Genomic DNA, 56,739 nt, shown 5'->3' with positions numbered 1-56,739 from the left:
GTAAAACTCTTTCGGCGAATCGTAGCCTTTCATCAGCTCGCGGATTTCGTTCTGCAGGCTCGGCTCCTGGTCGTCAAATTCCAGCAGCGCGCGCGGGTGAACGCCGATCATGCGGTTGATGATGAACTCCAGACGCGCCAGGCCTACGCCTTCGTTCGGCAGGCAGGCAAAATCAAAGGCGCGATCCGGGTTACCGACGTTCATCATCACCTTCAGCGGCAGATTCGGCATCTCGCCGACGCTGGAGCTCTTCACGCTGAAGTCCAGCAGCTCGGCGTAGACGTAGCCGGTGTCGCCTTCGGCGCAAGAAACAGTAACGTTCTGGTTTTCGTGGATACGTTCAGTCGCGTCGCCGCAGCCAACTACCGCCGGAATACCCAGCTCACGGGCGATGATCGCCGCGTGACAGGTGCGCCCGCCGCGGTTAGTGACGATCGCCGAGGCTTTTTTCATGATCGGTTCCCAATCCGGGTCGGTCATGTCGGTGACCAGCACGTCGCCAGGTTCGATGCGGTTCATCTCGCTGATATCGTGGATCACTTTAACCGGACCCGCGCCGATACGGTGACCGATCGCTCGCCCTTCGGCGATGATCTGCCCCTGGGCGTGCAGGGTATAACGTTCCATCACCTGGCCGCGCGAACGCACGGTTTCCGGGCGCGCCTGGACGATAAACAGTTTACCGGTGTGGCCGTCTTTCGCCCACTCGATATCCATCGGACGGCCGTAGTGTTTCTCGATCTGCACCGCCTGCTTCGCCAGCTCTTCCACTTCTTCGTTGGTTAACGAAAAGATATCGCGCTGCGCCTGCGGCACATCTTCGATTCGCACCTGCTTGCCATGTTCCTGGGTCGGCGCGTAGACCATGCGGATTTTTTTCGATCCCATGGTGCGGCGCACGATGGCCGGGCGGTTCGCCGCCAGCGTCGGTTTATGGACGTAGAATTCGTCCGGGTTCACTGCGCCCTGCACCACCATTTCGCCAAGCCCCCACGCCGAGGTGATAAACACCACCTGGTCGAAACCGGACTCGGTATCAATGGAGAACATGACGCCGGAGGAGGCGAGATCCGAACGCACCATCCTCTGCACCCCGGCGGAAAGCGCCACGCCGCGGTGATCGTAACCCTGATGCACGCGATAGGAAATCGCGCGATCGTTAAACAGTGAGGCAAATACGTGCTTCACGGCAACGAGCACGGCGTCAAAGCCCTGCACGTTGAGGAATGTCTCTTGCTGCCCGGCGAAGGAAGCATCCGGCATATCTTCCGCGGTGGCGGAAGAGCGCACGGCAAATGAGGCCTCGGCGTCATCGGCGGACAGCAGGTCATAAGCATCGCGAATCGCGTTTTCCAGTTCGCTCTGGAATGGGGTATCGATGATCCACTGACGGATCTGCGCGCCCGCTTTCGCTAATGCGGAAACGTCGTCAATGTCGGTTTCATCCAGCAGTGCATAAATGCGCTGGTTTACACCGCTTTGGTCCAGGAACTGATTGAAAGCATCAGCGGTGGTGGCAAACCCGTTTGGCACGGAAACACCCATACCGGACAGGTTAGTAATCATTTCACCAAGGGAGGCATTTTTGCCCCCAACTCTGTCTACATCATTCATGCCGAGTTGGTTATACCAAAGCACCAGCGGTGACGAGCCATTGTTGGACATCGAGACAATCCTTTTGTGATTTAATACAAATTATAGAAAACTCACGATCGACTACGGTATTCATCCTGACATATTTACGTCGCTGAAAAAAACGGTGAATCGTTCAAGCAAATTATTTTTCTGTTTTTAGGATTGTTTTCCGGAAATGCCTAACCATATGATTAGATTGAATTCTAGTGAAATTGGATACAAATAGTGTACAAAATGAGAAACTGAACCGGCCTTTTCATTAAAAACAAAAATACCGTTTCATTTTTTAAAGTAAGACAAAGGCTAAAGCAGTATGCTTAAATTTACTCACTGCTTTTAGATATTTAATCTCATTTAAACGGATGGCCCAAATGGATAGTGCTGTAGATCGCCACGTATTTTATATTTCTGACGGTACCGCTATTACGGCGGAAGTTTTGGGCCATGCGGTGATGTCGCAATTTCCCGTGGCCATCAGCAGCGTGACGCTGCCGTTTGTCGAAAACGCCAGTCGCGCCCGGGCGGTGAAAGAACAAATCGATGCCATCTTTCAGCAAACCGGCGTTCGTCCTCTGGTCTTCTATTCCATCGTGATCCCCGAAATTCGCGACATTATTCTGCAAAGCGAGGGCTTTTGTCAGGATATCGTGCAGGCGCTGGTGGCCCCGCTGCAGCAGGAACTGCACCTTGACCCAACGCCAGTGGCCCACCGCACCCACGGCCTGAATCCTGGTAACTTGATTAAGTACGATGCCCGTATCGCCGCCATTGATTACACCCTCGCCCACGATGATGGCATCTCGCTGCGCAATCTCGATCAGGCTCAGGTGATCCTGCTGGGCGTTTCACGTTGCGGCAAAACGCCCACCAGCCTGTATCTGGCGATGCAGTATGGTATTCGCGCGGCAAACTACCCCTTTATCGCCGACGATATGGACAATCTGATCCTCCCGGCGTCACTAAAGCCCCTGCAGCACAAGATGTTCGGTCTGACGATTAACCCGGAGCGGCTGGCGGCAATCCGCGAGGAACGGCGAGAAAACAGCCGCTACGCCTCGCTGCGCCAGTGTCGAATGGAAGTCACCGAAGTGGAAGCGCTGTATCGCAAAAATAAGATCCCCTGTCTCAACAGCACCAATTATTCGGTAGAAGAAATCGCGACCAAAATCATGGATATCATGGGGCTGAATCGAAGAATGTACTAACACACTAGTACATTGTTGAAAATTTGTTTATGCTATTGCACGTGGCCTATACAGGATCATGCCCTGCTCTTGCAATAAGCAGGGATTGGTTTATCGTGATGCGCATCACTTCCCGGCATTTTCGCCGCGGAAGAAACAGATTTTTGAGACCCCCAATGAATAAAACAGACGAATTGCGCACCGCGCGCATTGAAAGCCTGGTAACGCCCGCGGAACTGGCGCAGCGCCATCCCGTGTCGGCCGAAGTGGCAGCTCACGTCTCCGCTTCCCGCCGTCGGATTGAAAAAATCCTCAACGGCGAGGACCGCCGTCTGCTGGTGATTATCGGCCCTTGCTCCATTCACGATACCGAAGCGGCACTGGAATATGCGCACCGCCTGCAGGGTATGCGCGAGCGTTACCAGCCGCAGCTGGAAATCGTGATGCGCACTTATTTCGAAAAACCGCGCACCGTGGTGGGCTGGAAAGGGTTAATTTCCGACCCTGACCTGAACGGCAGCTATCGGGTGAATCACGGCATTGAGCTGGCGCGCCGCCTGCTGCTGCAGGTAAACGAGCTGAGTATCCCGACCGCCACCGAATTCCTCGATATGGTGACCGGACAGTTTATCGCCGATTTGATTAGCTGGGGCGCCATCGGCGCGCGCACCACCGAAAGCCAGATCCACCGTGAAATGGCCTCGGCGCTCTCCTGCCCGGTCGGCTTTAAAAACGGCACTGACGGCAATACCCGCATCGCGGTCGACGCCATCCGCGCCTCGCGGGCCAGCCATATGTTCCTGTCCCCGGATAAACAAGGCCAGATGACGATTTACCAGACCAGCGGTAATCCATACGGTCATATCATCATGCGCGGCGGCAAACGCCCTAACTATCATGCCGCGGATATTGCCGCCGCTGGCGACGCGTTACGTGAATTCGATCTGCCGGAACAACTGGTCGTCGATTTCAGCCACGGCAACTGTCAGAAACAGCATCGCCGCCAGCTGGAAGTCTGCGCGAACATCTGCCAACAGATCCGCGATGGATCGACCGCCATTGCCGGGATCATGGCGGAAAGCTTCCTCGCCGAAGGTACGCAAAAGGTGGTTCCAGGGCAGCCTCTGACCTGGGGTCAGTCGATCACCGACCCGTGCCTGAGCTGGGAAGATAGCGAAAAAATGCTGGCCGAGCTGGCCGCCGCAACCGCGACGCGCCTGTAAAGCGCCCCCCGCCGCGCTCGCGGCGGGTTCTTCATTCTCATCGTTCATCCTCTGCGCAATCACTACCAGAATAGGTTACCAACGACAAATAATGCTTGCCGTGAAATTTAACATTACTGATAATGATTATCATTGTTGCTTTTATTTTTATTTTGGTGCTATGACGCGTATGGATAACACTGCCACAGCAGAGAAAACAAAAGACAATACCCCCTATCCCATTGCCAGCGACCGCCAGATCAACAGCAGGACATTGTTGGGCGCGGAAGGACGCGTGGTGATCGAGCATGACGGCCAGCGCTATCTGCTGCGTCAGACCAATGCCGGTAAATTGATTTTGACCAAATAATAACCCCGCTCGGCGGCGGGGTTATGCGGGTTAGCTGGAGCAGCTCACTTCCAGATGTTTACCCCAGTCCGGCGGGCGGCTCACATAGTCATCGTCGCGATCGCTAAACGGCTGCGCTAATGCCGCATGCAGACGCTCCAGCTCGCGCATGTCGCCACCTTCAGCCTGCTCGATCGCCCGCTGCGCCAGCCAGTTGCGTAGCACCACTGCCGGGTTAACACGCTGCATGCGCTGCTGGCGTTCGCTATCCTCGAATGACTCATCACGCAAGCGCGCGCGATAGTCGGCAAACCAGCTATCAAAGGCGGCGCGGTCGATAAACTCATCACGTAGCGGCGATGCCGCGCTGTGCTGTTCGCTTTGGCTCAGCAGACGGAAGGTACGGGTGTAATCGCTGCCTTCACGCTCCATCAGGCTGAATAAGCCATCGAGCAGTTCATTATCGCCGGGTTGCTGGGTATAGAGGCCGAGCTTGTCGCGCATACGGCGGCCGTAGGCCGTTAATAGCGCATGCTGATAACCATCCAGCGCCGTATTCAACGCCTCAGCGCTGATAAACGGCGATAACGACTGCGCCAGACGTTGCAGGTTCCATAGCCCCACCGCCGGTTGGTTATCAAAGCTGTAGCGCCCCTGGTAGTCGGAGTGGTTACAGATAAACCCTGGCTGGAAATCATCAAGGAAACCGTACGGGCCGTAGTCCATGGTCAGGCCAAGAATCGACATATTATCGGTATTCATCACCCCGTGGGCAAAACCGACAGTCTGCCAGCTGGCGATCATCTCCGCGGTTCGCGTGACAACGTCACGGAACCAGAGGATATATTTATCGGCCTCCTCTTGTAGATGCGGCCAGTGGTGGCGGATCACATAGTCCGCCAGTTGCTGCACCTTTTCCGCTTCGCGGCGATAGTAGAAGTGCTCAAAGTGGCCGAAGCGCACGTGACTTTCCGCGATACGCATCAGCATCGTCCCGCGTTCTTCGCTTTCGCGATAGACCGGCGTGTCGCTGGTCACCATCGCCAGCGCGCGAGTCGTTGGGATACCCAATGCGTACATCGCTTCGGAAGCAAGACTTTCGCGGATCGTCGAGCGCAGTACCGCCCGGCCATCGCCCATCCGCGAATATGGCGTCAGCCCGGCCCCTTTCAGATGCCAGTCAAAACGTTGGCCGTCCGGCAATTGCTGCTCACCGAGCAGAATACCGCGCCCATCGCCAAGCTGCCCGGCCCAGGCGCCGAACTGATGGCCGCTATAGACCTGCGCTAACGGCGACATCCCCGGCAGCAGCGCTTCGCCGCCCCAGACACCCGCGCCGTGCGCCGGTTCGAATAGCGCATCAGCGACGCCCAGCGTTTTCGCCAGCGCGGCATTGCGCCAAATGAGACGCGCGTTATTCAGCGGCGTAGGCGCCAGTGAAGTGTAAAAATCCGGCAGCTGATCGCGCCAGTGGGTAGTAAAAGACAGGGTCATGGTTCCTCCTGCCCCCAGTGTAGTGCCTTCAACAAGGTATTAACACGGGCGAAATGCAGGGTTATGGCAGTAAAAAAGGGAGCCAAAGCTCCCTTTTCACGTCAAATCGCGCTAGATGCGCCTCGCCTGCCAGAATTTCTTGTTCCAGTAGACATTATCCAGCGATGAACGGGTGACGCCCTGGCTGGTAGAGGCGTGAATAAACTGGTTGTCGGTATCGTAGATACCCACATGCAGACCGTTTTCACCGGAGCCGGTTTTGAAAAACACCAAATCGCCGGGCAGCAGGTCGCTTTTATCAATACGCGTGCCGATTTCTGCCTGCTCACGGGTTTCCCGCGGCAGCTGCATGGCGAATTTATCGCGGAACGTACGCACCACAAAGCCCGAGCAGTCGACGCCGCGCGGCGTCATCCCGCCGTAGCGGTAAGGCGCGCCGCGCCAGTTACTCAGCTGCTCATTGAGATTCGCGACGACGGTAATAGAATCCGCCAGCCGCGGATTCGGCGGCGGCGCACGGTGGCTACTACAGCCCACCAGCACAATCGCCGCAATAAAAATGAACCAGAAACGCATCTCAGACGATTCCTCTGTTCCCTGTCCTGTTGTTGCGATAATTTAGCTTGTTTAGCGTCGCACAGGCAAGAACGTTACACGCTACTGTGACGCAACGAGCATAAGATGACCAGCCACTTCCACTCTCTGGAAGGCGATATCATAAGCGGCGGTCAAATTCTCTTCACTCAACACTTCATGCGTTTTGCCGCAGGCAATCGTCCGCCCGCGGCAGATCAACCACGCTCGCTGCGCATGACGCAGAGTATGGTTGAGATCGTGGCTGCTCATCACGATAGCGACACCCAGCGCGCACAGCGACGCCAGCACGCTATCGAGCGCCGCCTGCTGCGCCACGTCAAGGCTGTTCATCGGTTCATCCAGCAACAGCAATTGCCCGGTTGGGTTGGCGCCACGGTGAATTTGCAGAACCACCGCCGCCAGACGCACTCGCTGCCACTCACCGCCAGAGATCTGATTGACCTGGCGCCCCAGCTTATCGCTTAACCCCAGTTGCCCGGCGATGTCGTTGAGCAACCCCTGCGGGGCGCTATCCTGCATATGTAACGACAGATAGTGCCACACCGGCATCGCAAAAGGCGGGAGTTGTTGTTGATTAAGGTAGGCGCGATGGCGGGCAAGTTCCGCAGCAGGCCACGCATCCAGCGCGCGCTCGTTGAACGTAATCTGGCCGGGGCCAGTGGTCAGCCCGGCCATACGCGCCAGCAAGGTGCTTTTGCCCGCGCCGTTCGGCCCCACGAGATGAACTATCTCGCCGGGCCGAACGTCAGCGGTAAACGGCAACAGCCGCCCCGCTTCCGCTACATCCTGTAGCTGCATCAAAAACGGCATTATTGCGCTAATGCCCCTTTAACCGCGGCCAGCAGCTGCGGATCGTCCGGGGTCATATCCGGCGAGAAACGTTGGATTACCTGGCCATCGCGACCGACGAGGAATTTTTCAAAATTCCACAGGATGTCATCAACATACAGCGGCGCACGTCCTTTGCTGGCCATCCGCTCATAAAAACCGCTGCCTTGCGGCGCGACGGCCTTCGGGGCGGCGGCAATCAGTTTTTGATACAGCGGCGCGCGATGTTCGCCGTTAACATCAATTTTGCTGAACATAGGGAAGGTCACGCCGTAGGTGACGCTGCAGAAGGTTTTAATCTCCTCTTCACTGCCCGGCTCCTGGCCAAGAAACTGGTTGCACGGGAAACCAAGGACATTGAATCCCTGCCGGGCGAAATCTTTCTGCAGCGTTTCCAGTTGCTCATACTGCGGCGTCAGGCCGCACTTCGAGGCCACATTGACGATCAGCAGAACCTGACCAGCGTAGGGCGACAGCGTTGTTTTCTCGCCATCAATGGTCGTCACTTCGGTATTAAGAATGTCGTGTTGCATAGCCTTCCCTCAGTCAATTAAGCAGGTTAAGGAGATCCCTATCTACTGTAGCGGATTCAACTCGCTTGATTCTACTTTGATTCGTGCGCAAATGTCGCCTGATGTAACACCGCTACGCTTACCGTCGGCAACATGAATTCCTCTCAATATCAGCAACGGACAAATCAGTGTACAGTGTGAAATGAATGTAATAGTGTCTTGTTACTTGTTAATTTAAGAGAGTTTTTATAGATGAAGAAGTTGTTAAACTCGGTGTTAATCGCCACATCTGTGGTGCTGTTATCCGCCTGCTCTCCGGACGATAACAATAAGGTTAAAGTCGCGATCAATACGGGGCCGGATGAAGCGATCTGGAAAGTGGTTGAACAGGTAGCAAAAGATAAATACAACCTCGACGTCGAGGTCATTTCCTTCAACGACTACGTGCTGCCGAATGAAGCGTTAAACAACAAAGACGTCGATGCCAACGCCTTCCAGACGTTGCCATATCTCGACGCGCAGTCGAAAGAGCGCGGTTATAAATTCGCTATCGTTGGCAAAACCTTTGTCTTCCCAATTGCCGCCTATTCGCGCAAAATCAAAAATATCAACGAGCTGCCTGACGGCGCGACGGTCTCTATCTCCAACGAAACCACCACGCTCGGCCGCAGCCTGCTGCTGTTGCAGGCGCAGGGGTTAATCAAACTGAAAGATGGCGTAGGCTATCTGCCAACCACCCTGGATATCATCGACAACCCAAAACATCTGAAGATTGTTGAAGTCGATACCCCGCAGCTGACCCGTACGCTGGATGATCCGAACGTCACGCTGGCGATCATTAACACCAACTTCTCCGCACAGGTGGGCTTATCCGCCGCCCGCGATGGCCTGTTTATGGAAGGGCCGGATTCGCCTTACGTGAATGCGATTGTGTCGCGCGAAGATAATAAAGACAGCAAGAAAATCCAGGAGCTGAAAGAAGCCTTCCAGACCAAGGAAGTCGCCGACAAAGCGCTGGAAGTATATAAAGGCGATGCCATCAAAGGATGGTAATCGCGACCCGGCGCCGTCCACTGTGGCGGCGCCGCCCTATCCCCGCCGTCCCGAACGCAGCAGCAACCAGATAAACACCGGCGCCCCCAGCGTTGCCGTCACCACGCCGATCGGTAGTTCCGCCGCTGATAACGCCAGCCGGGCGATGATATCCGCGCCGAGCAGCGCGCTGGCACCGGCCAGCAGGCATGCAGGCAGCAGTACCCGATGATCGCTAAGACCGCACAGGCGCAAAATATGCGGGATCACCAGGCCAATAAAGCCAATCGCCCCCGCCAGCGCCACGCTGACGCCGACCAACCAACCGGTCGCCACCACCAGCAGCTTACGCCACAGCCACAGCGGCAGGCCGAGCTGGCGCGCCGAAACTTCGCCCAACGCCAGTAAATTCAGCGGCTGCGATTGCCAGCATGTCCATAACAGCACCGGCAATAATGCCAACATCAGCCACAGCTGCTGCCAGTCAACGCCGCCAAAACCGCCCATCATCCAGTACATCAGCTGACGTAAATCGAATGAGGTCGAGAAGTAGACCGCCCAGGTCATCAGGGCGCTACAGATAATGCCAAGGGCGACGCCCGCCAGCAGCAGTCGGCTGGTGGAAAGATGCCGCCGGGCGAAACGCAGTAAAATAAAAGTAATCAACAGCGCGCCGGCGATCGCGCACAGCCCCAGCGCCCACATGGGTAACAATCCGTGGCCTAATAGCACGGCGGCAATCAGCCCGACGCCCGCGCCGTTAGAAACGCCCAATAGCCCGGGTTCCGCCAGCGGATTTTCAAACAGCGCCTGCATAATCGCCCCGGAAAGCGCCAGCGCCGCCCCGACTAACAGCACCGCCAGCGTTCGCGGCAGGCGGATTTGCCAGATAAACAGCTCGCCTTTAGCGCTAAACCACGCCTGCGGCCCTATCCATTGGTCGCCAGCGCACAGACTAACGGAGAACGTGACGAGCAGAATCAGCGTTAAGGCGGTCAGCCAACGACGGTTATGGCGCTGTTGAATATCGGCGAAGGTCTGCATAAGTCCCGGAGGTCAGTGAGCGAGGTGATTGATTTTACGGTGGCGATGGCGGGGAGAAAAGGAAAAAGTCAGTGCGATGAACGGCGCTGGCGGCGGTAATGCAACCGACGCCAGCGTGAGAGCGGAATTTACACCAGTACCTGGAACAGCAGCGCGAAGAGGATAATATTCGCCGCCACAATCGCCCAACCGTTATAGAGCATGTATTTCAGATGAGTGGACTGCGCCAGCCCCATCTGGCCGAACATATCCGAGGACGGGAATGGACCAAACCAATCGACCTGTGATGAAGCCAGCAGCACCGCGGTCGTCCCCTGCGGCGGTACACCGGCGGCCATCAGCATCGGGCCGAAGATCTTATGGGTGAAGGTCATTTGCGCCACCGCCGCCCCCGGCACATGGCCGATAATGTTGAAGGCGAAGATGCTAAAGCACAGCCAGGCCGGGGAGATCCCTTCCAGTAATGGCTGGGTATAATCCAGCAGCCCCTGATAGGCGTGCAGGCCATCCATCAGCTCAAGGATTGGGTTATACAGCCAGTAGAGGATAAACATCCACACCAGACGGCCGCAGCCGTGGTAGAGCGCCTGCAGGATTTGCGTCGGACGCAGCCCCCCCACCAGCCCGGTTATCAAGGCGACCAGCAGCATTACGATAATGGCGAAGCTGAACCCGGCTTTAATCACCACGCCGATCACCGCCATCGCGATGATGGTCGCGGCGAAAGCCAGCGCGCTTAATTTGCGACGACGCAGCTGCGCGGCGCTGAGATCTTCTTTTGGCTTCTCCGAGAGATCGACCTCATAGCGTAGTTTACCTTCGGTCATCTTCTGGATCCGCCCCGCCATCACCCAACCGGCCAGCAGCGTTACCGCGCTCATCGGCAGGCCGACATACAGCAGATAATCCGGGTAGCTCAGCCCGCCCAGGCTCAGAATAGTGACGGTGCTGGGAGTAAACGGTCCGGTAAACAACCCGATAGAACCGGCGGTCATCATCAGCGCGGCGACCGTCGGCGGCGTTAAGCGTACCGCTGCCGCCACAGGAATGATAACCGCAACAATAATCGCATTGCCGCCAGCCATCGTTCCCAGTGAACCGCAGATTAAAATCGATGAAACTACAATACCGAACTTCACTCGCGTCTGGCTGGAAAGGCCGATGCGGTGAACAACAAATTTCACCAGCTCAACCGCCGCGCCCGTTCGGGTGGCGACTTCGCCCACCCCGGCGCCGAGCATAATAATCAGCCCGACGGTGGCGATAAATGAACCGGTGGATTTCGCCAGCATCGTGCCCATTTCCGGCAGCCCGGTCGAGGTCATAATCATGGCGATAATAATCGATGAAATCACCGCCAGGACGATATCGACGCCAACCAGCGACAGTACCGCTAACGCCACTAGTGGCGTAAAGCCGAGCAAGCCGAGTTCGCTGCTCGGGCGGCCATGGCACCACAACGCGGTCAACACAAACAGCACCAACAACAGGCCAATAATAACGTTTTTTCTCGTGATATTTCGTCTGGCGAGCGTATTGCCAGCGAGCGTTGAGTCACTCATATAACTCCTTAAAGCCAATAAAACCGACCGCAATTGCAGGTTGGCGTATTCGGGCCGGCTCAGAAAATATCCCCCCTCTTTATCATTATTGGCTTCGTGGCCTGAGGGTTTGTTCGGGTACAAAGGGAAAGGTTCTGAGAACGAAAAAACCGCCGAAAGACGGTGCCAGCAGCACAATATGTAAACAGAGCGCTGATTGGCGATTAAATTTATGTTAATTTAGTGTTAGTAGAAAATGACTTTTTATCAGCAAGCTATAACCCTGAGTTAACTGTTCATGAAACTGCGCCACCTGGAAATCTTCTACGCCGTGATGACTTGCGGCTCTCTCTCACGTGCGGCGGAATCGCTGAATATCTCCCAGCCAGCCGCCAGTAAAGCGTTAAAAAATGCCGAGCTTAAACTCGGTTTTAAACTCTTTCAGCGGGTGCGCGGCAAACTACTGCCGAGCAGCGAAGCGCTCACACTTTTTGAAAAAGCGCAGAGTATTTATCAGGACCTCGATAACCTGCGTCTGCTGGCCGATAACCTGGCGCGCGATCCGCGCGCCAAAATCGCCTTAGGTTGCCTGCCGAGTCTGGGGTTGAGCCTGGTGCCTGAACTGGTGACCGATTTTTACCAGCAAAACAGCAACCTGGTGATGACCTTAACCACCGAACATACTGAGACGCTGGTCAAGAAACTGGATTTACGTGAGATCGATTTAGCGTTGACCCTGCAACCGGTGCAGCAGGGAGAAATCATCACCACGCTGATTGCCGAGGTGCCGCTGGTGTACATCGACCGCGACTACCGGCAAGGTGCGGTGGACATCAGCCAAATCGATCAGCAGCGTTGGATCTCGCCGGGGCCGCACTCGCTCTCCGCCGCCATCGCCACCCGCCGCGATTTTTCCACAACCCGGCTTAACGTACAGACCTACTACATGGCTACCGAATTCGTGAAGCGCGGCATCGGCTGTAGCATTACCGATATTTTCTCGGCGCGGCATAACCTGTCGCCGGAGATGATCCACCCCATTACGCCGCCGATGAAAATCAATCTCTGCCTGCTGCGTCGGGCCGATGTTTCACTGAGTCCGATCACGCAAAAATTCGTCGATTTCCTGTGTAAACAGCTACGCCAACAGCTCAAGGAGATTAACCTGCAGTTATACCCTGAACATAAAAAGTCAATTGCGCCATTGGGGTAAATGCTTTGACATAACCGCCATGCATTTATCAGCGGTGGACATATCAGGTTATGAAAAAACGCATTGTGATCATCGGCGGCGGCGTGGTTGGGCTGGCCACCGCCTGGGTATTAATTAAGAGCGGACATCAGGTGCAATTACTGGAGCGCAACGCCGAGCCGGCCAGCGCCACCAGTTATGCCAACGGCGGGCAATTGAGTTATCGCTACGTCGCACCGCTTGCCGACCGTGGCGTTCCCCTGCAGGGAATTAAATGGATGGGTAAAGCCGACTCGCCGCTGAATATGCGTCTGCAGATGTCCTTCCAACAGTGGCGCTGGTTGTTGCAATTCCTACGCGCCTGCAATAGTCAGAGCAATAAAATCAACGGCGACCATATCTTACGCCTGTCGCTACTCAGTCGTCAGGTGATGCAGTCGTGGCGGGATGACGATAATCTCGCCGATTTCCACTGGCGGCGTTCCGGTAAATTAATTGTCCATCGCCGGGAATATGATTTTAATAAGGCGGCCAAAGGGATTAACCCGCAGTACCAGCATGCGCTTAATGCTGAAGCCTGTCTGCAGCTGGAACCGGCGCTAAAACACATCAGTCATTCGCTTCAGGGCGGGATCTATTCACCGGGAGATGAAACGGCTGACTGCCATCAGTTCTGCCTCGCGCTGCTCGACAAACTCAACGCCAGCAGTAACTTCAGTTTGCTCACTCACTGCGAAGTACAGCATCTGAATAAACGCGACGGGCGTATCAGTTCGCTGGAAACCAGCCGCGGTACGATAATCGGTGATGACTATGTCGTCGCCGCGGGTAACGGCAGCGGCCCGCTGCTGGGGCATCTGGGAGTGCGCGTACCGCTGTGCGCGCTGAAGGGATACAGTCTGACGCTGCCCTACCCAGAACAGGCCGGTATCGCGCCAGATATCAGCGTGACCGACTATGGGCATAAAATCGTTTATGCCCGCCTTGGCGAACAGCTACGTATCGCGGCGATGGTGGATATTGGTTATGACGGCAATGAACTACGCGCCAGCCGCGTACAGGCGTTAAAAAAAATCGTCGCCAGCAGCTTTCCCGAACTTAAAGGGCTGGATGAGGCTGAAGCCTGGACCGGCATGCGGCCATCGACACCTGCCGGGCCGCCGATGCTGGGACGCGCCGGTTACCAGAACCTGTGGATGAACCTCGGTCAGGGCAGCCTTGGATTTACTCTCGCGGCCGGCAGCGCAGTAGTGCTGGGAGCCTTGCTCGATGGCGAAGCGCCGGCAATTTCTTTAGATGGTCTGACATGGAAACAATCCGCATGACAATTATTCGTAATAACCCGCAACCTCGTCTTTCCGCCAGCGTCGAGTACGGCAATTTGCTGTTCCTCTCCGGACAAACGCCGAAAAGCAGCGATGATGACATTGCGCAGCAAACCCGTGAAGTACTGGAGAAAATCGACGCCCTGCTGGCTGCCGCCGGTAGCGATAAGCAGCACATTCTGTCAGCGCAAATCTGGCTGAAGAATATTCCACGCGATTTCGCCGCGTTTAATGACGTCTGGGTCGCGTGGATGCCGGAAGGCCATAGCCCGGCGCGCGCCGCCGTTCAGGCTGAGATGGCGCGACCGGATATTCTGGTGGAGATCATGGTCACCGCCGTAAAAGCGTAAGAGAACACCGATAAGAAAAAGGCCGCATAGCGGCCTTTTTAATTAGTCAGTCCAGATTATTTCTCTCTGGGTGAAGCGTTTTCGACACGGCTTTTTAACTTCTGTCCGGGTCTGAAGGTCACCACACGCCGGGCTGTAATGGGAATATCTTCTCCCGTTTTCGGGTTACGTCCCGGGCGTTGGTTTTTATCACGCAAATCGAAGTTGCCGAACCCGGAGAGTTTTACCTGTTCTCCGTTTTCCAGAGCACGACGGATCTCTTCGAAAAACAACTCTACCAGTTCTTTGGCATCCCGCTTGCTAAGCCCAAGCTTATCAAACAGATATTCTGACATTTCAGCTTTTGTAAGCGCCATAGGTTCAATCCCTCAATGATGCCTGGAATCGCTCTCTTAATGCCTCTACACATTTGGCAACGGTAGCGGCAATCTCCTCTTCTTCGAGTGTACGGCTGGTATCCTGAAGGATCAGGCTAATCGCAAGGCTCTTAAAGCCTTCCGCCACACCCTTACCACGGTACACGTCAAATAAGTTTACGCCAACTATCTGATTTACGCCAACTTTCTTACATTCGGCCAAAACATCGGCTGCAGGCACGTTTTCCGCGACCAGCACCGCGATGTCACGACGGTTCGCCGGGAAGCGAGAAATTTCACGCGCCTGAGGCACCACGCGGTCTGCAAGCTTGTTCCACTCGATTTCAAACGCCAGAGTACGGCCGTTGAGATCCAGTTTACGTTCCAGCTCCGGGTGAACAACCCCAATGAAACCAATACGTTCACCTTTCAGATAAATCGCCGCGGACTGTCCCGGATGCAGCGCGGTAATCGCTTCTGCGCGGAACTCGATATCGGACAATTTACCGGTCAAATCAAGAACGGATTCCAGATCGCCTTTTAAATCATAGAAATCGACGGTTTCTTTTGCCAGGTTCCAGTGCTCTTCGTAACGGTTGCCGCTGATAACCCCAGCCAGCATCACATCCTGACGGATGCCCAGCGGCGCCTGAGTATCCGGAACAAAGCGCAGACCGCTCTCAAAGATACGCACGCGGCTCTGCTGACGGTTCTGGTTGTAGACCACAGTGCCCAGCAGGCCAGTCCACAGCGACAGACGCATGGCGGACATTTCACTGGAGATCGGGCTTGGCAGAATCAGCGCCTCTTCACCCGCATGAATCAATTGCTGTACTTTCGGGTCAACGAAGCTATAGGTAATGACTTCCTGATAGCCTTTGTCGTTGAGCAGCGTTTTCACGCGCTTCAGCGACAGGTCTGCTTCACGATGGCTCCCCATGATCAGGCCAGCCTGTACCGGCTCATCAGGAATGTTGTTGTAGCCGTACACGCGGGCCACTTCTTCAACCAGATCTTCTTCGATCTCCATGTCGAAACGCCAGCTCGGCGCAATCGCCTGCCACTCATCCTGGCCGACGACCACGTCGCAACCCAGGCGCTGCAGAATGTCGCTCACCTGTGCGTCATCGATATGATGGCCAATCAGGCGATCCAGCTTGCTGCGGCGCAGCGTAATGGTGGCGCGTTTTGGCAGCATCTCTTCGTTGGTCACGTCGATCACCGGGCCAGCTTCACCGCCGCAGAGATCGATCAACAGGCGAGTCGCGCGCTCCAGCGCGATATATTGCAACGCCGGATCGACGCCGCGTTCGTAGCGGTGAGAAGCATCGGTGTGCAGACCGTGACGACGCGCGCGGCCGGTAATGGACAGCGGGCTGAAGAACGCACATTCCAGCAGCACGTTCTGTGTCTCATCGTTAACGCCGGAATGTTCGCCGCCAAAGATACCGCCCATCGCCAGCGCTTTGTTGTGGTCAGCAATAACCAGGGTATCGGTATCGAGCTTAGCTTCAGAGCCGTCCAGCAGTACCAGCGTTTCGCCCTCTTGCGCCATACGCACCACGATACCGCCTTCAATACGGTCACGGTCGAAGGCGTGCATCGGCTGGCCCAGTTCAAGCAGCACATAGTTAGTTACGTCAACAACCGCGTCGATAGAGCGGATGCCGCAACGACGCAGCTTCTCTTTCATCCACAGCGGGGTCGGCGCTTTCACGTTGATGCCTTTCACGACGCGGCCCAGATAGCGCGGGCACGCCTGCGGCGCATCAACCTGAATCGGCAGCACATCATCAATGGTCGCGGCGACCGGCGTGATTTCCGGCGCGTTCAGCGGCGCTTTGTTCAGCACGGCGACATCGCGGGCGACGCCAATGATCCCCAGGCAATCGGCGCGGTTCGGCGTCACGCTGATTTCAATAGTGTTGTCGTCAAGTTTCAGATATTCACGGATATCGGTGCCGATCGGCGCATCGGCCGGCAGTTCGATAATACCGCTATGGTCGTCGGAAATACCCAGCTCGGAGAAGGAGCACAGCATCCCCTCTGACGGTTCACCGCGCAGCTTAGCCGCTTTAATTTTAAAATCGCCCGGCAGTACCGCGCCGATGGTGGCGACCGCCACTTTCAGGCCCTGGCGGCAGTTCGGCGCTCCGCAAACGATGTCCAGCAGACGTTCACCGCCAACGTTAACTTTCGTGACGCGCAGTTTATCGGCGTTAGGATGCTGACCGCACTCGACCACTTCGCCAACGACCACGCCGTTGAAGCTGCCGGCAACCGGCTCAACGCCGTCAACTTCCAGGCCTGCCATCGTAATCTGATCGGACAGCGCTTCGCTGTCGATCGCCGGGTTAACCCATTCGCGTAACCACAGTTCACTGAATTTCATTGTTCTGTCCTGCCCTTATTTAAACTGTTTGAGGAAACGCAGATCGTTTTCGAAGAACGCGCGCAAATCGGTGACGCCATAACGCAGCATGGTCAGACGCTCCATGCCCATACCAAAGGCGAAGCCGGAGTAAACTTCCGGATCGATGCCGACGTTGCGCAGAACGTTCGGGTGCACCATGCCGCAGCCCAGGACTTCCAGCCATTTGCCGTTTTTACCCATGACGTCAACTTCCGCAGACGGTTCAGTGAACGGGAAGTAGGACGGACGGAATCGCACCTGCAGATCTTCTTCAAAGAAGTTATTCAGGAAATCGTGCAGCGTTCCTTTCAGATTGGTGAAGCTGATGTTTTTATCAACAATCAGGCCTTCCATCTGGTGGAACATTGGGGTGTGAGTCTGATCATAATCGTTACGATAGACGCGCCCCGGCGCGATGATGCGGATTGGCGGCTGCTGGTTTTCCATGGTACGGATCTGTACGCCAGAGGTCTGGGTACGCAGCAGACGGGTCGCATCAAACCAGAAAGTGTCGTGGTCAGCGCGCGCCGGGTGATGACCCGGGATGTTCAGCGCATCGAAGTTGTGGTAGTCATCTTCGATTTCCGGGCCAGTCGCCACGGTAAAGCCGAGCTCACCGAAGAAACTTTCAATACGGTCGATGGTACGGGTGACCGGATGCAGACCACCGTTTTCAATGCGGCGCCCCGGCAGAGAGACATCAATGGTCTCAGCGGCCAGACGGGCATTCAGCGCGGCGCCTTCCAGCTCGGCTTTACGCGCGTTCAGCGCCTGCTGAACCTGCTCTTTGGCTTCGTTGATGACCGCACCGGCTGCCGGGCGTTCTTCCGGCGGCAACTCACGCAGGGTCGTCATTTGCAGGGTCAGATGCCCTTTTTTACCCAGGTATTCCACGCGGACGTTGTCCAGCGCGGCAACATCTGATGCCTCGTTAATGGCTGCCTTGGCACTGGCAACCAGCTCTGCGAGATGTGACATGGTTTTCCTCATTATGTCGGTGCAGACACCGGTTCGTTGGACTCAATTTTTGTTGCGCCGCTTTTACTACATTGGCGGTTCGACAAGTATAAAAAAAGCCTCCACAGTGGGAGGCTTTCTGGCGCTGTTTTCCGTTTCTTCTTTCACGCGCTAGCCTCCCGGGTTCAGGTGCTAAAGTAAAAAAAGAAGCGGAAAATAGCAGCATTCATGCTTGCATTACCTTGTCTGGTAAGAGACGTAAGAGCTTTATTGAAAGGCTTACGCGAATAAAAGTCAATGTATTGATAGCGTTGAAATGAAAAGAGGGAGACAAGCTCCCTCTTTCAACTGGCTTATGCCAGAGCTGCTTTCGCTTTTTCGACCAGAGCGGTGAACGCTAATTTGTCGAATACTGCGATGTCAGCCAGGATCTTACGGTCGATTTCAACAGAGGCTTTTTTCAGGCCATTGATGAACTTGCTGTAAGAAATACCGTTCTGACGTGCTGCTGCGTTGATACGCGCAATCCACAGTTGACGGAACTGACGCTTTTTCTGACGACGGTCACGATAAGCGTACTGACCAGCTTTGATAACAGCCTGGAAGGCAACGCGGTATACGCGAGAACGCGCACCGTAGTAACCTTTAGCTTGTTTCAAAATTTTCTTGTGACGTGCACGGGCAACTACACCACGTTTTACGCGAGCCATATGTGCTCTCCTGTATCTATTCTAATTAAAAAGTTAAAAGGGTTAACGACTTATGCGTACGGCAGGCACGCGATTACCAGGCCCAGATCGCCTTTAGAAACCATGGCTTTCGGACGCAGGTGACGTTTACGCTTGGTAGCTTTTTTGGTCAGAATGTGACGCAGGTTAGCGTGCTTGTGCTTAAAACCACCTTTACCGGTTTTTTTGAAGCGCTTTGCAGCACCGCGTACGGTCTTAATTTTTGGCATTTTAATAACTTCCACTTCGCATTGTTAATAAACGAAACAAAGGCGAACAAACCAGTGAACCGAAGTCCACCGGTATGTTACTTGATGGCCTTACTGTTTCTTCTTCGGAGCGAGCACCATGATCATCTGGCGGCCTTCGATCTTCGTTGGGAAGGATTCGACTACTGCCAGTTCAACCAGATCTTCTTTCACGCGATTAAGCACTTCCATACCGATCTGTTGGTGGGCCATCTCACGACCGCGGAAACGCAGCGTGATCTTGGCCTTATCGCCATCTTCGAGAAAGCGAATCAGGCTGCGGAGTTTTACCTGATAGTCACCTTCATCAGTACCAGGGCGGAATTTAATTTCCTTAACCTGGATAACTTTCTGCTTTTTCTTCTGTTCCTTAGAAGACTTACTCTTTTCATAAAGGAACTTGCCGTAGTCCATAATACGACAAACTGGCGGTTCGGCGTTAGGGCTGATTTCAACTAAATCTACTCCAGCTTCTTCAGCCTTTTCGATAGCTTCTCTCAGACTCACAATACCCAGTTGCTCACCTTCCAGACCAGTTAAGCGAACTTCCTGGGCGCGAATCTCGCCATTAATACGATTCGGACGTGCCGTTTGAACTCGTTTTCCGCCTTTAATACCTTATTCCTCCAGTTGTTGAAGACTGCGGCTGCGAATCTCTTGTTGCAGCTTTTCGATCACTTCATTTACGTCCATGCTGCCGAGGTCTTTACCGCGACGGGTACGCACGGCGACTTTGCCGGCTTCGACTTCTTTGTCGCCACAGACCAACATATACGGGACACGACGTAAAGTGTGCTCGCGGATTTTAAAGCCAATCTTCTCATTTCTCAAGTCCGCTTTTACGCGAATGCCCGCATTTTGTAGTTTACGAGTCAATTCGTTAACGTATTCAGCCTGAGAATCCGTAATATTCATGACCACGACCTGCACTGGAGCAATCCAGGTTGGGAAGAAGCCAGCGAACTCTTCGGTCAGGATGCCGATGAAGCGTTCCAGTGAACCGAGAATCGCGCGGTGAATCATTACTGGCACCTGACGCTCGTTATTTTCGCCTACATAAGAAGCGCTTAAACGCTGCGGCAGAGAGAAGTCCAGCTGTACAGTACCGCACTGCCATGCACGATCGAGGCAGTCATACAGGGTAAATTCAATTTTCGGACCGTAGAACGCACCTTCACCCAGTTGATATTCAAATGGGATATTGTTCTCTTCCAGCGCAACCGCCAGATCCGCTTCCGCGCGGTCCCAGGTCTCATCGCTACCGATACGTTTTTCCGGGCGAGTCGACAGCTTGACGACGATTTTCTCGAAGCCAAAGGTGCTGTACATATCATAAACCATACGAATACAGGCGTTCACTTCATCGCGAACCTGATCTTCAGTACAGAAGATATGCGCATCATCCTGAGTAAAACCGCGAACGCGCATCAGACCATGCAGCGCCCCCGACGGTTCGTTACGGTGGCAGCTACCGAATTCAGCCATACGCAGCGGCAAATCGCGGTAGGATTTCAGCCCCTGGTTGAAGATCTGCACGTGACCCGGGCAGTTCATCGGCTTAATGCAGTATTCACGGTTCTCAGAAGAGGTAGTGAACATCGCATCTTTGTAGTTGTCCCAGTGGCCGGTTTTTTCCCACAGCACACGGTCCATCATGAACGGACCTTTCACTTCCTGATACTGGTACTCTTTCAGTTTAGAACGAACGAAAGTTTCCAGTTCGCGGAAGATAGTCCAGCCGTCATTGTGCCAGAACACCATACCCGGCGCTTCTTCCTGCATATGATACAGGTCGAGCTGCTTACCGATTTTACGGTGGTCGCGTTTCGCGGCTTCTTCCAGACGCTGCAGGTAGGCGTTCAGCGCTTTTTTATCTGCCCATGCGGTACCGTAGATACGCTGCAGCATTTTATTGTCGCTGTCGCCACGCCAGTACGCGCCTGCGGTTTTCATCAGTTTGAAGTGATGGCAGAAGCGCATATTCGGTACGTGCGGACCACGGCACATATCGATATATTCTTCATGATGGTACAAACCCGGTTTGTCATCATGCGCGATGTTTTCGTCAAGAATAGAAACTTTATAAGTTTCGCCACGCTTCACGAAGGTTTCACGCGCTTCGTGCCAGCTGACTTTCTTCTTGATGACATCGTAGTTTTTCTCGGCGAGCTCATGCATACGCTTTTCGAGCGCGTCGATGTCTTCCTGAGTCAGGGTATGGTCCAGATCGACGTCGTAATAAAAACCGTTGTCGACAACCGGGCCAATGGCCATTTTGGTGTTCGGCCACAGCTGTTTGATCGCATGACCTAACAGGTGCGCGCAGGAGTGACGAATGATCTCCAGACCATCTTCATCTTTGGCGGTGATAATAGAGAGCGTGGAGTCAGTTTCGATCGGGTCGCAGGCATCAACCAGCTCACCGTTTACACGTCCGGCGATGGTGGCTTTCGCCAGGCCTGGACCGATATCCAGAGCAACATCCATCGGGCTAACTGCGTGGTCGAAATGGCGTTGGCTGCCATCAGGAAGCGTAATTACAGGCATTTTATGTCCTTATTTGCAGTGGTGCCCCACACGAAAGAGCACATACAAAACAATATAATCATAATTATCAACGAGTTGTGACACAGTTCCCGCTTCACTCTGCGAAAATATGAGTACGACCATCTATCTATTGAGCCGCCCTCACCTGCAGCCGCTCGTTGATAACACCGGGGGTTAGTGTACACATCATTTCTACGCGATTAAAGACGCAATATCTAAATAGGTATTCTTCTTTTAAATAACAAGGGGACTTGTTCAATTCGTCGCTGACGCTTGAACCCTCTCCGGTCAAACCACACCATTCGCGCCTGGCGCATTTAATTCATGGTTCGGTTAAATTGAACGCTGAAATAAAAACCACCAATGTTATAAAAGCAGAATTAAAAAAATCATCCGTTTTAGTGAGTATTCATCCACCCACCGGGAAATAATAAGAATCAGGCCGGTTTCCCGACCTGATAAATTACATTTTATAACCGAGCGATAACGTGGTGCGACGATCGGTATGCTCTGGCGCCGAGGCCGGCGGCTGCGAGTTCCACGTCAGGTTATAGGCCACACGCAGCGCAAAGTGGGCGTTAATCGCCACGTTTAATGCGCTTTCCGAGTTCAGCGTTGTATCTTCCGCGCCGAACACCGAAACGCCCTGGGTAAATTTAGCGTTGTCAGTCATCTGCCATGCCCAGGTGCCCGAAGCGTATCCCAACGGCTGCGTTTCGTTATCACCATCAGTGTATTCGTCATAGCGAACACCCGGACCAAATTCAAAACGTAGACTGTGTACCGGGCCGTTAAGGACCTGACGGCCGTAACCGGCAGTCAGGACGTCGCGCTGCTGATAACCGTTGTAGCGGTCGGTCAGCCAGCTCGCCTGACCAAACACGTAGTTCATGTCGGTCAGGTTATAACGGCTACGGCCGCCAACGGCGTATTTCTCTGAAGAGCGCTGATCGTTGGAAGAATTATTGCTCGCATTGCCCCACAGCGACCAGGCCGTGGTATCGCCGTACCAGGTCAGCGTTGAATCGGCGCTCATTGATGAGCTTTTCGTGTTGCCGGACTGAGCGAGATAGCCCGCATTCACAGCACCTTCGAAAGGTTTTTTAGCAGTGGAAGGGTCATCCATGACGGTAAAAACGGAATCATCGGCCAGTGCGTTTACAGACGCAAAAAGCCCCCCCGCCAGCAATGCCGCTGCGGGTACTGTCTTCAAAAGCTTCATTATAACTCTCTAAAATACATATCTTCAGGACAGTACAAATGATGAATGGACGATGAGCCCCTTCATTGAATTTAGAGTCCGTACAACATTTAAGGAGACCCGACAGGTCCCGGAAACTTTCGCGAGGCGCGCTGAATGCGAGTCTTAAGAAAGGCGCTTGATTATAAAAAAGCACGAATAACTTAGCAATCAGTTGCTATTTCATTTTTTGAATAAGACAGCTCCCAAAACAATCTTTATTTCATAAAGATAAAAATGCAGACATCTTTGCAAATCCCTCAGCATCCCCCACTTTCCCTCCCCGCGTTTCAGTGCCATGCTTAAAAACAGAACAGCTTACCCCGTATTAAGGAGGAACCGGATGACCAAAATTTATACGCTCACGCTGGCCCCATCTCTCGACAGCGCAACGCTGACACCGCAAATTTATCCCGAAGGAAAATTACGCTGTAGCGCCCCGGTATTCGAGCCCGGCGGCGGCGGGATCAACGTCGCTCGCGCGATCACCTTTCTTGGCGGCAAAGCGACGGCGATATTCCCGGTCGGCGGCGCCACCGGCGAGCATCTCACAGCCCTACTGGCCGATGAGCACGTTCCGGTCGAAACGATCGAAACCCGCGATTGGACGCGGCAGAACCTACACGTTCACGTTGACGCCAGCGGCGAACAGTACCGTTTTGTGATGCCCGGCGCGGCGCTGACCATCGATGAATTTCGTCTACTGGAAGAAAAGGTTCTGGCCATTGAACCTGGTTCGCTGCTGGTTATCAGCGGCAGTTTACCGCCTGGCATCAGCGTCGATAATCTGACTCAACTGGTGAAACATGCCCAGCAGCGCGGGTTGCGCTGCATTATCGACAGCTCCGGCGATGCACTGGCCGCCGCGCTGGACGTCGGCAACATCGAACTGGTCAAACCTAACCAGAAAGAACTGAGCGCGCTGGTGCAACGCGATCTCAGTCAGCCGGATGACGTGCGCAATGCCGCGCTGGAACTTATCCGTTCCGGAAAAGTACGCCGGGTCGTGGTCTCGTTGGGTCCACAGGGCGCGCTGGGCGTTGATGCTGACGGCAGCGTTCAGGTGGTGCCGCCGCCGATGAAAAGCCAGAGCACCGTTGGCGCGGGCGACAGCATGGTGGGCGCCATGACGCTGCGTCTGGCAGAAAACGCCTCGCTTAAGGATATGGTTCGCTTCGGGGTAGCTGCCGGCAGCGCCGCCACGATCAATCACGGCACGCGCCTTTGCTCGCTGAGCAATACGCAAAAAATCTACGAATACCTGTGCGGCTGATAGTCCCTGACTCCCCTGCACATCCGTGGAGGGGAGTTTCTAATTCACCATTATGGTCTATGCTAGAAATGCCATGTATAACAACGGGGTGAAAAATGAGCACCGATGTTACCGCCTACGTCGTCACCGTGACATTCCAGGAGCACACGCTGACCGAGATTAACGAGCTCAGCAATCACTTTATCCGCGCGGGATTCATCCTGACGTTCAACGATGACGACGGTAAACCTCACGATTTAGGCACCAATACATTTGGCCTGTTGAGCGCGCAAAGCGCTGACGAGATTCAGGCATTGAGCGCTGGCCTGACGGAAGCGGCCTTAGGCCGGCCAGCCGACATCACCATCACCACATTTACCCAATGGTTAAAAGCTCAATAAGTGCGATCAGCGCAGCGGAAGACGCCAGTTGTGCGTCAGCTCGAACTTTATGGCGAAGTTATGCGCTAACCTTATGATATGGTGGAAAACATGGGGAGAGACGGCATGTGGCAAGCTATCAGCAATTTGTTAGGCGAGCAACACTCTGGCGGCGCTGAAATCGAACTGCGCAACGAGCTACCCGGCGGAGAGATCCATGCCGCCTGGCACCTACGCTTTGGCGGAAAAGATTATTTCGTCAAATGCGATGAACGAGAACTGCTCCCTATTTTTACCGCAGAAGCCGATCAGCTGGAACTGCTATCACGCAGTAAAACCGTGGTGGTGCCACAGGTTTTCGCCGTCGGCAGTGACCGGGATTACAGCTTTCTGGTGATGGAATTCCTGCCGCCGCGCCCGCTTGACGCGCACAATGCGTTTCTCCTTGGTCAGCAAATTGCCCATCTGCATCAGTGGAGCGATCAGCCGCAATTCGGTCTGGATTTTGACAACGATCTATCAACGACCCCGCAGCCGAACGCCTGGCAGCGCCGCTGGTCAACCTTCTTTTCCGAGCAGCGTATAGGCTGGCAGCTGGAGCTGGCGGCTGAAAAAGGACTCCATTTTGGTGATATCGACAGTATTGTCGATGCCGTTCAGCAGCGGCTAAGCAACCATCAGCCGCAACCCTCGTTATTACATGGCGACCTGTGGTCCGGTAACTGCGCTTTAGGGCCCGACGGCCCCTACATTTTCGACCCAGCCTGCTACTGGGGCGACCGCGAATGCGATCTGGCGATGCTGCCGCTGCATCCGGAACAACCGCCACAGATTTACGACGGCTATCAGTCAGTCTCGCCATTGCCTGCCGGCTTCCTCGATCGCCAACCGATTTACCAGCTTTATACTCTACTCAATCGAGCAATTTTGTTCGGCGGCCAGCATTTGGTCACGGTGCAAAAAGCGCTGGATGAGGCCCTGCAATAACTCCCTCAAATGGCCCTTCGGGGCCTTTATCCACTATTTTTTACCGTCGCGCGTGCAGATATCCCCCTGCAAAATGTGATACATTTGTTATATATATGTTTGCTATGAACTGCGCCGCCCCGCAGTACTGCGCTAATGTTCGGGAGCCACATCATTCATGTCAGACTTTATTCTTGCCCGCGTCTCGCAAACGCTGGCAACCGAACGAACGCTCGAAACATTGGTGCGCCAGCTGCTGGAAATGCTCGAACTGGTGACTCGAATGGAGTCGACTTATCTGACCCGCATCGACCCGAAAGCGCAGCGCCAACTGGTGATGTACGCCCACAACAGCAGCGAAATGCAGATTCCGGAAGGCTTTTCCATCCCCTGGAATGAGTCACTCTGCAAACGCGCCATCGATGATAACTGTCTCTTTTGCAACGACGTAGGCGAACGTTGGCGTTCTTGTACTGCTGCGCAGGAACTGGGCATCACGACCTTCTTTAGCATACCAGTCCAGCTTGCCGACGGTTCGTTATATGGCACACTGTGCGCCACCAGCCGCGTAAAACAGCCCTATAACCTGGAGGGAGAGCAGGTCATGAGACTGTTCGCCAACCTGATTTCCCATTATGTTGAGAAAGAGACGCTGGTTCAGCAGTTGCGCACCGCCAATGCCGCGCTGGAAATGCACTCCCACACCGATGAGCTGACTGGTTTACCTAATCGCCGCGCGCTATTTAAGCATCTCACGACGCTATTTTCCCAAGACCGCGATCGGCAGAATAAAATCTTGCTGATATTCATCGACCTTGATGATTTCAAAGCAATTAATGATAAACTTGGCCACCCCTGCGGTGATAGTTTCCTGATCCAGATCGGTGAACGGTTAAACGCCTGCGTGCGTAATGAAGATACCGTCGGCCGCCTCGGCGGCGATGAGTTTTTGATAATCGGTCCGGCACTCGATTTACCGCAGCAGCAGGCGTTTATTACCCGTCTGCGTCAGCAACTCGCTGGCCGTTATCGGCTGGCCGGGCACGGAATAGACTACCCTGGCGCCAGTTTTGGGGTGATTGATGTTGACCCGCGAAATATGGACGTTGAACAAGCGCTACGCGCGGCGGACGATGCCATGTATCATGACAAAAATTCCCGGCGCAAGCTGACCCTTTTCGATATTGACGTGAAAGCATAGCTTTCCAGTATGATAGACAACATGACTCTTAGAGGCAGGAACTAAGCATGAAATTGGGTATTCTTTTTCCGGTGGTGATTTTCATTGTCGCCGTGGTCTTTCTGGGCTGGTTTTTCGTTGGCGGCTATGCGGCTCCGGGCGGCGCATCATGAAAAAGACGACCATTATCATGATTATCGTCGCCATTGTGGTGGTGGTTGGGACGGAATTGGGTTGGTGGTAATCCCATTTATCTCGCCGCTGCAGCATTGCGGAGTTGTCTTATCCACTCAATAATTTAACGCGTTACACTCACTTCATCAGCCGCTTCGCTGTCTTTGTTCAGTAAAGCGGACGTTAACTGGAGAAGTGAGTCATGAAAAAACCGATTGTGTTGCCGTTGATTCTCGCGCTGTGCACGCTGTTATCGGGATGTATTGTGGATGATGGTTATCACCACAGACACCACCACTATCATCATGATCGTGGCTGGTGATAAACGGAATGATAAAACAAGGCGAACTCAGGTTCGCCTTGGTGCATTTAGTCCTGGCGGTCAGAACCTAAAAACAGGAAACCCAGCGGGATAGCAAACAGGACGGTGAAAACGGTGCTGTACACCATCACCATCGCGCCTTGCAGGAAGAACATCGACGTTGTCCACTCCGAGTACGGCATGTTGTACTCACTCACCACGCCGCCGAATGTTGCGCGCCCCACCACAGCAAGCGCAATGGCAAATACCGTCGCCATCGACAAGAGGAACTTCTTGCCGTTTTTATTACTGAGGATTTTTTGCAGAATCATCCGGGTTCCCTTTTCTGTGAGCGATAATCGGCTGTATATGTAACACCAATGCAATAAAAATTGAAGGTTTTTTGTTACAGGGCAGCGATTATTGCTGACTGGCCGATCGTCAGACCGGCCCGGAGATTAAGACTGTAGTGTTGCCAGACGAGCGGCAAAGCCGACAAAGACCAGGCCAATCAAACTGTTGCCCAGCTTTGCCAGTTTCTTTTTAGTCTTCACATAGCGCGTGACAAACGAGCCGGAGAGGATCAAGAAGCTCATATAGACAAAGCTAATCACTTCCAGCGTTAATGCCAGAATAAAGAATGCGGCGCCCGGCGATGCCGCATTAACGTCGATAAACTGGACGAAGAAAGAGACATAGAACAGGATCGCTTTCGGGTTAGTCAGACTCAAGGTCAAAGAGCGCTTGAGGATTGCGCTTCCCGGCTCAGCATCGGCGGCATCATGCCCCTCGCGCTGCTTAAATACCGAGTAGAGCATTTTGGCACCCAGCCACAACAGATAAATCGCCCCAAGGTAACGCACGATATTAAACAATACCGGGGTTGTTTTGATGAGCGTCGCGACACCGGCAAAAGCCAGGAACATCAAAACCGCATCGCCGATAAATACGCCCGCTGCGGCGAGATACCCTTTCTTCACGCCGTGCGCGATGCCGGTTTTCAGCACAAAAAAGGTATTAGGGCCGGGGACGAGAATGATAAAAACAGCCCCGACCAGGTAGGTCAAATAATTCAAAACACCAAACTCAGCGAACACGCTGCACTCCTTCGCTTTCAACAAAAAGTATGATCCAGCTCACGTTAACGCAACTGCGGTCATTTTGAAAGCGCGGAGCGCAACTGTTGGTCTAATACACCGAGGTTTCGCCAAGGGGACGCGTTTTAAACCGGCGATGTACCCACAGATACTGCTCCGGCGCACGCAGGATTTCCCGCTCGATGACTTTATTGATATAGCTGGCGGCAATTTGTTTATCTTCGCCAGGGTAATCATTCATCACTTCGCTGATATGCAGGCTATAACCTTTACGATCCAGCTTGCGCACCATGCTTATGCTCAGCATTTTCGAACCGGAGAGGCGTGACAACACCCAGGTGCCGTTCGTGGTTGCCGCCTGCGGAACCGAGAAAAACGGCGCAAATACGCTACCTTTTGGGCCATAATCCTGATCCGGTGCAAACCATACCGCCTCGCCGGATTTCAGCGCATGCACCAGTCCGGAGAGGTTGCGGCGGTCGATCATCGCTTTATTGGAGCGCAGGCGAGCGCGAGTCTGTACCCATTCCATCAGCTGGCTATTGTGTGGACGATAGGTCGCCATCATCGGACGACACAGGCCCATTGCCCGTCCGCCCAGTTCAAGGGACATAAAATGGATACCGACGACCATCACGCCTTTTTCCGCGCTGAGCGCGTTATGCAGATTGGCAATGCCTTCGACGTCAAACCACTTTTTAACGCGTTCGTCGCTCCAGAACCAGGCCATCCCGGTTTCGATGAGCCCCATACCAAGAGACATAAAGTTCTCTTCCAACAGTTTTTCACGGGCCGCGCAGGACATTTCCGGGAAGCACAATTCGATGTTACGCCGGGCGATATGCTCCCGACGCTTCAGAAAACGACGTGATAACCGCCCTGCACTGGTGCCAAGAGTATGCAGAACAGGATAAGGTAATTGAACGATTAACCAAAGAATGACCAGACCAAACCAGGTCACCCAATAGCGGGGAAGCAACAGATTTTTTTTAAAAGCGCAAGACATGGTTTTTCCTGTAAACATTAAAATATAGGGTAACGCTTAAGGAAAAAACGAGTCCTTTCATCCGTCATTAGGCGATACAGCGAGTCAGACAATAGTAATCCTGGTAAATTCACGGCAGCAAGGAAAAATTACAATAAACGCTAAAATACATAATAGATTCATAAATGTTACAAAGTGTAAAGCAAAAAAGAAGTCCGTTCATTCATATTTACTTTGATAATCATTTTCGCGCTAATCATTTTTTCCGATATAGGAATGGCCTTAAACTGCCGTCGTTAGTGGTAGCGGGCAAGGCCACGCCCTGTGGGCGGTGGTTGCCTGCGCATCCCTGCGCCCCCACGAGCGGATAGCCTTCGCCTGTAAAATATACACAAAGAAAATGCATTCACATTTATTTATAGTTGGCACAAATGCCATTTACCTGCAGCCTGACTGAATAAATTCATGTTCGTTAACAAATAGAAATAAGAACAGGATTATTTATCTTTATTGATAAACATTGACAATTATATATAGTCGCTGTTTATTTCATCATCGTTAATAATCGCTTTTCCCGGTTTGCTATTTTTCATTGCACAGCAGGCAATAAAATTAAGCTGCTGACGATGGCGTTGGAAAAAACGCATCATGGCTAAAAATCGTGGCCGATTCTGCGCTTTGCCTAATCCATTGAAGATGATTTTCGCCGCAGACGCAAAACCTTCATCTTTAATCAGTCCGCGCGGCGACATCAATGACATCTCGCCATGATAACAAGAGAACGTTGCAAAGCCGGTGGCGAGGAACATTGCCTGCCAGTGAGCCTGTGACATCGGGCTGACGTGTGATTTCACCACATTCTGCAGCGCCGATTGTTCTGCCTCATCTAACGACGATTGGGTATACATAATATCGTGCGTGAGCAATCGGCCCCCCGGCTTTAGCACCCGGTAATATTCTGCTATCAGCCGCGCTTTCGCTTTATCGACATACATCGTCAGCATGGCCTCATTTATCACCACATCAAAGGTCGCATCGGGAAATGGCAGACGCGTCGCATTGGCCTCCATCACAAACACCTGATGATCGACTCCTGCACGCACAATATTCTGCTGCGCTTTGGCCAGCGATTCTTTATCCATATCGACAGCATAGACGCAGCAGCCAAATCGTTTGGCTAATTCAATGGCGGTTGTCCCCATATTACAGGCGACCTCCAGCACTTTACTGTCGCGGGTGAAATGTGCCTGACGAAATAACCACTCTGTTGCCTCAACGCCACCGGGACGTAGACGGGTTTTCCCCAAGCTTGCCAGGAAAGTATGCCCTGCTTTCTCACTCATACTCATCATTCGGTTCCTCGCCCTATAAGTTGCATTATAAATACAACATTGTGCTTAATGAGGGAATCCTGAGAATGAATTTTATTTACCTTGAATCTTTTTCCTGAATCGTTGAGCTAGCGTTTTCTTGAGATGACCGGACAGGATAGTGAACCGTGAGTTGGGGGCCAGGGTACACTTAATTAAAATTTTCTGACTTTCAATGAGTTCCCGAAAACGCCGTTCAAGCGGCTTGATCGCGCTAAACAATCGCTGATACTGTATATACATACAGTTTAATGGATTTCAGATTATGCCGTTTATCTCCCCTTGCCAACCCGACGCTACGATGTTGCTGCCGTTGTTCATGGAACGGGTGTCTTGTGGTTTCCCTAGCCCGGCTCAGGACTATGTCGAAGAGATCCTTGACCTGAATAAGCTGGTCGTTAAACACCCCAGCGCAACCTACTTTGTCAGAGCAAGCGGCGATTCGATGATTGGCGCAGGTATCAGCAATGGCGACTTACTGGTTGTTGATCGTTCATTATCTGCAGTACATGGCGATATTGTTATCGCCGCGGTGGCGGGCGAATTTACCGTAAAAGAGCTGCACACACACCCGCATCTTCAGCTAATCCCGCATAATGCCAACTACTCTCCTATCCTGTTCTCGGCAGAAGAAGAGCTGGTGATTTTTGGTGTTGTGACGTTTACCTTGAAATCCCATCGACATGTTCGCACTCGTTGACGTCAACAGCTTTTACGCTTCCTGCGAGACCGTTTTTCGGCCAGACCTTAAGGGGAAACCTGTGGTTGTCGTTTCAAATAATGATGGATGTATTATTTCACGTTCAGCAGAAGCAAAGGCATTGGGCATCAGTATGGCAGTCCCCTATTTCCGGTTACGGGATGAACTGAAACGCCAAAAAGTACAGGTATTTAGCTCCAATTATGCGCTGTATGCCGATATGAGCCGCAGGGTAATGACGATTCTCGAAGAAACAGCGCCGAAAGCAGAAATCTACTCGATTGATGAAGCGTTCCTGGATCTGACAGGGGTTGGCAATGGCACACGCCTGGCCGTTTTCGGCCAGGCCATTCGCCAGCGCCTGCTTAAGGAGACCGGCCTGACCGTCAGTATTGGCATCGCTCCCACCAAAACATTAGCTAAATTGGCTAACCACGCAGCAAAAACCTGGGAAAAAACAGGCGGCGTCGTCGATTTATCGAATATCGATCGTCAGCGCAGACTGTTGTCCCTGATACCGGTCAGCGAGGTGTGGGGAGTCGGGCGGCGACTCGGTAAGAAACTCAATCTGCTGGGGATAAATACCGCCCTGCATCTGGCCGAATGTTCCAGCTGGGTGCTCCGTAAACACTTCAGTGTCATACTGGAAAGAACCTCACGCGAGCTACGGGGTGAACGGTGCCTTGAATTGGAAGAGTTTTCCCCGACTAAACAACAAATAATCTACAGCCGTTCCTTCGGGAGTCGGGTCACTGAGTATAGTGATATGCGCCAGGCGATCTGTACCTATGCCGAACGCGCCGCGGAAAAGTTACGCGAAGAGAAACAATTTTGTTGCTTTATCAGCGTGTTTGTTCGTACCAACCCGCATACGCAGCAGGCGGTTTTTTATGGTAACCAGTCTTCAGGCAGACTGATGACCCCCACCAACGATACCCGAGATATTATCTACGTGGCGACCGAAGCGCTGGACCGGATCTGGGTTGACGGGTATCGCTATATGAAGGCTGGCGTCATACTGAGCGACTTCTTCAGCCAGGGGGTGGCTCAGCTCAACTTATTTGACGAGCGCCCGCCACGGCCGGACAGTACAGCTCTGATGCGCGTCGTCGATAGGCTTAATCGTTCTGGCCGGGGTTCTGTGTGGTTTGCCGGGCAGGGAGTCCAAAAATCCTGGGCGATGAAGCGTGAAATGTTATCCCCCTGCTACACGACTCGCTATTCCGATCTGCCAATCGTCAAATAATCCATTTTATTTGTAGCGAGCCTCTGAATAGCACAGAGGCACCGCAAGCGGTGCCTTTAGATTTCAGCGCTCAAAGTTCAGAGAAGGTGAACAATAACGCATGACGTTGCCGTTTAACCAGACTCTTTCTGATAGCGAGAATGCGCATGTTGCGGCGCGATTGGGCTTCCAGCCAGCGCGATTTACGGCGACTTACTTGTCTAAGCATGCGCCAGCGCCCTACTTCTGTTCTACTACGCTTCATTGCTACTACTCTACGAGTGAAAACAGCCCTCATTATAAACCGATGAATCTGCCTGACTATCGCTTTCGCTGCGTTTTTATTTGCCAGACGGATGATGATGCGTAAACTCATGACATAGGGCTATTCAAAAGGATTTTTCATCTATGACAACCTTTTACACGGTCGTAAACTGGCTGGTCATTCTTGGGTACTGGCTGCTGATTGCCGGTGTCACATTACGTATTCTAATGAAACGCCGTGCGGTTCCTTCCGCCATGGCATGGTTATTGATTATTTACATCCTGCCGCTGGTGGGGATCATCGCTTATCTTTCTTTCGGCGAGCTGCATCTTGGCAAGCGTCGTGCCGAACGCGCTCGCGCCATGTGGCCCTCAACCGCCAAATGGCTAACGGACCTTAAAAGCTGTAAGCACATCTTCGCGCAAGAAAATAGCCCGGTTGCTGAGTCGCTGTTCAAGCTGTGTGAACGTCGTCAGGGTATTGCTGGTGTGAAAGGCAACCAGCTACAACTGCTGACCGAATCCGATGACGTCATGCAGGCGTTGATTCGCGATATCCAGCTGTCGCGGCACAATATCGAGATGGTGTTCTACATTTGGCAACCCGGCGGTATGGCCGATCAGGTTGCAGAATCGCTGATGGCCGCCGCACGCCGCGGCGTGCATTGCCGACTGATGCTCGACTCCGCCGGCAGCGTCGCCTTTTTCCGCAGCCCATGGGCAGCAATGATGCGCAATGCGGGTATTGAGGTCGTCGAAGCGCTCAAAGTGAATCTGATGCGTGTCTTCTTACGTCGCATGGATCTGCGCCAGCATCGCAAGATGGTGATGATCGACAACTATATTGCCTACACTGGCAGTATGAACATGGTCGACCCGCGCTATTTTAAACAGGATTCAGGGGTGGGTCAGTGGGTGGATCTGATGGCGAGAATGGAAGGCCCGGTCGCCACGGCGATGGGTATCGTCTACTCCTGTGACTGGGAAATTGAGACGGGTAAACGCATTTTACCACCGCCGCCGGACGTCAATATCATGCCGTTTGAAGAGGCCAATGGTCACACCATCCATACCATTGCCTCCGGCCCCGGCTTCCCGGAAGATTTGATTCATCAGGCGCTGTTGACCGCCGCCTATGCGGCGAAAGAGCACCTGATTATGACCACCCCCTACTTCGTCCCCAGCGATGACCTGCTGCATGCCATCTGCACCGCAGCGCAGCGCGGCGTCGAGGTGAGCATTATCATGCCACGCAAGAACGACTCCGTACTGGTCGGCTGGGCCAGCCGCGCCTTCTTTAACGAACTGCTGGCAGCCGGGGTGAAAATCTATCAGTTCGAAGGTGGACTGCTGCATACCAAAAGCGTGCTGGTCGATGGCGAGCTGAGTCTGGTGGGTACTGTTAACCTCGATATGCGCAGCCTGTGGCTCAATTTCGAGATTACCCTGGCGATTGACGACGTTGGTTTCGGCGGCGATCTGGCGGCGGTCCAGGATGATTACATCTCCCGTTCGCGCCTGCTGGATCCAAAACTGTGGGCTAAACGTCCGCTGTGGCAACGAATCGCTGAGCGACTGTTTTACTTCTTCAGTCCGTTGCTGTAAAACGTGCCCATCAGATGTTTAACGGGTAGCAATCATGGATATGGATTTAAACAATCGCCTGACCGAAGACGAAACGCTCGAACAGGCTTACGATATCTTTCTTGAGCTGGCGGCGGATAACCTCGACCCGGCGGATATCATCCTTTTCAACCTGCAGTTTGAAGAGCGCGGCGGCGCCGAACTGTTTGATCCGGCGGAAGACTGGCAAGAGCATGTCGATTACGACCTCAATCCAGACTTCTTCGCGGAAGTTGTCATTGGTCTCGCCGAGACCGACGGCGGCGAGCTTAACGATATTTTCGCCCGCGTTCTGCTGTGTCGCGAAAAAGATCACAAACTATGCCACATTCTGTGGCGCGAATAAGTCTTAAGGTCATTCGCCCATAAAAAAGCCTGCCGGCGGCAACATCGGCAGGCTTTTTCTTTTTACGCCGCTATAGCGGTAATTCCGCGCCGCAGGCGTGACAGAAACGGGCATTTTTATCATGCTCATTATGCTTACAGTTCGGACAACTACGACGGGCGCGGCGGTTTTGCAACGCCGTGGTCATATGGGTGGTAATCAGCCCGGTCGGAATGGCAATGATGGAATAACCGATTAAGATCAGCACCGAGGCGAGGATCCTCCCCAAGGGTGTATGCGGCGTAATATCGCCATACCCTACCGTGGTAATGGTGACGATTGCCCAATAGACCGAAGCATTCAGGGTGGTAAACCCATACTGTGGCCCCTCAATTAAATACATCAACGAGCCAAAGATAACCATCACAATGGCAATAAACGAGTAAAACAGGATAAGCTGATGACGGGCGCTGACAATCGCTACCCAGAAAATATTCAGCGACGGCATAAAGCGCAGCAGTTTGAGAATACGCAGCGCGCGAATGGCCCGCATCGCCCGCCAGGCGAAAACGTAATCAAGACTGATTTCCGGCCACAGCCACATCACATACAGCGGCAGAATAGTCGCGAGGTCGATAAAGCCCCAAAAACTGAAGATATAACGCAGCGGATTCGGCCAGCTGATGATGCGCAGAATATATTCCGCAGTGAATACCGCCGTGACAAATAACTCCAGCCAGATAAAAACATGCCATTCGTCGAGGGTCAGGTGATACTGCGAGCCGAGTCCGGACTCAACAAAAATGATCACCACGCTCAGCAGCGCGAATAGACCGCAAAGCCCTTCAAAACGACGACCGGATCGCCGGGTTTGATCAAAAAGTAAATGGTATAGCCGCAAACGGGCGGCGGAAATAGTAACAGCCACGTTAACCTCACAATAAAAAAGGGCTGACATTCGTCAGCCCATGCGATTATAACGGGTCTACCTTCAGGCAGGAAACCGCGTGGCGGAAACTGCCTTCGAGCACCGGCCGCGTTTTCGCGCATTCGGGCCCGGCGAGCGGGCATCGGGTGCGGAACACGCAGCCCGACGGCGGGTTAATCGGCGAAGGTAATTCCCCTTCCAGCAACTGGATAGTTTTATTTTTCTCCCGATCCGGGTCCGGCACCGGCACCGCCGACATCAGCGCTTTGGTATAGGGATGCAGCGGATTATGGTACACCTCATCATAGGTGCCAAGTTCCACCGCATGGCCTAAATACATCACCAGTACGCGGTCGGAAATATGCTTCACCACCGCCAGGTCATGGGCGATAAAAATGAGCGACAGCCCCATTTCCCGCTGTAGCTTCTGCAGCAAATTCACGACCTGCGCCTGAATGGAAACGTCCAACGCCGACACCGGTTCATCGCAGATAATCAGCTTCGGTTCAAGGATCAGCGCGCGGGCAATACCGATACGCTGGCACTGGCCGCCGGAGAATTCGTGCGGATAACGGTTGATCAAGTTAGGTAGTAGACCGACTTTCATCATCATCGCTTTCACCCGATCGCGAACTTCCTGACGCGGCATTTTTGGATGATAGGTACGCAGCGGCTCGGCGATGATCTCGCCGATAGTCATACGTGGGTTGAGCGACGCCAGCGGATCCTGGAAGATCATCTGGATATCGCTGCGCACATCGCGCCACTCTTCCGGCTTCATACCCAACAGATCTTTACCCAGCCAGGCGACTTTGCCGTCGGTCGCCTTCACCAGGCCGATAATGGCGCGAGCGAAAGTCGATTTACCACAGCCCGATTCCCCCACCACGCCCAGCGTTTCGCCTTCGTACAAACGTAGGGTTACGCCATCTACCGCTTTCAGCGTTTTTGACGGCTGCCAGAACCACTGTTTGCCATCTTTAATATCGAAATGCACTTTCAGGTCGGCGATTTCAAGCAGCACTTTTCTTTGTTCGATTACGGCGTTCATAGCAGATCCCCTACCGGTTTAAAGCAGGCGCGCAGGCGGCCCGGCGCAAACGCCTCCAGAGGCGGAGCGCTATTACAAATTTCCATCGCATGCGGGCAACGCGGCTGGAATGGGCAGCCTTTTGGCAGACGCAGCAGGTTCGGCGGGTTACCCGGGATGGTCAGCAGCGAATCACCTTCGCCATCAAGGCGCGGTACGGCATTAAGCAAGCCAATAGAGTACGGGTGCGACGGCTGATAGAAGACGTCACGCGCCTGACCATATTCCATGGTGCGACCGGCGTACATCACCAGCACCTTGTCGCAGATCCCGGCCACAACGCCGAGGTCATGGGTGATCATAATGATGGCGGTGTTGAATTCACGCTTCAGCTCATTAAGCAGGGTCATGATCTGCGCCTGCACGGTCACGTCCAGCGCGGTGGTCGGTTCATCGGCAATCAGCAGTTTTGGCCGACACAGCAACGCCATGGCGATCATCACGCGCTGACGCATACCGCCGGAAAACTCGTGCGGGAACATCTTCATGCGCTTGCGCGCTTCCGGCATTTTCACCGCGTCGAGCATCTTCACCGACTCTTCAAAGGCGGCAGCCTTGCTTAAACCTTTATGCAGCATCAGGACTTCCATTAACTGCTCGCCTACCCGCATATACGGATTCAACGAGGTCATCGGGTCCTGGAAAATCATCGAAATCTGTTCGGCACGCAGCTTATTCAGATCACGCTCTGGCAAGTTAAGAATTTCGCGTCCGTTAAAGGTGGCAGAACCGCCAATGCGGCCATTTGCCGCCAGTAGCCCCATTAACGCGAACGCGGTCTGCGACTTACCCGAACCTGACTCGCCGACGATGCCTAAGGTTTCCCCGGCGCGCAGGTTAAAGTTCAGATCGTTCACCGCAGTCACATCGCCGTCCGGTGTTTTAAAGGTTACCCGGAGATCCTTCACATCCAGCAGCAGACCGCTTTGCTGCGCGCTCTGTGGCGCAGTGGTCATTTCAATTGTGCTCATGATGGCGCTCCTTAGCGGTCTTTCGGGTCGAGGGCATCACGCAGGCCATCGCCAATAAAGTTGAAACAAAACAGCGTTACCACCAGGAAACCGGCCGGGAATAACAGCAACCACGGCGACACTTCCATCGAGTTGGCGCCATCGCTCAGCAGCGCGCCCCAACTGCTCAGCGGCTCCTGGGTCCCCAGACCGAGGAAGCTCAGGAAGGATTCGAACAGAATCATGCTCGGTACCAGCAACGAGGCGTAAACCACCACCACGCCGAGCACGTTCGGCACGATATGGCGAACGACGATGTTCAATGTAGAAACCCCACCGACCTGCGCGGCTTCAATAAACTCTTTACGTTTCAGGCTCAGCGTCTGGCCGCGGACGATACGCGCCATATCCAGCCATGACACCATACCGATGGCCACAAAGATCAGCAGGATGTTCTGACCGAAGAAGGTCACCAGCAGGATCACGAAGAACATGAACGGGAAGGAGTTGAGGATTTCCAGCAAACGCATCATTACCGAGTCCACTTTGCCGCCGAGATAACCGGAAAGCGAACCATAGAGCGTACCGAGAACCACCGCCACCAGCGCCGCGGCGACACCGACCATCAGCGAAATACGCCCGCCAATCGCCACACGCACCAGCAGATCGCGGCCGGATGAGTCAGTACCAAAGTAGTGACCGGATTCCATATCCGGCGCGTTGGACATCATCCCCCAGTCGGTATCGAAATAGGAGAACTGAGACAGCATCGGGGCAAGCGTCACGAACAGCGCGATAATCACCAACACAATCAGGCTGGCCACCGCCGCGCGGTTGTGCATAAAGCGACGGCGCGCATCCTGCCACAGGCTACGGCCTTCAACTTCCAGCTTCTCACTGAAGTTCTCCAGCGCCTCGCTGTTTTTCTTACTTAACATCATGGCGAACTCCGGCTTCAGTAGCGAATTTTCGGATCGATAACGGCATACAGCACGTCGACGATCGCGTTAAACAGAATGGTCAGCGCACCGACCAGTATCGTCAGGCTGAGCACCAGCGAGTAGTCGCGGTTAAGCGCCCCGTTGACGAACAGCTGGCCGATCCCCGGCAAGCCATAGATCGTTTCGATAACCATTGAGCCGGTAATAATGCCGACAAATGCCGGTCCCATATAAGAAAGCACCGGCAACAACGCAGGCTTCAGCGCATGGCGGAAAATAATTCTGCGCATCGGCAGACCTTTTGCCCGCGCGGTACGGATGAAGTTCGAGTGCAGAACTTCAATCATCGATCCGCGGGTAATACGGGCGATACTGGCGATATACGCCAGCGATAACGCCACCATCGGTAAGATCATGAACTTCAGCGCCCCGCCGTTCCAACCGCCGCCCGGCAGCCAGTGCAGCGTGATGGCGAAAATCATCACCAACAGCGGCGCAACCACGAAGCTGGGTATGACGACGCCGGTCATTGCCACCCCCATAACCGCGTAATCCCATTTGGTATTCTGTTTTAACGCCGCAATAACCCCGGCGCTGACGCCAAGAATCACGGCTAATAAGAAGGCCGCAAGACCTAATTTGGCGGAAACCGGGAAGCTTGAAGCAACCAGATCATTCACCGAGTAGTCTTTATATTTAAAGGAGGGACCGAAATCACCGTGCGCCAGCTGCTTCAGATAATTGAAGTACTGGGTCATGATGGGGTCGTTTAAATGGTATTTCGCTTCAATGTTCGCCATCACTTCCGGCGGCAGCGTGCGTTCACCGGTAAAAGGGCTACCCGGCGCGAGGCGCATCATGAAGAAAGAGATAGTAATAAGAATGAATAGCGTCGGAATCGCTTCCAGACAGCGACGTAATATGAATTTTAACATTGCCCGTACCTTCTGGCCTGTGCCTATCGAGTGCGATGAATTCAGACACGGTGGGGCAAGCGATGCCTGCCCCACGTCTTGCCATTAATGTTTGATAATATACAGATTTTTCACGTAAATATTATCCAACGGGTCTTTGCCGGTATAGCCGCCCACCCACGGTTTAACCAGGCGCGCGTTAACGTAGTAGTAGACGGGAACGATCGCCGAGTCTTTATCCAACTGCTGCTCAGACTGTGCGTACAGGTCGGCACGTTTCGCTTCGTCGGTCACCTGCAGGGTATCGCCGATGATTTTGTCGAACGCCGGGCTCTTATAGTGCGCGGTGTTGTTAGAGCTATCGCTGAGCATGGTGTTCAGGAACGAAGTTGGTTCATTGTAGTCAGCACACCAACCGGCGCGCGCGACATCAAAGGTGCCCTGATGACGGCTGTCGAGGAAGGTTTTCCACTCCTGGTTTTCCAGCTTAACGTTAGCGCCGAGGTTTTTCTTCCAGATTGACGCAACGGCGATAGCCAGCTTTTTATGCAGATCGGAGGTGTTGTACAGCAGGTTAAAGGTCAGCGGCTTGTCAGCGGTATAGCCCGCTTCCGCCAGCAGTTTTTTCGCTTCTTCATTGCGTTTATCCTGCGACCACTTGAACCACTCCGGCTCAACTAACTTCATGCCGTCAGTGTAAGGCGGGGTATAGCTATAAGCTGGCAGATCGCCCTGATTTTTCACTTTATTAACGATAATATCGCGATCCAGCGCCAGCTTAAGCGCTGTACGAACGCGTACGTCAGTAAATGGCGCCTTCTGGTTATTGATTTCGTAATAATAAGTACACAGATATGGATCGACGTGAACTTCTTTCGGGATCTCTTTTTTCAGCTTCTGGAACAGTTCAATCGGCATGTTGTTATAAGTCATGTCGATTTCACCGCTGCGGTAGCGGTTCACATCAGTAACTTCAGAAGAAATTGGCAGGTAAGTGACCTGGTTAATCACAGTTTTAGCGTTATCCCAGTAATGGGTATTACGCTCCAGCACAATACGTTCGTTAACCACCCAGTCTTTCAGCTTATAAGCGCCGTTGGTGACAATATTCGCTGGCTGAGTCCATTTCTCACCATATTTTTCGATAGCGGCTTTAGGGACTGGAGAAACGGATGGGTGGACAAGGAGTTTATAGAAATAAGGAACCGGTTCGCTCAGCGTGACTTCAAAGGTGTTGTCGTCGATAGCTTTGACGCCGAGGTCAGTTGCTGGTTTTTTCCCGGCGATAATGTCATCGACGTTAGCAACATGGCCGTACTGTAGATAGCTGGCGTAAGGGGATGCGGTTTTCGGATCCGCCAGCCGCTGCCAGCTGTAAACGAAATCTTGCGCGGTAACGGGTGAACCATCGGACCATTTGGCATCTTTACGAATATGGAAGGTCCATACTTTAAAATCTTTGTTATCCCACGATTCGGCAACACCCGGAATAGGATGGCCGTTAATATCGCCAATCACTAACCCTTCAAACAGATCGCGGTTAATGTTGGACTCCGGAACGCCTTCGATTTTATGCGGATCCAGAGATTGCACCTCTGCCCCGTTATTACGCACCAGCGTTTGTTTATCCGCTAGCTGCACCCCTGCAGGGACATCCGCTGCCATGGCAACATTCGCGGTGATTAGCGCAGATAAAATTCCCGCGGCTACCAGACTTTTTTTAGTGATGATGGTCATGTGTTGTTACTCCACTCATTATAATTACTGGATATTTAACCAGCCTGTTATTTTTTCCCTTTTAGGGATTCTGTACAGTGCAGGAGTCTTTGCTGCTGTCAGATTTTACCGCTTGCTATCACCGACTTATTTATTACGACCGCTCAAACGGCAGCCTTGACGTCGATTCTTTTCCCCTGTTCGGCGGGTAATTTCGGCACAATGAGTTATTTAATAATAATTCTCATTTGCGCGTATTGTTTAGTTAACGATCAGGCCGGAAAGTACCAAAACGGTTTCTTGTCCGCCAATGCAATTTGCAAATATGTTACCGGATTCTCTTTTATTGTTTTTTTAGCTGCCATCAGTGAACGATTATCAAGGTTAAATTTGCAAAAAAATGATGACTTATCAATCTGATACGAGAACCCTGTCCATTCATGCGCTCTGTATGCCCGATAAGTTGCTTTTTTGCACAAAAATTTAACAATTGTCTATTATTTAGCACATTCATCTGCTGTCATGATGAAATTACTAATATCATTTCGATGATCCGACAGCAAGCACCAGAGAATGATGTGACGAAAATAACAGTGATGAAGGGAGAAAGACAGCACGAAGGGATAGAAAAAAAAACAAATAACCATATGATAAATATAAAAATAAAACATCATTAGCAAAAGTTATTATTTGCCAGAAACATCATCTTTATGAATAACTTTTGCGAATAATCCATCACATGCGGGGCCTGCCGCCCCGCCTCTTAACCGACAAATTACCCCACCAGGCCCGGGAACAATGCCTTAATACCGGTGACGATAAATTCTATCCCTAACGCCATGAGCAACAGACCCATAATACGAGTTATCACGTTGATCCCGGTCTGCCCCAGTAATCTCACTAACCAGGGTGCCATACGGAAAATTCCCCAGCAGCAGGTGGCAAACAGCGCGATAGCGATCGAAAAACCAATGAAATGAGCAATGGAATGATAACGCGTGCCCCAGACGATGGTTGAACTGATCGCCCCGGGCCCCGCCATTAAGGGTAAGGCTAACGGCACTACGCCGATGCTTTCGCGAATCGCTGTTTCCGACTTCTCCTGCTTGTTCTGTTTATCTTCGCCAAGCTTGCCGCTAATCATCGACATGGCGATGGTCACCACCAGAATCCCACCGGCAATGCGGAAAGAATCGATGGAGATACCGAAGATCTGCAAGATACCGTCACCGAGAAACAGCGAGGTCAGCAAGATGATAGCCACCGACATATTGGCCGTCATATTAGTCTTATTGCGTACCGCTGCCGTTTGATAACTGGTCATGCTAATGAACACCGGGATAATGCCAACCGGGTTGACCAGTGCGAACAAGCCGATAAAAAATTTAAAATAAACAGAGAAATCAAACAACGGTAGGATCACGGTGTACTCCGCAGCGTCATTAAAAATGGCTGTTGACAATGTCAGTACTCATTATTCTGGCAGAAGATACCTTTTTCATTGCCACAATTCATCTCAATTATGCAATTTATGAGTGATTGATTTTACTTGTTATATATTTGTTTAGCACTTGCTATTTATTCATTAAATATGAATACATTATCATTAGCCTGGATTTGATCGGTCAATAATCAACCAGCTGAAAGGTATCAGCATCGACAAATATTGATCTAAATCACGTAATTCATACTCAGAAGTGAGTAACCTTGGTTACACCAACAGAGTGAAAGGCCACAGTACCTGAGCGATTAGCGAAACCAAGCTTTTTTAGTAAATCAGTGGGTTCAAAGCGTTAGAAATCTTTACGTTAACATTTACATGCAAGCTGTTAACAGCCTGTCTATAATGTCGAATCGAGCTACTGTTTTACTAAAAAAGTTTAACATTATCAGGAGAGCATTATGGCTGTTACTAATGTCGCTGAACTTAACGCACTTGTAGAGCGCGTAAAAAAAGCCCAGCGTGAATATGCCAGTTTCACTCAAGAACAAGTCGATAAGATCTTCCGTGCTGCCGCGTTGGCCGCTGCTGATGCTCGAATCCCTCTCGCTAAAATGGCCGTTGCCGAATCCGGCATGGGCATTATCGAAGACAAAGTGATCAAAAACCACTTCGCTTCCGAATACATTTATAACGCTTATAAAGATGAAAAGACCTGTGGCGTCCTGTCTGAAGACGACACTTTCGGCACCATCACCATTGCTGAACCTATCGGTATTATTTGCGGTATCGTTCCGACCACCAACCCGACGTCTACCGCTATCTTCAAATCACTGATCAGCCTGAAGACCCGTAACGCGATCATCTTCTCTCCGCACCCACGTGCTAAAGATGCGACGAACAAAGCGGCGGATATCGTGCTGCAAGCAGCCATTGCTGCCGGTGCGCCAAAAGATCTGATTGGTTGGATCGACCAGCCGTCCGTAGAACTGTCTAACGCGCTGATGCATCACCCTGATATCAACCTGATCCTCGCCACTGGCGGTCCAGGTATGGTGAAAGCCGCTTATAGCTCCGGCAAACCTGCTATCGGCGTCGGCGCCGGCAACACACCGGTTGTCATTGATGAAACTGCGGATATCAAACGTGCGGTCGCCTCCGTTCTGATGTCTAAAACCTTCGATAACGGCGTGATTTGCGCATCCGAGCAATCAGTTGTCGTTGTTGATGCCGTCTACGACGCCGTTCGCGAGCGTTTCGCCAGCCACGGCGGTTACCTTCTTCAGGGTAAAGAGCTGAAAGCCGTTCAGGACATCATCCTGAAGAATGGCGCATTGAACGCAGCTATCGTGGGTCAGCCAGCGGCAAAAATTGCTGAACTGGCGGGCTTCACCGTTCCGGCGACCACCAAAATTCTGATCGGCGAAGTGACTGACGTTGACGAAAGCGAACCGTTCGCTCACGAAAAACTGTCTCCGACGCTGGCAATGTACCGTGCGAAAGATTTCGAAGACGCGGTCATTAAGGCTGAAAAACTGGTCGCTATGGGCGGTATCGGTCATACCTCTTGCCTGTATACCGACCAGGACAACCAGCCGGCTCGCGTGGCTTATTTCGGCCAGATGATGAAAACCGCACGTATCCTGATCAACACCCCGGCTTCTCAGGGTGGTATCGGTGACCTGTACAACTTCAAACTCGCACCTTCCCTGACTCTGGGTTGTGGTTCCTGGGGTGGTAACTCCATCTCCGAAAACGTTGGTCCGAAACACCTGATCAACAAGAAAACCGTTGCTAAGCGAGCTGAAAACATGTTGTGGCATAAACTTCCGAAATCTATCTACTTCCGTCGTGGCTCACTGCCAATCGCACTGGATGAAGTGATTACTGATGGTCACAAACGCGCGCTGATTGTGACTGACCGCTTCCTGTTCAACAACGGTTATGCTGACCAGATCACCTCCGTACTGAAAGCGGCTGGCGTAGAAACCGAAGTGTTCTTTGAAGTTGAAGCTGACCCAACGCTGACCATCGTGCGCAAAGGCGCGGATCTGGCGAACTCCTTCAAACCAGACGTGATCATCGCGCTGGGCGGCGGTTCCCCGATGGATGCGGCAAAAATCATGTGGGTCATGTACGAACATCCGGAAACTCACTTCGAAGAACTGGCGCTGCGCTTTATGGATATCCGTAAACGTATCTACAAGTTCCCGAAAATGGGCGTCAAAGCCAAGATGGTTGCCATCACAACCACGTCCGGTACCGGTTCTGAAGTGACGCCGTTCGCTGTAGTGACCGACGACGCAACCGGACAAAAATATCCGCTGGCGGACTACGCTCTCACCCCGGATATGGCAATTGTCGATGCCAACCTGGTCATGGATATGCCGAAGTCCCTGTGCGCCTTCGGTGGTCTGGATGCCGTGACTCACGCACTGGAAGCTTACGTATCCGTGCTGGCTTCCGAGTTCTCCGATGGTCAGGCTCTACAGGCGCTGAAACTGCTGAAAGAGTACCTGCCAGCCTCTTACCATGAAGGTTCTAAGAACCCGGTTGCCCGCGAACGCGTTCACAGCGCCGCGACTATCGCCGGTATCGCGTTTGCCAACGCCTTCCTGGGCGTGTGCCACTCCATGGCGCACAAGCTGGGCTCTCAGTTCCACATTCCCCACGGTCTGGCGAACGCCTTGCTGATCTGTAACGTTATCCGCTACAACGCGAATGACAACCCAACGAAGCAGACCGCATTCAGCCAGTACGACCGTCCGCAGGCTCGCCGTCGCTACGCCGAGATTGCTGACCACCTGGGTCTGAGCGCGCCGGGCGATCGCACCGCGGCGAAAATTGAGAAACTGCTGGCATGGCTGGAAAGCATCAAAGCTGAGCTGGGCATTCCGAAATCTATCCGCGAAGCCGGTGTTCAGGAAGCTGACTTCTTGGCTAACGTTGATAAACTGTCTGAAGATGCCTTCGACGATCAGTGCACCGGCGCTAACCCGCGCTACCCGCTGATTGCCGAACTGAAACAGATTCTGCTGGATACCTATTACGGTCGCGACTTTGTCGAAGGCGAAGCCGCTGCCGTGAAAAAAGAATCTGCGCCAGTCAAAGCTGAGAAGAAAGCGAAAAAATCCGCTTAATTCACCGCATTGAAATGAACGAAGCCCCATCTGTTGATGGGGCTTTTTTTATTTTCACCGCTAATTAATCTTCGTCGGTCTTAGATACACGATGTCGTAAACTCAGCAATATCCGAATACCGGAACCGATTCCATAAAAACCCAAAAGGCGCCACCCAGGCGCCTGAAGATAGTGAAATTAAAGCATTATTCGCAGGAACGCTGCTTACTTTGCACCTGTGTTAATGAACCGGTATTCAGCGCCTCTTTATAATGCTTACGACAGACGGAAACATAGCGCTCATTACCGCCAATAACCACCTGTTCGCCTTCGTTGTAAGGACGCCCTTCCTGGTCAAGACGTAAAACCATGCTTGCCTTACGACCACAGAAGCAGATAGTTTTTAATTCAACCAGCTTATCCGACCACGCCAACAAATATTGGCTACCGCTAAATAACTCGCCTCGGAAGTCCGTACGCAAGCCATAGCACAATACAGGGATATCCAGCTCATCGACGACTTCAGAGAGCTCGTGGACCTGCTCACGGGTCAGGAACTGGCTCTCATCCACCAGTACGCAATGGATAGGCTGGCGGGCATGTTCCGCGGCAATATCGGCATATAACGAAGTTTGAGGATTATACAGACGCGCAGGCGAAGAGAGGCCGATTCTGGAGCTCACTTTACCGGAACCAAACCGATCGTCAATTTCAGCCGTATAAACGACGGTACGCATCCCTCGTTCCTGGTAATTGTACGAAGACTGCAACAGCGCAGTAGACTTACCGGCATTCATTGCAGAGTAGTAGAAATAAAGTTGTGCCATCGGCTGCGTAACCCCAATCAATGTGTTTTACGGCGCAAGTGTATCATATATTACCGCGTAGACGGCGCTTTCACCGGGGGTATTGCTGGTTGTGTTAACAGCATTGCTTTACAGAAAAATGGGATTCTTAGCAGAATGAATACCGGCAATGACGCAACGCCGTGTCAACAGAAGAGGGAAATCATTGTCGTTTCGTGCTTAACCAGCCATTCTCCAGACAACTATAATGGGCTTTGGTCGCCAATTATATTAAACATCGCCATAACTAATGCGCTAATACTGAAGGGTGATATTTATCCACACAAAGTATAAATTGACTCTCAGAAAGCCGGAAAAATCATCCTGACTCATGGTTTTAGCCATCATGCTCATACTTAAGCTATAAGCGGGAAGATGTGAAGCCGCGCGAAAATTTAACTTAAATTATTTAATCAACAAGACAAATAACAAGTAATTTTGAATTCCTTACATTCTACCCTATTGCACATCTGATTATATCGCTCTATTATTAGTTCAACAAACCACCCCACAATATAAGTTTGAGATTACTACAATGAGCGAAGCACTTAAAATTTTGAACAACATCCGTACTCTTCGTGCGCAGGCAAGAGAATGCACCCTCGAAACGCTCGAAGAAATGCTGGAAAAATTAGAAGTCGTTGTTAACGAACGCCGCGAAGAAGAAAGCGCCGCTGCTGCAGAAATTGAAGAGCGCACTCGTAAACTGCAACAATACCGCGAAATGCTGATTGCTGACGGTATTGATCCGAATGAACTGCTGAGCACCATGGCAGCCGTTAAAGCTGGCACCAAAACTAAACGTGCCGCACGTCCGGCTAAATACAGCTACGTTGATGAAAACGGCGAAACCAAAACCTGGACTGGTCAGGGACGTACTCCGGCAGTCATCAAGAAAGCAATGGATGAGCAAGGTAAAACACTGGACGATTTCCTGCTCTAATTCGCTTCTCGCTTGATATAAAAATCCCGCCACGGCGGGATTTTTTTGTTCATAGTTACCGCTACGCCATTATTGCCATAGTGAAGGAAGTCACAGGCATAAAAAAACCGGACCGCATTCCTGCGCTCCGGTCTTCATTCAGCGAATATTACTTCGCAACGGCTTGTTCCAGCCAGTCTTTAAAGTCTTTGCCAAGGGTCTTATGGCGCACGCCATATTCGACAAAGGCCTGCATATAGCCAAGCTTATTACCGCAGTCATGGCTTTTGCCTTTCATGTGGTACGCTTCGACGGTCTCTTTCTCGATAAGCATATCGATAGCGTCAGTCAGCTGAATTTCATCACCGGCTCCCGGAGGCGTTTTCGCCAGCAGCGGCCAAATATCCGCGCTCAGCACATAACGACCCACCACGGCCAGGTTAGACGGCGCAACGTCAGCTTTCGGCTTCTCAACAACACCCACCATTGGCACGCTTTCGCCCGGCTGCAGGTTTTCACCTTTGCAGTCAACAACCCCATAGGCAGTCACGTCTTCAACCGGCTCAACCATGATCTGGCTGGCGCCCGTTTCGTCAAAGCGCGCGATCATTTCCGCCAGGTTATCGCGGGTCAGATCGGACTCATATTCGTCCAGAATCACGTCCGGCAGGATCACCGCAACAGGTTCATCGCCAACCACCGGATGAGCGCACAGCACCGCATGGCCCAGACCTTTTGCCAGGCCCTGACGAACCTGCATAATCGTCACGTGCGGCGGACAAATTGACTGAACTTCTTCCAGAAGCTGACGTTTTACACGTTTTTCCAGCATCGCTTCGAGTTCAAAGCTAGTATCGAAGTGGTTTTCAATAGAGTTTTTCGATGAGTGCGTCACCAGAACAATTTCAGTAATCCCGGCGGCGATACATTCGTTAACAACATATTGGATTAAAGGTTTATCTACCAGTGGCAGCATTTCTTTCGGAATAGCCTTGGTGGCGGGTAGCATCCTGGTGCCTAATCCCGCAACCGGGATAACAGCTTTTCTTACTTTAGAATTAAGGGCGGCCATTGAAATCTCCTGGAGTGTTCGTTTTTTGAACTTAATCGTCAATAAATAACGCACCGAGTATATCAGTCTGATCAGAAAAGCCTGGTCTGAAAAGGTGTGGATACCCTCGAATTAGGACTATTACGCATAAATCCCAGCGATAGTACCACCGGAAATGTCGCCCAGGTAATCCTACCTACCAAAATTAGACCGAATTGTTCAATCCGCAGACAACATCAGACGTAAACGCCCCCCGGCACCCCAAATTTGACACTGCCATGACGTACAGCGCTGGCTAATTTGGTTGAGGTAGGCGTTTCCCAACGTTCCTAACGGAACGCCGTTGCTAATTTGAATTTGATGCTCTCCGGTATTCAGCGTGCCGTTAAGGCCAGCGGAGACCAGAATCAAATTTTTTAACCCGCTGTGATAATAACCGACCAGTAATGGGAACTGTCCCGGTAAATTTGCCTGGCGGAGTAATTGATTAACTTGTTTTAACAATCCTCCCATCTCAGGCAGACGCTGTCCTTGATGAGCTAATTGTTCCTGTAGTAAACCATTAAACAGAGCGCGTAATAATAGAGCGGCCAGCACGCCATTATCACCTGCGCGAGTGACATCCAGACAATAAAACGCTAGATCGTTTTCTGATAATGGCGCGATATCCAACACCAACCCCGGTTTATCCGCGGAGATAAGCTGGCGATAGTGAATACGGCAGTTTGACATTTCCTGCTGAACCGGCGGCTGCAGTTCCTGTAATAACCGCGAAGCCGCCTGGGGATCGCTCACCAGCGCATCCCAGTCTTCAAATAAGCGTTCTTCCTCTTCGACCCGGGAGTTAAACATCGTCGGGTACAGACAGGCAAACACCGTTTCGCGCAGACGATTAAAGTCTTTTACCGGCTTCAGTAGTATATCCTGCACGCCAAGACGCAAGGCTTTGGCAATATCTGCCATGTTTTCGGTCGCTGAAATCATCAGGATCGGCAACTGCTCGCCCTGATTGCGCACCTGCTCAACCAGTTCAAGTCCGTTCATTCTCGGCATGGAGATATCGCATATCATCAGGTCAGGCTTTGATATTGCAATTTGCTGCAGCGCCTCAATCCCATCCTCCGCCTGGCGGGTGGTGGCCCCCAGCGAAGCTAACCAGCTATCCAGGAGAGAGCGGAAAACGGGTTCGTCTTCAACTATCAGAATCTGTTTTCCCGCCAATGGCTGCGTCATGGTCTCTCCCCTGGCTGACGATAATTAAATAGTGGCACGCTATTCACGCTATCGCCTGTCAGAATTTACTTAAGTGTTGGACAAGTGCGCTACGCGGAAGTGCGCACCAAGGGTAATAATTCAGCCATTTTTTTCTCAACGGCCTGTTGTCCTGCGGCCATCGCTTCGCCGGCACGATGAAAATCGAGCGTAGAGATTTGCGGACAAAACGGTTGCAGCAGAATATCCGGCGGATCGCCCGCCATGCGATTGCGTTTAAGACGGTTTTCCAACACCTGAATCGAGGTGGACATTATCTCCATCGCCGTGGGCGTCACCGTAACGCGCCGTGAACTCATTCTCCCCAATCGGGAACGCAAACGCGAATGCCAACTGACCTCTTCTGGCGGCTCCGGGCGCGGCGACTCTATCGAAAGGAGGTCCTGCTGCATCAGGTGGGCATCATGCTGCAGATCGACGGCAATCACGATATCCGCTCCCAGAGCGCGCGTTAGCGAAACCGGGACTGGATTAACCACTGCGCCGTCCACCAGCCAATAGCCGTTATGTTTCACCGGAGACATCAGACCCGGCATACTGCAGGAAGCGCGAACCGCCATGTGCAGATCGCCCTCAGTAAACCAGAGTTCGCGTCCGGTACTCAGATTCGTGGCGACGGCGGCGAAACGACGTTCGCAGCCTTCAATTTGCGCAATGGGCATGATTTGTCGGTATTGATTGAACACGCGCTCGCCGCGCAGCAGACCGCCGCGCCGCCAGGAGAGATCCATCAAACGCAGCACGTCCCAGTTGCTAAAGGAACTGACCCACTTTTCCAGCGCCGGGAGGCGATTACCGGCGTAGGCCGCACCGACCAACGCGCCAATGGAACACCCCGCCACCACATCCACTTCAATTCCTGCCCGGTGCAACGCTTTGATCACGCCAATGTGCGACCAACCGCGTGCGGCACCAGCCCCGAGTGCTAAACCAATCTTAAGCTTTCTCATTAGTACCGATAGATATCCTTCCATTCCGAGCATGACATCTACGCCATCGCTCAGTTAACATAAAGCACGTTGGCGCTCGAGCGCCGTTATTCTTTTCCATGGAGGCGATTTTGTCGCAATTATGCCCCTGTGGCAGCGCTCTGGAGTATAGCTCATGTTGCCAGCGATATCTGGCTGGCGGTCAGCTTGCGCCAAGTCCGTCACAGCTGATGCGATCCCGCTATAGCGCATTCGTGATGAAGGATGCCGACTATTTAATCAAAACCTGGCATCCCGAGTGCGACGCGCCGCGATTTCGCGCCGATATCGAAAAAGGGTTTGCCAATACGCAGTGGCTTGGCTTGACCATTTTTGCCGCCGAAGATGGCCGTCATGCCGGTGAAGGCTTCGTGAGCTTTATTGCTCGATTTACTGAAGATAACCGCCCAGGGGCGATTATTGAACGATCCAGATTCTTAAAAGAAAACGGACAGTGGTACTATATTGATGGCACCCGACCATTAATTGGTCGTAACGACCCCTGCCCTTGCGGCTCAGGTAAAAAATTTAAAAAATGCTGCGGCCAATAGCGCCCGGCATCAGAAATAGCAAACACAACAGGATTTTCCCCGCGATGCATTCATTACAACGTAAAGTACTACGCACCATTTGCCCTGATCAGAAAGGCCTCATCGCGCGTATCACGAATATTTGCTACAAACATGAACTGAATATCGTGCAGAACAACGAGTTTGTCGACCATCGTACCGGGCGCTTCTTTATGCGTACCGAGCTCGAGGGCATTTTTAACGACGCCACCCTGCTTGCCGACCTCGATAGCGCACTGCCGGAAGGTTCAATTCGCGAACTCAATCCAGCAGGCCGTCGTCGGGTGGTGATTCTGGTTACCAAAGAAGCCCACTGCCTCGGCGATCTACTGATGAAAGCCAACTACGGCGGACTGGAGGTCGATATCGCCGCGGTTATCGGCAACCATGAAACCCTGCGCCCACTGGTTGAAGGTTTTGGTATTCCGTTTGAGTTGGTGAGTCATGAAGGACTCAGCCGCGAAGATCACGACAAACAGATGGGTGACGCTATCGCCGTTCACGATCCGGATTACGTGGTGCTGGCGAAGTATATGCGCGTGCTCACCCCTGAGTTCGTTGCCCGCTTCCCGAACAAAATCATCAATATCCATCATTCATTCTTACCGGCGTTTATTGGCGCGCGTCCGTATCATCAGGCCTATGAGCGCGGCGTGAAGATCATTGGCGCCACCGCTCACTACGTGAATGATAATCTGGATGAAGGTCCCATCATCATGCAGGACGTTATTCACGTCGATCATACCTATACCGCCGAAGATATGATGCGTGCAGGACGCGATGTAGAAAAGAACGTCTTGAGCCGCGCGCTGTACCAGGTGCTGGCGCAACGCGTCTTCGTTTACGGCAACCGAACGATTATTCTTTAATCGACAGAGAAATGAATTGGTTAGCTTTACGGCGTTACGCGTAAAAATCAGGCAACCAGTTTAATTTTGTCAAAGGAATGCTTTACAGGGGCGCGTCATTTGGTATGATGCGCCCCGCTTCCCGAGAAGGAAGCAGGCCAGTACCAAGCATTACCCCGTGGTGGGGTTCCCGAGCGGCCAAAGGGAGCAGACTGTAAATCTGCCGTCATCGACTTCGAAGGTTCGAATCCTTCCCCCACCACCATTATTCACGACAGTGATGTGGTATCACCGTAAGGCGTAAACGATGTTTGCACTTTGCGGGAAGGGTAAGAACCTTCGACCAGGGTTCGACTCAAGCGTCAGCGAGAGAACGTTGCCACAGGCAACGGCCCGAAGGGCGAGGAGCTTTAGCTCCGAGTTATCCTTCCCCCACACCATTCATTTCGCTGAATAGCCTACAATTTGATTTTACCCCTGGTGGGGTTCCCGAGCGGCCAAAGGGAGCAGACTGTAAATCTGCCGTCATCGACTTCGAAGGTTCGAATCCTTCCCCCACCACCATCTCTTCATGTAATACCCCAGCTTAATTCACCTGCGATATTCAATATTCTACCCTGTGGGGAAGGATGAGAAGCTTCGACTCGAGCGCCCTTCGCTTAGCGAGGCTACTCAACCAGGTAGCCCGGACAGGTGCGCAGCACCGCCTCCGGGAAGAATTTACACCGCAATGCTCGCGCCTCACAGCGGCGGTAACCGCCTGTTTACCGGCGAACTTTTCACCACTGAGGTATTACACTGCGCGTATTCTGATAGGCCATCCAGCAGCGCATCCAACTGCGCAATATCACGCACCACCAACCGCATCACGAAACAATCTTCCCCGGTGACCTTGTCACTTTCGATACATTCCGCCATGGCCTGGATATATTTATCCACCTTTTGCAACAACCCAGGTAACGGCCGTACCCGCACTAGCGCCTGTAGGCTATACCCCAACGCCGCCAGATTAACCCGCGCACCGTAGCCCTGAATAACGCCCCGCTCTTCAAGGCGCTTCACCCGTTCTGCGGTGCTCGGCGAAGTCAGCCCCACCTGAGCGCTCAGTACCTTAAGCGACATTCTGGCATCTTGCGTCAGGCAGGCCAGAATCGCCCGGTCTATTTCATCAATGACATAATTCATCTGTTTCACCTAATTAATAAAGGTATTCATCTTCCTTTACCTTAATTCACGCATATCAAGCTGTCAGGCTTTTCAGGAGAATAGTTGAAAACTTCTGGAGGTGAAACATGCAGATTTCTCGTGGTGTCTGGCAAATGAGCCTGGCAATGATAATTTCCGGCTCGATTGGCGCGTTTGTGCTGCTCAGCGGCTTACCGGTCATTGATGTGGTCTTCTGGCGATGCCTGATCGGCGCGCTCACGTTATTGTTATTTATCGTTCTCAGCCGCCAACCCTTCAGTCGCCTGACGCGCCTTACCTTTATGCTGGCCGTATTCGGCGGAATAGCGCTGGTCATCAACTGGCTACTGCTCTTTGCCGCCTATTCGCGTATTTCTATTGGCATGGCCACCGTGGTCTACAATACCCAGCCCTTTATGCTGGTATTAATGGGAATGCTGCTGGGTGAACGGGTGAGCGCAGCCAAATGGGGGTGGTTGTTGTTGGCCTTTGGCGGCGTGGTTATTCTGCTGTCGAGCGAGCTTGCTCCTTCGCACGGCGCAAGTCTCGCCTCCGGTATTTTGCTGGCCTTAGGCGCGGCATTCTTCTACGCCCTGACGGCCATTATCGCCCGCAAGCTGCATCCTTTACCCGCGCAGCATATTGCCTTTATTCAGGTTCTTGTCGGCACAGTCATGCTGTTGCCGCTGGTCCAGGCGCCCGAGTTTAACAGCAACTTTCCCTGGCGTTATCTGCTGATCCTCGGCATCGTCCATACCGGAATGATGTATCAGCTTTTATATAGTGCGATCCAAAAATTGCCGACGCCCGTTACCGGTTCGCTATCGTTTATCTATCCATTGGTGGCAATCGTGGTCGACTATCTGGTTTTCAACCATGCGCTGACCTCACTACAGTGCGTGGGCGGAGTGCTCATCCTGTTTGCCGCAGCGGGCAATAACCTTGGTTGGGGCGAAAAAAAACCCCGCCACGGCGGGGTTAGTCGGCAATCGCGAGTGAATTAGCGACGCGCGCGCACAATCTGGTATTTGCGCGTCAGGTACTCGACCGGCGCGCTCCAGATGTGTACCAGACGGGAGAACGGGAACAGCAGGAACAGCGTCATCCCCAGCACCAGGTGAACGCGGAAGATAAACGCGACACCATCAAGATGCTGCGAAGCACCGCCGTGGAACGTCACCACGGACTGCGCCCAGCCGACTAGTTTCATCATTTCACTACCGTCCATATGCTGGGCGGAGAATGGGATGGTCAGCAGACCCAGCGCACATTGCACCATCAGCAGCGAAAGGATCAGAATATCCGCTCCGGTAGTGGTTGCACGAACGCGCGGGCTGAGCAGACGACGTTTCAGTAGCAGCAAACCGCCGACCAGCGTCATCACGCCGCACGCACCGCCGGCAAGCATCGCCATCTTCTGCTTCACCTCAATCGGCAAGAAAGACTCATACATCCAGTGCGGCGTCAGCATACCGAGGAAGTGACCGGCGAAAATACCGAGGATCCCGATATGGAACAGGTTCGACGCCAGGTTCATCCCTTTGCGATCCAGCATCTGGCTGGAGGCAGCGCGCCAGGTGTACTGCCCGTAGTCATAGCGCAGCCAACTGCCAATCAGAAAGACGGAACCCGCAATGTACGGATAAATGTCAAAGAAGAACATATTCAGGAAGTGCATTATTGCTGTCCTCCGTTAGAGATATTCAAATATTGCGGGGCAACGGCTCCGGCAAAACGACGCTGGTGAGCGGAAATCTCCGACTCGCCGCAGCCCTGGTCAGCAAAGAATTTGACCTGTTCTTCTTCCCAGACGGCATCCAGCGCCTGCGGCGTATCGTCGCGAGCCTCGTCGGCGATCTTCTCCGCTACTTTCTGGCTGTCGACCTGTGTATTCGCCAGCTTCAGCAGCAGCTCGAACAATACCGCATAGCGGCTTTCACGCTGCTGCAGGCGGGCGCTGAGCAGACCGAGAATCGGTGCGACGTCCTGCAGACCGCCAAGCGCTTCGTCTTCCGGCAACTGCGCCAGATACTCAAGGTATAGCGGCAGGTGATCCGGCAGTTCGTGGCTATCCAGCACCAGTCCATGGCGCTCGTACTGCGCCATCAGGTCAACCATCGCTTGCCCGCGGTCGCGGGACTCGCCGTGTACGTGTTCAAACAGCAGCAGCGACGTCGCGCGACCGCGGTCGAACAGCTCGCTGTACGCCGACTGCGCATCCAGCGGATCCTGAGCGACTAAATCACGCAGGAAAACGCCCAGCGCCTGGGCATCCTCTTTGGCGAGTTTTTCCGATGACGCGAGAGCCTCGAACATCTCCTGCTGATGCTGCCATAAGGCAGCGTCAGGGTACTCGAGCAGACGCGACACAATCACGAGTTCAATCATGAGTGCGGCTCCGTTTTGCTGGTAACGTCAATGGCGTCAATACGACGACTGTTGAACAGGTTGAAGTCGCTGTCTGAACCGTGGCAGCCATCGCCAAAGGTAAAGCCGCAGCCGCTTTTCTCCGGGAAAGCATCGCGAGCTTGTTCACGATGGCTACTCGGCACCACGAAACGATCTTCGTAGTTGGCGATGGCCAGATAGCGGTACATTTCCTGCGCCTGCGCTTCGCTCAGCCCCACCTCTTCCAGCGCGCGGGTATCGACGACGCCGTCAACGGTTTCCGCACGTTTGAAGTGGCGCATCGCCAGCATACGTTTCAGTGCCAGCAGTACCGGCTGGGTATCGCCCGCAGTCAGCAGGTTCGCCAGGTACTGTACCGGAATACGCAGACTTTCTACGTCCGGCAGAATACCGTTGCTACCCAGTTCGCCCGCATCCGCCGCGGACTGAATCGGCGACAGAGGCGGCACGTACCAGACCATCGGCAGAGTGCGGTATTCCGGATGCAGCGGCAGCGCCAGCTTCCAGTCCATCGCCATTTTGTAGACCGGCGACTGCTGCGCGGCCTCAATAACGCCCTGCGGTACGCCATCTTTCAGCGCCTGCTCAATCACTTTCGGATCGTTCGGATCGAGGAACACGTCCAGCTGACGCTGATACAGATCTTTCTCGTTCTCGGTGCTGGCTGCGTTTTCAATCGCGTCCGCGTCATACAGCAGTACGCCGAGGTAGCGGATACGGCCGACGCAGGTTTCAGAACAAACCGTCGGCATCCCGGATTCAATACGCGGGTAGCAGAAGATGCACTTCTCGGATTTACCGCTCTTCCAGTTGAAGTAGATTTTTTTGTACGGACAGCCGGTGATACACATGCGCCAGCCGCGGCACTTGTCCTGGTCGATCAGCACGATACCGTCTTCTTCACGCTTATAGATGGCACCGCTCGGGCAGGTTGCTACGCACGCCGGGTTCAGG

The 56,739-nt window shown here is 52.9% G+C and carries 59 protein-coding genes, 2 tRNA genes, 1 other RNA gene, 1 pseudogene and 1 other annotated feature (2 of these 64 running past the window's edge); of the genes and pseudogenes, 26 read left to right on the top strand and 37 right to left on the bottom strand.

Translation table 11 applies throughout. The annotated features are described in order from the left end of the window. Positions 1-1,665: the 5' portion of a phosphoenolpyruvate synthase gene (gene ppsA / locus PYR66_09865; GenBank protein ID WEF29966.1), read on the bottom strand. The gene continues 714 nt to the left of window position 1, outside the view; 1,665 of the gene's 2,379 nt are visible here — the first part of the coding sequence; its start codon is at positions 1,663-1,665; its stop codon lies beyond the left edge, outside the window. Positions 1,666-2,006: 341 nt separating this feature from the next. Between ppsA and PYR66_09860 the strand changes: the two genes are divergently transcribed. From PYR66_09860 to hemP, 3 genes are all read left to right on the top strand, one after another. Further along, complete coding sequence (locus tag PYR66_09860) at positions 2,007-2,840, top strand: kinase/pyrophosphorylase (protein ID WEF29965.1); 834 nt, start codon at positions 2,007-2,009, stop codon at positions 2,838-2,840. A 155-nt stretch (positions 2,841-2,995) separates the two neighbouring features. Further along, positions 2,996-4,042, top strand: coding sequence for a 3-deoxy-7-phosphoheptulonate synthase AroH (gene aroH / locus PYR66_09855; GenBank protein WEF29964.1), 1,047 nt, complete (start codon positions 2,996-2,998; stop codon positions 4,040-4,042). 169 nt (positions 4,043-4,211) lie between these two features. Beyond that, the gene (gene hemP / locus PYR66_09850; GenBank protein WEF29963.1) at positions 4,212-4,391 is read left to right on the top strand and encodes a hemin uptake protein HemP; all 180 of its coding nucleotides are present in this window, start codon (positions 4,212-4,214) and stop codon (positions 4,389-4,391) included. Between the two features lie 30 nt (positions 4,392-4,421). Here the strand turns inward: hemP and selO are convergent, their stop codons facing one another. The 4 genes from selO to PYR66_09830 all read right to left on the bottom strand — a co-directional run bounded on the left by selO (position 4,422) and on the right by PYR66_09830 (position 7,822). Beyond that, on the bottom strand, positions 4,422-5,864 hold the full coding sequence (gene selO / locus PYR66_09845; GenBank protein ID WEF29962.1) for a protein adenylyltransferase SelO: 1,443 nt from the start codon (positions 5,862-5,864) through the stop codon (positions 4,422-4,424). A gap of 111 nt (positions 5,865-5,975) precedes the next feature. Then, the gene (locus PYR66_09840; protein WEF29961.1) at positions 5,976-6,440 is read right to left on the bottom strand and encodes an NlpC/P60 family protein; all 465 of its coding nucleotides are present in this window, start codon (positions 6,438-6,440) and stop codon (positions 5,976-5,978) included. 81 nt (positions 6,441-6,521) lie between these two features. Next, positions 6,522-7,271 (bottom strand): vitamin B12 ABC transporter ATP-binding protein BtuD, encoded by a 750-nt coding sequence (gene btuD, locus PYR66_09835; GenBank protein ID WEF29960.1) that lies wholly within the window; start codon positions 7,269-7,271, stop codon positions 6,522-6,524. Then, positions 7,271-7,822 (bottom strand): glutathione peroxidase, encoded by a 552-nt coding sequence (locus PYR66_09830; GenBank protein WEF29959.1) that lies wholly within the window; start codon positions 7,820-7,822, stop codon positions 7,271-7,273. The genes btuD and PYR66_09830 overlap by 1 nt, the downstream gene beginning before the upstream one ends. Before the next feature lie 231 nt (positions 7,823-8,053). Here PYR66_09830 and PYR66_09825 point away from each other — a divergent pair, with 231 nt between their 5' ends. Then, entirely contained in the window at positions 8,054-8,854 is an 801-nt protein-coding gene (locus tag PYR66_09825; GenBank protein ID WEF29958.1) for a MetQ/NlpA family lipoprotein, read from the top strand. Between the two features lie 36 nt (positions 8,855-8,890). Here the strand turns inward: PYR66_09825 and btuC are convergent, their stop codons facing one another. Together btuC and PYR66_09815 are read right to left on the bottom strand one after the other, a co-directional pair. Then, a complete protein-coding gene (btuC, locus tag PYR66_09820) occupies positions 8,891-9,877 on the bottom strand; it encodes a vitamin B12 ABC transporter permease BtuC (protein ID WEF29957.1) in 987 nt (328 codons plus the stop codon). A 128-nt stretch (positions 9,878-10,005) separates the two neighbouring features. Beyond that, positions 10,006-11,439, bottom strand: coding sequence for a gluconate:proton symporter (locus tag PYR66_09815; protein WEF29956.1), 1,434 nt, complete (start codon positions 11,437-11,439; stop codon positions 10,006-10,008). A 277-nt stretch (positions 11,440-11,716) separates the two neighbouring features. On the opposite strand from PYR66_09815, the gene PYR66_09810 reads away from it, so the two are divergent. The 3 genes from PYR66_09810 to PYR66_09800 are packed head-to-tail and all read left to right on the top strand — an operon-like array spanning position 11,717 to position 14,285. Next, positions 11,717-12,631: a LysR family transcriptional regulator gene (locus PYR66_09810; GenBank protein ID WEF29955.1), complete on the top strand. Its 915-nt coding sequence runs from the start codon at positions 11,717-11,719 to the stop codon at positions 12,629-12,631. A gap of 50 nt (positions 12,632-12,681) precedes the next feature. Continuing rightward, entirely contained in the window at positions 12,682-13,935 is a 1,254-nt protein-coding gene (locus PYR66_09805; GenBank protein WEF29954.1) for a D-amino acid dehydrogenase, read from the top strand. Continuing rightward, on the top strand, positions 13,932-14,285 hold the full coding sequence (locus tag PYR66_09800; GenBank protein ID WEF29953.1) for a RidA family protein: 354 nt from the start codon (positions 13,932-13,934) through the stop codon (positions 14,283-14,285). Before PYR66_09805 ends, PYR66_09800 begins: the two co-directional genes overlap by 4 nt. A 56-nt stretch (positions 14,286-14,341) precedes the next feature. Here the strand turns inward: PYR66_09800 and ihfA are convergent, their stop codons facing one another. The 9 genes from ihfA to PYR66_09755 form a co-directional block, all read right to left on the bottom strand. Then, on the bottom strand, positions 14,342-14,641 hold the full coding sequence (gene ihfA, locus PYR66_09795; GenBank protein WEF29952.1) for an integration host factor subunit alpha: 300 nt from the start codon (positions 14,639-14,641) through the stop codon (positions 14,342-14,344). A gap of 4 nt (positions 14,642-14,645) precedes the next feature. Further along, complete coding sequence (gene pheT, locus PYR66_09790) at positions 14,646-17,033, bottom strand: phenylalanine--tRNA ligase subunit beta (GenBank protein WEF29951.1); 2,388 nt, start codon at positions 17,031-17,033, stop codon at positions 14,646-14,648. A 15-nt stretch (positions 17,034-17,048) separates the two neighbouring features. Beyond that, positions 17,049-18,032 (bottom strand): phenylalanine--tRNA ligase subunit alpha, encoded by a 984-nt coding sequence (pheS, locus tag PYR66_09785; GenBank protein ID WEF29950.1) that lies wholly within the window; start codon positions 18,030-18,032, stop codon positions 17,049-17,051. Positions 18,033-18,120: 88 nt separating this feature from the next. Then, positions 18,121-18,246: a sequence feature (Phe leader region), on the bottom strand. Further along, positions 18,197-18,241: a pheST operon leader peptide PheM gene (gene pheM / locus PYR66_09780; protein WEF30408.1), complete on the bottom strand. Its 45-nt coding sequence runs from the start codon at positions 18,239-18,241 to the stop codon at positions 18,197-18,199. (Overlaps the previous feature by 45 nt.) A 118-nt stretch (positions 18,247-18,364) precedes the next feature. Further along, entirely contained in the window at positions 18,365-18,721 is a 357-nt protein-coding gene (gene rplT, locus PYR66_09775; GenBank protein ID WEF29949.1) for a 50S ribosomal protein L20, read from the bottom strand. Between the two features lie 50 nt (positions 18,722-18,771). Further along, a complete protein-coding gene (gene rpmI, locus PYR66_09770) occupies positions 18,772-18,969 on the bottom strand; it encodes a 50S ribosomal protein L35 (protein WEF29948.1) in 198 nt (65 codons plus the stop codon). Positions 18,970-19,059: 90 nt separating this feature from the next. Beyond that, positions 19,060-19,602: a translation initiation factor IF-3 gene (infC, locus tag PYR66_09765; GenBank protein WEF30407.1), complete on the bottom strand. Its 543-nt coding sequence runs from the start codon at positions 19,600-19,602 to the stop codon at positions 19,060-19,062. A gap of 3 nt (positions 19,603-19,605) precedes the next feature. Then, positions 19,606-21,534, bottom strand: coding sequence for a threonine--tRNA ligase (gene thrS, locus PYR66_09760; GenBank protein WEF29947.1), 1,929 nt, complete (start codon positions 21,532-21,534; stop codon positions 19,606-19,608). A 463-nt stretch (positions 21,535-21,997) separates the two neighbouring features. After that, on the bottom strand, positions 21,998-22,756 hold the full coding sequence (locus PYR66_09755) for a YdiY family protein (protein ID WEF29946.1): 759 nt from the start codon (positions 22,754-22,756) through the stop codon (positions 21,998-22,000). A gap of 361 nt (positions 22,757-23,117) precedes the next feature. Between PYR66_09755 and pfkB the strand changes: the two genes are divergently transcribed. The 7 genes from pfkB (at position 23,118) to PYR66_09720 (ending at position 27,048) form a co-directional block, all read left to right on the top strand. Next, positions 23,118-24,047 carry a 6-phosphofructokinase II gene (gene pfkB / locus PYR66_09750; GenBank protein WEF29945.1) on the top strand — a complete coding sequence of 310 codons (930 nt, stop codon included), beginning with the start codon at positions 23,118-23,120 and terminating at the stop codon, positions 24,045-24,047. Positions 24,048-24,142: 95 nt separating this feature from the next. After that, positions 24,143-24,427: a type V toxin-antitoxin system endoribonuclease antitoxin GhoS gene (gene ghoS / locus PYR66_09745; protein WEF29944.1), complete on the top strand. Its 285-nt coding sequence runs from the start codon at positions 24,143-24,145 to the stop codon at positions 24,425-24,427. Positions 24,428-24,532: 105 nt separating this feature from the next. Next, complete coding sequence (locus PYR66_09740) at positions 24,533-25,393, top strand: fructosamine kinase family protein (GenBank protein WEF29943.1); 861 nt, start codon at positions 24,533-24,535, stop codon at positions 25,391-25,393. 157 nt (positions 25,394-25,550) lie between these two features. Beyond that, on the top strand, positions 25,551-26,573 hold the full coding sequence (locus tag PYR66_09735) for a sensor domain-containing diguanylate cyclase (GenBank protein ID WEF29942.1): 1,023 nt from the start codon (positions 25,551-25,553) through the stop codon (positions 26,571-26,573). A 47-nt stretch (positions 26,574-26,620) separates the two neighbouring features. After that, positions 26,621-26,725: a YoaK family small membrane protein gene (locus PYR66_09730; GenBank protein WEF29941.1), complete on the top strand. Its 105-nt coding sequence runs from the start codon at positions 26,621-26,623 to the stop codon at positions 26,723-26,725. Further along, complete coding sequence (locus PYR66_09725; GenBank protein WEF30406.1) at positions 26,722-26,796, top strand: hypothetical protein; 75 nt, start codon at positions 26,722-26,724, stop codon at positions 26,794-26,796. The genes PYR66_09730 and PYR66_09725 overlap by 4 nt, the downstream gene beginning before the upstream one ends. A gap of 132 nt (positions 26,797-26,928) precedes the next feature. Continuing rightward, on the top strand, positions 26,929-27,048 hold the full coding sequence (locus PYR66_09720; GenBank protein ID WEF29940.1) for a hypothetical protein: 120 nt from the start codon (positions 26,929-26,931) through the stop codon (positions 27,046-27,048). Positions 27,049-27,095: 47 nt separating this feature from the next. On the opposite strand, the gene PYR66_09715 is transcribed toward PYR66_09720, so the two are convergent. The 4 genes from PYR66_09715 to PYR66_09700 all read right to left on the bottom strand — a co-directional run bounded on the left by PYR66_09715 (position 27,096) and on the right by PYR66_09700 (position 30,458). Next, on the bottom strand, positions 27,096-27,359 hold the full coding sequence (locus tag PYR66_09715) for a DUF2534 family protein (GenBank protein ID WEF29939.1): 264 nt from the start codon (positions 27,357-27,359) through the stop codon (positions 27,096-27,098). Between the two features lie 126 nt (positions 27,360-27,485). Further along, positions 27,486-28,124 carry a leucine efflux protein LeuE gene (gene leuE, locus PYR66_09710; GenBank protein WEF29938.1) on the bottom strand — a complete coding sequence of 213 codons (639 nt, stop codon included), beginning with the start codon at positions 28,122-28,124 and terminating at the stop codon, positions 27,486-27,488. 91 nt (positions 28,125-28,215) lie between these two features. Continuing rightward, entirely contained in the window at positions 28,216-29,130 is a 915-nt protein-coding gene (lpxP, locus tag PYR66_09705) for a kdo(2)-lipid IV(A) palmitoleoyltransferase (protein ID WEF29937.1), read from the bottom strand. Positions 29,131-29,636: 506 nt separating this feature from the next. Next, positions 29,637-30,458, bottom strand: a complete 822-nt coding sequence (locus PYR66_09700) for a class I SAM-dependent methyltransferase (GenBank protein ID WEF30405.1) — start codon at positions 30,456-30,458, stop codon at positions 29,637-29,639. 286 nt (positions 30,459-30,744) lie between these two features. Here PYR66_09700 and umuD point away from each other — a divergent pair, with 286 nt between their 5' ends. Continuing rightward, positions 30,745-31,179 (top strand): translesion error-prone DNA polymerase V autoproteolytic subunit, encoded by a 435-nt coding sequence (gene umuD, locus PYR66_09695; GenBank protein WEF29936.1) that lies wholly within the window; start codon positions 30,745-30,747, stop codon positions 31,177-31,179. Continuing rightward, positions 31,163-32,425 (top strand): translesion error-prone DNA polymerase V subunit UmuC, encoded by a 1,263-nt coding sequence (gene umuC / locus PYR66_09690; protein WEF29935.1) that lies wholly within the window; start codon positions 31,163-31,165, stop codon positions 32,423-32,425. The genes umuD and umuC overlap by 17 nt, the downstream gene beginning before the upstream one ends. 70 nt (positions 32,426-32,495) lie before the next feature. Here the strand turns inward: umuC and PYR66_09685 are convergent, their stop codons facing one another. Further along, positions 32,496-32,669, bottom strand: coding sequence for a YciY family protein (locus PYR66_09685; protein WEF30404.1), 174 nt, complete (start codon positions 32,667-32,669; stop codon positions 32,496-32,498). Positions 32,670-32,812: 143 nt separating this feature from the next. On the opposite strand from PYR66_09685, the gene cls reads away from it, so the two are divergent. After that, positions 32,813-34,273 carry a cardiolipin synthase gene (gene cls / locus PYR66_09680; protein ID WEF29934.1) on the top strand — a complete coding sequence of 487 codons (1,461 nt, stop codon included), beginning with the start codon at positions 32,813-32,815 and terminating at the stop codon, positions 34,271-34,273. 34 nt (positions 34,274-34,307) lie between these two features. Continuing rightward, entirely contained in the window at positions 34,308-34,637 is a 330-nt protein-coding gene (locus PYR66_09675; GenBank protein WEF29933.1) for an HI1450 family dsDNA-mimic protein, read from the top strand. A gap of 70 nt (positions 34,638-34,707) precedes the next feature. On the opposite strand, the gene PYR66_09670 is transcribed toward PYR66_09675, so the two are convergent. The 8 genes and pseudogenes from PYR66_09670 to PYR66_09635 all read right to left on the bottom strand — a co-directional run bounded on the left by PYR66_09670 (position 34,708) and on the right by PYR66_09635 (position 42,899). After that, positions 34,708-35,574, bottom strand: coding sequence for an ion transporter (locus tag PYR66_09670; protein ID WEF29932.1), 867 nt, complete (start codon positions 35,572-35,574; stop codon positions 34,708-34,710). A gap of 16 nt (positions 35,575-35,590) precedes the next feature. Further along, the gene (gene oppF / locus PYR66_09665) at positions 35,591-36,595 is read right to left on the bottom strand and encodes a murein tripeptide/oligopeptide ABC transporter ATP-binding protein OppF (protein ID WEF29931.1); all 1,005 of its coding nucleotides are present in this window, start codon (positions 36,593-36,595) and stop codon (positions 35,591-35,593) included. Beyond that, entirely contained in the window at positions 36,592-37,605 is a 1,014-nt protein-coding gene (locus tag PYR66_09660; protein ID WEF29930.1) for an ABC transporter ATP-binding protein, read from the bottom strand. The genes oppF and PYR66_09660 overlap by 4 nt, the downstream gene beginning before the upstream one ends. Before the next feature lie 11 nt (positions 37,606-37,616). Next, on the bottom strand, positions 37,617-38,525 hold the full coding sequence (gene oppC / locus PYR66_09655; protein ID WEF29929.1) for an oligopeptide ABC transporter permease OppC: 909 nt from the start codon (positions 38,523-38,525) through the stop codon (positions 37,617-37,619). Between the two features lie 14 nt (positions 38,526-38,539). Next, entirely contained in the window at positions 38,540-39,460 is a 921-nt protein-coding gene (gene oppB, locus PYR66_09650; GenBank protein ID WEF29928.1) for an oligopeptide ABC transporter permease OppB, read from the bottom strand. An 84-nt stretch (positions 39,461-39,544) separates the two neighbouring features. Then, on the bottom strand, positions 39,545-41,176 hold the full coding sequence (oppA, locus tag PYR66_09645; GenBank protein ID WEF29927.1) for an oligopeptide ABC transporter substrate-binding protein OppA: 1,632 nt from the start codon (positions 41,174-41,176) through the stop codon (positions 39,545-39,547). Positions 41,177-41,930: 754 nt separating this feature from the next. Further along, positions 41,931-42,578, bottom strand: coding sequence for a YchE family NAAT transporter (locus tag PYR66_09640; protein ID WEF30403.1), 648 nt, complete (start codon positions 42,576-42,578; stop codon positions 41,931-41,933). 183 nt (positions 42,579-42,761) lie between these two features. Next, positions 42,762-42,899 (bottom strand): annotated as a pseudogene (locus tag PYR66_09635) (hypothetical protein). A 158-nt stretch (positions 42,900-43,057) separates the two neighbouring features. Here PYR66_09635 and adhE point away from each other — a divergent pair. Next, positions 43,058-45,736 (top strand): bifunctional acetaldehyde-CoA/alcohol dehydrogenase, encoded by a 2,679-nt coding sequence (adhE, locus tag PYR66_09630; protein ID WEF29926.1) that lies wholly within the window; start codon positions 43,058-43,060, stop codon positions 45,734-45,736. Positions 45,737-45,922: 186 nt separating this feature from the next. On the opposite strand, the gene tdk is transcribed toward adhE, so the two are convergent. After that, positions 45,923-46,543: a thymidine kinase gene (gene tdk, locus PYR66_09625; protein WEF29925.1), complete on the bottom strand. Its 621-nt coding sequence runs from the start codon at positions 46,541-46,543 to the stop codon at positions 45,923-45,925. Positions 46,544-47,096: 553 nt separating this feature from the next. Between tdk and hns the strand changes: the two genes are divergently transcribed. Beyond that, the gene (gene hns, locus PYR66_09620; protein WEF29924.1) at positions 47,097-47,504 is read left to right on the top strand and encodes a DNA-binding transcriptional regulator H-NS; all 408 of its coding nucleotides are present in this window, start codon (positions 47,097-47,099) and stop codon (positions 47,502-47,504) included. A 148-nt stretch (positions 47,505-47,652) separates the two neighbouring features. Here hns and galU read toward each other — a convergent pair whose 3' ends face one another. The 3 genes from galU to rssA all read right to left on the bottom strand — a co-directional run bounded on the left by galU (position 47,653) and on the right by rssA (position 50,756). Next, positions 47,653-48,555, bottom strand: coding sequence for a UTP--glucose-1-phosphate uridylyltransferase GalU (gene galU / locus PYR66_09615; protein ID WEF29923.1), 903 nt, complete (start codon positions 48,553-48,555; stop codon positions 47,653-47,655). A 198-nt stretch (positions 48,556-48,753) separates the two neighbouring features. Beyond that, a complete protein-coding gene (gene rssB, locus PYR66_09610; GenBank protein WEF29922.1) occupies positions 48,754-49,767 on the bottom strand; it encodes a two-component system response regulator RssB in 1,014 nt (337 codons plus the stop codon). A gap of 89 nt (positions 49,768-49,856) precedes the next feature. After that, positions 49,857-50,756: a patatin-like phospholipase RssA gene (rssA, locus tag PYR66_09605; protein WEF29921.1), complete on the bottom strand. Its 900-nt coding sequence runs from the start codon at positions 50,754-50,756 to the stop codon at positions 49,857-49,859. Positions 50,757-50,866: 110 nt separating this feature from the next. Between rssA and PYR66_09600 the strand changes: the two genes are divergently transcribed. From PYR66_09600 to PYR66_09580, 5 genes are all read left to right on the top strand, one after another. After that, a complete protein-coding gene (locus PYR66_09600; GenBank protein WEF30402.1) occupies positions 50,867-51,325 on the top strand; it encodes a YchJ family protein in 459 nt (152 codons plus the stop codon). Between the two features lie 44 nt (positions 51,326-51,369). Continuing rightward, positions 51,370-52,212: a formyltetrahydrofolate deformylase gene (gene purU / locus PYR66_09595; protein WEF29920.1), complete on the top strand. Its 843-nt coding sequence runs from the start codon at positions 51,370-51,372 to the stop codon at positions 52,210-52,212. Positions 52,213-52,371: 159 nt separating this feature from the next. Then, positions 52,372-52,456 (top strand) — tRNA-Tyr (locus tag PYR66_09590). Positions 52,457-52,499: 43 nt separating this feature from the next. Then, positions 52,500-52,632, top strand: a non-coding RNA gene (locus tag PYR66_09585) — RtT sRNA. A 38-nt stretch (positions 52,633-52,670) separates the two neighbouring features. Next, positions 52,671-52,755, top strand: a tRNA-Tyr gene (locus tag PYR66_09580). A gap of 177 nt (positions 52,756-52,932) precedes the next feature. On the opposite strand, the gene PYR66_09575 is transcribed toward PYR66_09580, so the two are convergent. Continuing rightward, complete coding sequence (locus PYR66_09575; protein ID WEF29919.1) at positions 52,933-53,376, bottom strand: Lrp/AsnC family transcriptional regulator; 444 nt, start codon at positions 53,374-53,376, stop codon at positions 52,933-52,935. Between the two features lie 107 nt (positions 53,377-53,483). Between PYR66_09575 and PYR66_09570 the strand changes: the two genes are divergently transcribed. Beyond that, positions 53,484-54,380, top strand: coding sequence for a DMT family transporter (locus PYR66_09570; GenBank protein ID WEF29918.1), 897 nt, complete (start codon positions 53,484-53,486; stop codon positions 54,378-54,380). Here the strand turns inward: PYR66_09570 and narI are convergent. The 3 genes in view from narI to narH are tightly spaced (each overlapping or abutting the next) and all read right to left on the bottom strand, a layout consistent with a single transcriptional unit that may run on beyond the window. Continuing rightward, positions 54,377-55,054 (bottom strand): respiratory nitrate reductase subunit gamma, encoded by a 678-nt coding sequence (gene narI / locus PYR66_09565; GenBank protein ID WEF29917.1) that lies wholly within the window; start codon positions 55,052-55,054, stop codon positions 54,377-54,379. The genes PYR66_09570 and narI overlap by 4 nt on opposite strands. Beyond that, positions 55,054-55,764, bottom strand: a complete 711-nt coding sequence (gene narJ, locus PYR66_09560) for a nitrate reductase molybdenum cofactor assembly chaperone (GenBank protein WEF29916.1) — start codon at positions 55,762-55,764, stop codon at positions 55,054-55,056. The genes narI and narJ overlap by 1 nt, the downstream gene beginning before the upstream one ends. Then, on the bottom strand, positions 55,761-56,739 hold the 3' portion of the coding sequence (gene narH, locus PYR66_09555) for a nitrate reductase subunit beta (GenBank protein ID WEF29915.1). It continues 557 nt past the right edge of the window; 979 of the gene's 1,536 nt are visible here — the last part of the coding sequence; the start codon falls outside the window, past its right edge — the gene reads right to left on this strand; it ends in the stop codon at positions 55,761-55,763. Before narH ends, narJ begins: the two co-directional genes overlap by 4 nt.

Source organism: Klebsiella aerogenes (genome assembly GCA_029027985.1).
In the GTDB taxonomy this organism is placed as follows: Bacteria; Pseudomonadota; Gammaproteobacteria; order Enterobacterales; family Enterobacteriaceae; genus Klebsiella; species Klebsiella aerogenes_A.
This window is presented reverse-complemented; position numbering and strand designations above follow the sequence as displayed.

What these genes read in the sequence shown, in the direction of transcription:
- PYR66_09860 (WEF29965.1), top strand. Translation starts at nt 2,007, where the DNA reads ATGGATAGTGCTGTAGATCGCCACGTATTTTATATTTCTGACGGTACC.
- aroH (WEF29964.1), top strand. Translation starts at nt 2,996, where the DNA reads ATGAATAAAACAGACGAATTGCGCACCGCGCGCATTGAAAGCCTGGTA.
- hemP (WEF29963.1), top strand. Translation starts at nt 4,212, where the DNA reads ATGGATAACACTGCCACAGCAGAGAAAACAAAAGACAATACCCCCTAT.
- selO (WEF29962.1), bottom strand. Translation starts at nt 5,864, where the DNA reads ATGACCCTGTCTTTTACTACCCACTGGCGCGATCAGCTGCCGGATTTT.
- PYR66_09840 (WEF29961.1), bottom strand. Translation starts at nt 6,440, where the DNA reads ATGCGTTTCTGGTTCATTTTTATTGCGGCGATTGTGCTGGTGGGCTGT.
- btuD (WEF29960.1), bottom strand. Translation starts at nt 7,271, where the DNA reads ATGCCGTTTTTGATGCAGCTACAGGATGTAGCGGAAGCGGGGCGGCTG.
- PYR66_09830 (WEF29959.1), bottom strand. Translation starts at nt 7,822, where the DNA reads ATGCAACACGACATTCTTAATACCGAAGTGACGACCATTGATGGCGAG.
- PYR66_09825 (WEF29958.1), top strand. Translation starts at nt 8,054, where the DNA reads ATGAAGAAGTTGTTAAACTCGGTGTTAATCGCCACATCTGTGGTGCTG.
- btuC (WEF29957.1), bottom strand. Translation starts at nt 9,877, where the DNA reads ATGCAGACCTTCGCCGATATTCAACAGCGCCATAACCGTCGTTGGCTG.
- PYR66_09815 (WEF29956.1), bottom strand. Translation starts at nt 11,439, where the DNA reads ATGAGTGACTCAACGCTCGCTGGCAATACGCTCGCCAGACGAAATATC.
- PYR66_09810 (WEF29955.1), top strand. Translation starts at nt 11,717, where the DNA reads ATGAAACTGCGCCACCTGGAAATCTTCTACGCCGTGATGACTTGCGGC.
- PYR66_09805 (WEF29954.1), top strand. Translation starts at nt 12,682, where the DNA reads ATGAAAAAACGCATTGTGATCATCGGCGGCGGCGTGGTTGGGCTGGCC.
- PYR66_09800 (WEF29953.1), top strand. Translation starts at nt 13,932, where the DNA reads ATGACAATTATTCGTAATAACCCGCAACCTCGTCTTTCCGCCAGCGTC.
- ihfA (WEF29952.1), bottom strand. Translation starts at nt 14,641, where the DNA reads ATGGCGCTTACAAAAGCTGAAATGTCAGAATATCTGTTTGATAAGCTT.
- pheT (WEF29951.1), bottom strand. Translation starts at nt 17,033, where the DNA reads ATGAAATTCAGTGAACTGTGGTTACGCGAATGGGTTAACCCGGCGATC.
- pheS (WEF29950.1), bottom strand. Translation starts at nt 18,032, where the DNA reads ATGTCACATCTCGCAGAGCTGGTTGCCAGTGCCAAGGCAGCCATTAAC.
- rplT (WEF29949.1), bottom strand. Translation starts at nt 18,721, where the DNA reads ATGGCTCGCGTAAAACGTGGTGTAGTTGCCCGTGCACGTCACAAGAAA.
- rpmI (WEF29948.1), bottom strand. Translation starts at nt 18,969, where the DNA reads ATGCCAAAAATTAAGACCGTACGCGGTGCTGCAAAGCGCTTCAAAAAA.
- thrS (WEF29947.1), bottom strand. Translation starts at nt 21,534, where the DNA reads ATGCCTGTAATTACGCTTCCTGATGGCAGCCAACGCCATTTCGACCAC.
- PYR66_09755 (WEF29946.1), bottom strand. Translation starts at nt 22,756, where the DNA reads ATGAAGCTTTTGAAGACAGTACCCGCAGCGGCATTGCTGGCGGGGGGG.
- pfkB (WEF29945.1), top strand. Translation starts at nt 23,118, where the DNA reads ATGACCAAAATTTATACGCTCACGCTGGCCCCATCTCTCGACAGCGCA.
- ghoS (WEF29944.1), top strand. Translation starts at nt 24,143, where the DNA reads ATGAGCACCGATGTTACCGCCTACGTCGTCACCGTGACATTCCAGGAG.
- PYR66_09740 (WEF29943.1), top strand. Translation starts at nt 24,533, where the DNA reads ATGTGGCAAGCTATCAGCAATTTGTTAGGCGAGCAACACTCTGGCGGC.
- PYR66_09735 (WEF29942.1), top strand. Translation starts at nt 25,551, where the DNA reads ATGTCAGACTTTATTCTTGCCCGCGTCTCGCAAACGCTGGCAACCGAA.
- PYR66_09730 (WEF29941.1), top strand. Translation starts at nt 26,621, where the DNA reads ATGAAATTGGGTATTCTTTTTCCGGTGGTGATTTTCATTGTCGCCGTG.
- PYR66_09720 (WEF29940.1), top strand. Translation starts at nt 26,929, where the DNA reads ATGAAAAAACCGATTGTGTTGCCGTTGATTCTCGCGCTGTGCACGCTG.
- PYR66_09715 (WEF29939.1), bottom strand. Translation starts at nt 27,359, where the DNA reads ATGATTCTGCAAAAAATCCTCAGTAATAAAAACGGCAAGAAGTTCCTC.
- lpxP (WEF29937.1), bottom strand. Translation starts at nt 29,130, where the DNA reads ATGTCTTGCGCTTTTAAAAAAAATCTGTTGCTTCCCCGCTATTGGGTG.
- PYR66_09700 (WEF30405.1), bottom strand. Translation starts at nt 30,458, where the DNA reads ATGAGTATGAGTGAGAAAGCAGGGCATACTTTCCTGGCAAGCTTGGGG.
- umuD (WEF29936.1), top strand. Translation starts at nt 30,745, where the DNA reads ATGCCGTTTATCTCCCCTTGCCAACCCGACGCTACGATGTTGCTGCCG.
- umuC (WEF29935.1), top strand. Translation starts at nt 31,163, where the DNA reads ATGTTCGCACTCGTTGACGTCAACAGCTTTTACGCTTCCTGCGAGACC.
- PYR66_09685 (WEF30404.1), bottom strand. Translation starts at nt 32,669, where the DNA reads ATGAAGCGTAGTAGAACAGAAGTAGGGCGCTGGCGCATGCTTAGACAA.
- cls (WEF29934.1), top strand. Translation starts at nt 32,813, where the DNA reads ATGACAACCTTTTACACGGTCGTAAACTGGCTGGTCATTCTTGGGTAC.
- PYR66_09675 (WEF29933.1), top strand. Translation starts at nt 34,308, where the DNA reads ATGGATATGGATTTAAACAATCGCCTGACCGAAGACGAAACGCTCGAA.
- PYR66_09670 (WEF29932.1), bottom strand. Translation starts at nt 35,574, where the DNA reads ATGTCAGCCCTTTTTTATTGTGAGGTTAACGTGGCTGTTACTATTTCC.
- oppF (WEF29931.1), bottom strand. Translation starts at nt 36,595, where the DNA reads ATGAACGCCGTAATCGAACAAAGAAAAGTGCTGCTTGAAATCGCCGAC.
- PYR66_09660 (WEF29930.1), bottom strand. Translation starts at nt 37,605, where the DNA reads ATGAGCACAATTGAAATGACCACTGCGCCACAGAGCGCGCAGCAAAGC.
- oppC (WEF29929.1), bottom strand. Translation starts at nt 38,525, where the DNA reads ATGATGTTAAGTAAGAAAAACAGCGAGGCGCTGGAGAACTTCAGTGAG.
- oppB (WEF29928.1), bottom strand. Translation starts at nt 39,460, where the DNA reads ATGTTAAAATTCATATTACGTCGCTGTCTGGAAGCGATTCCGACGCTA.
- oppA (WEF29927.1), bottom strand. Translation starts at nt 41,176, where the DNA reads ATGACCATCATCACTAAAAAAAGTCTGGTAGCCGCGGGAATTTTATCT.
- adhE (WEF29926.1), top strand. Translation starts at nt 43,058, where the DNA reads ATGGCTGTTACTAATGTCGCTGAACTTAACGCACTTGTAGAGCGCGTA.
- tdk (WEF29925.1), bottom strand. Translation starts at nt 46,543, where the DNA reads ATGGCACAACTTTATTTCTACTACTCTGCAATGAATGCCGGTAAGTCT.
- hns (WEF29924.1), top strand. Translation starts at nt 47,097, where the DNA reads ATGAGCGAAGCACTTAAAATTTTGAACAACATCCGTACTCTTCGTGCG.
- galU (WEF29923.1), bottom strand. Translation starts at nt 48,555, where the DNA reads ATGGCCGCCCTTAATTCTAAAGTAAGAAAAGCTGTTATCCCGGTTGCG.
- rssB (WEF29922.1), bottom strand. Translation starts at nt 49,767, where the DNA reads ATGACGCAGCCATTGGCGGGAAAACAGATTCTGATAGTTGAAGACGAA.
- rssA (WEF29921.1), bottom strand. Translation starts at nt 50,756, where the DNA reads ATGAGAAAGCTTAAGATTGGTTTAGCACTCGGGGCTGGTGCCGCACGC.
- purU (WEF29920.1), top strand. Translation starts at nt 51,370, where the DNA reads ATGCATTCATTACAACGTAAAGTACTACGCACCATTTGCCCTGATCAG.
- PYR66_09575 (WEF29919.1), bottom strand. Translation starts at nt 53,376, where the DNA reads ATGAATTATGTCATTGATGAAATAGACCGGGCGATTCTGGCCTGCCTG.
- PYR66_09570 (WEF29918.1), top strand. Translation starts at nt 53,484, where the DNA reads ATGCAGATTTCTCGTGGTGTCTGGCAAATGAGCCTGGCAATGATAATT.
- narI (WEF29917.1), bottom strand. Translation starts at nt 55,054, where the DNA reads ATGCACTTCCTGAATATGTTCTTCTTTGACATTTATCCGTACATTGCG.
- narJ (WEF29916.1), bottom strand. Translation starts at nt 55,764, where the DNA reads ATGATTGAACTCGTGATTGTGTCGCGTCTGCTCGAGTACCCTGACGCT.